This is a genomic window from Mycobacterium sp. E2479 (assembly GCF_001667925.1).
In the GTDB taxonomy this organism is placed as follows: Bacteria; Actinomycetota; Actinomycetes; order Mycobacteriales; family Mycobacteriaceae; genus Mycobacterium.
This window is the reverse complement of record NZ_LZJR01000093.1, coordinates 1-57,325: the sequence shown is the minus strand read 5'-3', so window position 1 is coordinate 57,325 and position 57,325 is coordinate 1. Positions and strand designations below refer to the sequence as shown.

Here is a 57,325-nt window from a genome sequence, read left to right as displayed (position 1 = left end):
CGCGCCAGCACGCCCTCCACCAGGACCTCGGGCACGGATGCGCCCGAGGTGACGCCCACCGTGGTGACGCCTTCCAGCCACGCCGGGTCGATGTCGTCGGCCCAGTCGACCAGGTGGGCGGCCGCGGCCCCACCACCCAGCGCCACCTCGACTAGCCGCACCGAGTTCGATGAGTTGCGGGACCCGACGACGATCACCAGCTCACACTCCGGTGCCATCGCCTTGACCGCGACCTGCCGGTTCTGGGTCGCGTAGCAAATATCGTCGCTGGGCGGATCCTGCAGCTTGGGGAACCGTTGTCGCAGCCGCTCGACGATCTCCATGGTCTCGTCGACCGACAGAGTCGTCTGCGAGAGCCACACCACCTTGTTCTCGTCGCGCACCGTCACGTCGTCCACGGCGGCGACCCCATCGACCAGCTGCACATGGTCGGGCGCCTCCCCGGCGGTGCCCACGACCTCCTCGTGGCCCTCGTGGCCGATGAGCAGGATGTCATAGTCGTTGCGGGCGAACCGCCTGGCCTCGTTGTGAACCTTGGTCACCAGGGGACAGGTCGCGTCGATGGTGTGCAGGTTCCGGTCGGCGGCCGCCGCGTGCACGGTGGGGGCCACACCATGCGCGGAGAACACCACGATGGCCCCCTCGGGGACCTGGTCGGTCTCCTCGACGAACACGGCGCCGGCCTTCTCCAAGGTGGTGACGACGTGGCGGTTGTGCACGATCTCGTGACGCACGTAGACCGGCGGACCGTGCTTCTCCAGCGCGCGTTCCACGGTCTCCACCGCCCTGTCCACGCCCGCGCAGTACCCACGCGGTTCGGCCAAGAGCACTCGCTTACGGCCTGGGTCGCTGGCTACCGATCCCGCTGGTCCTCCCACACGGCCGGGAATCCCCATGTCGATAGTCGGCGGCATGTCGTCCAGGGTACTGACTGCCGACACAGGGTTGCCAGCTCGCGCCGGTGGGCTTGGAGTTAGCCGCCGCTTAGGGCAATCTTGGACCCATGGGCACTGCACCGTATGGAGTTCGGCTGCTGGTCGGCGCGGCAACAGTCGCTGTTGAGGAGACCATCAGGCTGCCGAAAACCATCCTGATGTACCCGATGACACTGGCCAGCCAGGCGGCGCACATCGTCATGCGCTTTCAGCAGAACCTCGCCGAGCTGGCGATCAAGGGCGACAGCACCCTCGAATCGATCTTCCCGCCGCGGGACGAGAAGCCGGAATGGGCGACCTTCGACGAGGACGTGAACGACGCGATCGACGGCGCCTACAGCCCGGTGCAGGACGGCGGCGAGGGCGAGCGCAGGGCCGAGGGCCGGTTCGCGCTGTACTCGGTGGCCGACGCGCACGAAGACGCAAGCGCCCTGACCAAGTCCGCCCGTCAGTCAAAGAAGCCGGCCGGCAACGCCTCGGTTCCGCAACCCGAGGTGGTCACCGAGCTGGACTACGCGTCGCTGACGTTGGCGCAGCTGCGGGCCCGTCTGCAATCGCTGAGTGTGGACGACCTTGAAGCCCTGCTGGCCTACGAGCAGGCCACCAAGGGCCGTGCACCGTTCCAGACGCTGCTCGCCAACAGGATCACCCGCGCGAACGCGAAGTGACCCCGGCCGTTACCCCCGAACCGAATTCCGCCGAGAACCCGTTTCCGGTGCGCGCGGTGGCCATCCGGGTCGCGGGCTGGATCGACAAGCTCGGCACCGTGTGGGTCGAGGGCCAGCTTGCCCAAATCTCGATGCGACCAGACTCCAAAACCGTGTTCATGGTGCTGCGTGACCCGGCCGCCGACATGTCGCTGACCGTGACATGCCCCCGCGATCTGGTGCTCGACGCGCCGGTCAAGCTGGCCGAAGGCACGCAGGTGGTGGTGCGCGGCAAGCCGTCTTTCTACACGGGCCGTGGCACATTCTCGTTGCGTCTCACCGAGATTCGTGCCGTCGGGGTGGGCGAGCTGCTGGCCCGCATCGATCGGCTGCGCCGGCTGCTGGATGCCGAGGGGCTTTTCGATCCTCGACTCAAGCGACCGATCCCGTTCTTGCCCAACAGAATAGGTTTGATCACCGGCCGGGCCAGCGCCGCCGAACGCGACGTGACGACCGTGGCGGCCGCGCGCTGGTCCGGGGTTCGCTTCGCGGTGCGCAACACCGCGGTCCAGGGCGCAGGTGCCGTCGCCCAGATCGTCGAGGCGCTAAGGGAACTCGATCGCGACGCCGAGGTCGATGTCATCGTGATCGCCCGCGGCGGCGGCAGCGTAGAGGACCTGCTGCCGTTCTCCGACGAGACGCTGTGCCGGGCCATCGCGGCATGCCTCACCCCGGTGATCAGTGCGGTCGGCCACGAACCTGACAACCCGCTGTGCGATCTCGTCGCCGATTTGCGCGCGGCCACTCCCACCGACGCGGCGAAGAAGGTGGTGCCCGATACCGCCGCCGAACAGCGGCTGATCGACGACCTGCGCCGGCGCAGCGCGCAGGCGTTGCGCAACTGGGTTTCGCGCGAGCAACGAGCGCTGGCCCAGATACGAAGCCGGCCGGTGCTGGCGGAGCCGCTAGCGGCTTTGATGGCGCGCGCCGAGGAGGTTCACCGCGCCCGATCGGCGATTCGCCGCGACATCACCCGGCTGGCCGCCACCGAGACCGAACGTGTCGGCCACCTGCGCGCACGGTTGGCGACATTGGGTCCGGCGGCCACACTGGCCCGCGGTTACGCCGTCGTGCAAGCCATAGGGCCGAACAACCGCGTGCTCCGTTCCGTCGACGACGCGCCGGCGGGCACGCGGTTACGGGTCCGGGTGGCCGACGGCGCCGTGGCCGCGGTGAGCGAGGGACTAACCGATGGCACGTAAAACCAACGACGGGGACGACCTCACCACCCCAAAAGACGATGACTCTATTACACCTATTAGTCACCTGGCTTACGAAGCGTGCCGGGACGAACTGATCGAAGTCGTCCGAATACTGGAGCAGGGCGGCTTAGACCTCGACGAGTCGCTGAAACTGTGGGAAAGAGGCGAGCAACTGGCTAAACGGTGCGAAGAGCACTTAGCTGGCGCTCGGAAGAGAATCGAGGATACGCTGGCGGCGGGCGAAGCCGAGGACGCATGAATTCGGAGTAGCCCAGGACCTGGCTGAAAATTTTTTTCCGAACTGGAACACGTTTCAGTTATGCTTTCGGCCATGGGTGATGCATCACTGACGGCCGAACTCGGCCGCGTCCTGGTCACCGGGGGCTCCGGATTCGTCGGCGCCAACCTGGTGTCCACTTTGCTCGACCGCGGACACGAGGTCCGCTCCTTCGACCGTGCACCCTCCCCGCTGCCACCGCATCCGCAGCTTGAGGTGCTGCAGGGTGACATCACCGACACGACCGTGTGCGCCCAAGCGGTCGATGGCATCGACACCGTCTTCCATACCGCGGCGATCATCGACCTGATGGGCGGTGCGTCGGTGACCGACGAGTATCGGCAGCGCAGCTTCGGGGTCAACGTCGGGGGCACCGAGAACCTGGTCCGGGCCGCGCAGGCCGCCGGGGTGCAGCGCTTCGTCTACACCTCGTCCAACAGCGTCGTCATGGGCGGCCAGAACATCGCCGGCGGCGACGAGACGCTGCCCTACACCAACCGGTTCAACGACCTGTACACCGAGACCAAAGTGATCGCCGAGCGATTCGTCCTGGGCCAGAACGGTGTTGAGGGCCTCTTGACGTGTGCGGTTCGGCCCAGTGGCATTTGGGGTCGCGGCGATCAAACCATGTTCCGCAAGTTGTTCGAAAGCGTGATCGCCGACCACGTCAAGGTGCTGATCGGACGCAAATCGGCCCGGTTGGACAACTCCTACGTGCACAACCTCATTCACGGTTTCATCCTGGCGGCGCAACACCTGACCCCCGGCGGCACGGCGCCGGGCCAGGCCTACTTCATCAACGATGCCGAGCCGATCAACATGTTCGAGTTCGCCAGGCCGGTGGTCGAGGCCTGTGGGGAGAAGTGGCCGCGGGTCCGGGTCAACGGCCCGATCGTGCGCGCGGCGATGACGGGTTGGCAGCGGCTGCATTTTCGGTTCGGGATACCGGCGCCGCTGCTCGAACCGCTCGCCGTCGAGCGGTTGTATCTGGACAATTTCTTCTCGATCGCGAAAGCAACCCGCGATCTCGGGTATCAGCCCCTGTTCACCACCGAGCAGGCACTGTCGGAATGCCTGTCGTACTACGTCGAGATGTTCCATGATATGAAGCGACTAGCCCTGGCGGACAAGGCATCCGCCGCACCGGCCGGCGGACGGCAGTGATGCCGGTCGCCTAGCGAAAGCTCACCACCTCGCTGCCCCAGGCCGCACGGATGTTGGCGTCGACATCGTGCGCGAGCGCGTCACGGCGATCGATGATCAGACAGGAACGGTCGTTCTCCGTATAGGGCGTCCATTCCGGCTCACCGGGCAGGCCCGAGGGCGTGGCATGCGCGGCGAAGTTGATCCATCGGGTCCGCACCCTCTTGGACACCTCCTTGGCGGCCTTGGCGCCGCCCAGCATCAGCGTGGGATCCTTGGGCGCACCGAGATTGCCCCAGACGTAGGGCAATTCGGTGGCATGCGCGGCGCGGACCATCGTCAGCTTCAGCAGTGGGGTGGCGTAATCGAACCGGTACAGATACACCGGCGCCACCCGGGCGTGCCCCTCGGCGAGCCACACCGACGGCATCCGGAAGCCGACGTCGGTCGCGATGCTCAAACTCCGTGCCCTGCGCCGCAATCTCGAATACGTCGAGACGATCTCCTCTTCGGTGGGCAACTGCAGATCGGGTTGTTCGGCGGCAATCTGATCGAATAACGACGTGATCGCTCTCGGAGTGATCGGCATCAACGGCGACCTCAGCAACCGGAAGAGCATTGCCTCGTGCTTGTTGGTGCCGATGATCAACGGAATCGGCTGCGAGCGGCCCGCTTGCGCAAGCTTGACCGGGTAGTCGGTCAGCACGTCGCCGTCGACGATCGGGACGAACGCCAGCGTTCCCGGGTTACGCACCGGCACTTCGTCGAACACCCGCTGCGACGCCGCCAGCAGCGTCCCCATCGGGATATCAAGCAACCGTTGAGATTCCGATGCAGCGATTCCGAGCCGGTCGAGGAATGCCCGCGCCACGCGTCCCGCACGTTCGCGGTCGTACACCGAAGTGGCCGGCGAGCTTTGCGCAATCGCCCCAGCGAACAGACCTTCGGCCGCCGGGCTGGCCAGCAGCGTGGTGACGATGCCGGCCCCGGCGGACTCGCCGAACAGCGTGACGCGCCGCGGATCGCCACCGAAGGCAGCGACGTTGTCGCGCACCCACTCCAGGGCCGCCAGCACGTCACGCAGGCCCACGTTCGAGTCGAAGCGCCGTCCCGCGGTGTCGAACCCAGACAGGTCGAGAAAGCCAAGCACCCCGAGCCGATAGTTGACGGTGACCACGACGACCTCGCCGCGGCGGACAAGTCTGCGGCCGTCATAGAGCGTCTGGCTGCTCGACCCCAGGACATAGGCGCCGCCGTGCACCCACACCATCACCGGTTTGCCGTCACCCGGTTTCGTGTCAGAAGACGCCCAGACATTGAGCCGCAGGCAATCTTCGCCCTGCGGCGCGCCCAAATCCAACGGCAGATTGGGAAATACCGGTTGCGGGCAGGCCGGCCCGAAAGCGGTGGCGTCGACAACCTCGGTGCAGCGCGCGGGCGGTTGGGGGGCCCGGAACCGCAGCTCGCCGGTGGGCGCGGCCGCGTACCGAAGGCCCTTCCACGCCTTGACGCCGTCGGCTTCGACGCCTCGGGCCGGGCCATAGTTGGTTTCGACCACCAGATCGTCAATTGCCATGCGCCGCAAAGTCTCCCGAGGAACCTAGAAAAGGCGTTGCGTGAGGAACTCGACCACACGCTTGCGGGCTTCGAAGGCGGGATGCCCGTCGACTTCGCGAATCTCGTCGGTGAGCACCGAGTGCGCCATCTTGCTGAAGCCGTGTTGATTGCCGGGCCCCGAATCGATGTCGATCACCTCGAAGGCGTCGCCCAGGCGCTCCTTGAGCGTCACGAACCGCTCGCGCGGCACCGCTTTGTCCTCGCTGAACCGCAAGCCCATGGCGCACAGGCCATCGTTGGTGCACCGATCGGCCACGGTGGCCAGTTCTGCTTCGCTCAGGCCGGGGTCGCGGCGCCGCGCGGCGCCCAGCGGAAACGGGACCGACGGCTGCGAAAGCACCGGCGCCAGCACGCTGTCGTCGACCGCGGCGGCCAGAGCGAACCCGCCGGTGAAGCACTGGCCGATCACGCCGACACCCTTGCCCGGTGTCGATGCGTTGAGATCACGGGCCAGCGCGCGCAGAAACAGCGCAACGGGCCGCTCCTTGTTCAGCGCAAAAGCGGCGAATTCCCGTGCCACACAGGCCCGCCCGATGGTACCGGCAATGTAGCCCGCCGTCTTGGCCTTGCCCGGCTCGCCGAACAGCGACGGCATGGCGACGGTGAAGCCGTTGTCCACCAGGTGATTCCCCAGGGCGAGCACGCCGGGATGGATTCCGGGAATCTCGGGAATGAGCACCACCCCGGGGCCGCTGCCCTTGCGGTAGACGTCATGGGTGTAGCCGCCGCCGCTGAACGATGCCGCCGACCATCCGGACAGATCAGCCTCTGGTGCAGTCATGTCGATAGGATCCCTTGCTCGCGCGGATGAGCTAGCGGCTGGGCAAAGGCGGTTGCGATTGCGTCGCCGAAGCCAGCGTACGGAACTGATCGGTGTTTCCGGCGCCGGTTATCGCAATTTGGGTGGCGCCCCCCGGCCCGCTGAGCCTGGTCGTCCATACCGGCTCGGCGTCCGCACCGTTTTGGCCGGAACCCTGATAGACCACCCAGTTGGTCCCGTCGACATCGACCGCTCCGGTTGGGTAGGCCGACGGATGAATCGAGTTGACGAGCTTGTCCTCGTCGGCGTTGCTCTGGGTCAGGCTCAGATACATTCCGGTCGGACTGATGTAGCCGACTTCCGAGATGGGCGCGTTCACCCGTTGACCGCTCGTGGTGTCGCTTCGGCCGCCCTGGATGCCACCGCGGTGGCCGGAGTTGGCTTGCCAGCCGGCCGGGAGCCGCGGTTGGCGGACGGGAAAACCGAGCGCGGACGCGTCGGCACGCAGGGCCGCCCCCGCGTCATAAGACGGGACGGAGCCCTGATGGCTGCCGAGCTGAAACGAGCACATGCCCAGCATGCCTGCGAGCACGACACAGCCGATGACCAGCGGAATCAGCGACCAGAACATGTCCCGGCCGTCCTGCAACAGCCGGGGTTTCACCGGCCTGGGACCCGGTCCGGCCTGCGGAGACGACGCACCGGCTACGTTCCCATCAAGCTGGGCGTTCAGCGGCGGCTCCTCCGTCATCCCCCAAGTATCCCAGTTCCAGCGGACCGATCCGCTTCTGGGACAATCGACAACCATGACAGTTGAGGGCGAGCGCTCGACCGCCACCACCGGCCGGGCCTTAGCGCAGGGTCGACCGCGCGGTGAGGCTCCGGACCGCAACCTGGCTTTGGAACTGGTACGCGTCACCGAGGCCGGTGCCATGGCCGCAGGTCGCTGGGTCGGCCGCGGCGACAAAGAGGGCGGCGACGGGGCGGCCGTGGACGCGATGCGCGAGCTGGTCAATACGGTGTCGATGCGCGGCGTCGTCGTCATCGGCGAGGGCGAGAAGGACCACGCTCCGATGCTCTACAACGGCGAGGAGGTCGGCAACGGCGACGGAGCGGAGTGCGACTTCGCCGTGGACCCGATCGACGGCACCACGCTGATGAGCAAGGGCATGCCGAACGCCATCTCCGTGCTGGCGGTGGCCGACCGCGGAGCGATGTTCGACCCGTCGGCGGTGTTCTACATGAACAAGATCGCCGTCGGGCCGGAGGCCGCGCACGTGCTCGACATCACCGCGCCGATCGCTGAGAACATCAAGGCCGTCGCCAAGGTCAAGGCGCTGTCGGTGCGCGACATGACCGTGTGCATCCTGGACCGGCCGCGGCACGGCAAGCTGATCGAGGACGTTCGGGCCACCGGGGCCCGGATCCGGCTGATCACCGACGGCGACGTCGCGGGTGCGATCTCGGCGTGCCGGCCGCACTCGGGAACCGACATGCTCGCCGGGATCGGCGGCACGCCCGAAGGCATCATCGCCGCGGCCGCGATCCGGTGCATGGGCGGTGCCATCCAGGCACAGCTGGCTCCCACCGACGACAAGGAACGCCAGAAGGCGATCGACGCCGGCTACGACCTCGACCAGGTGTTGACCACCGAGGACCTGGTGTCCGGCGACAACGTGTTCTTCTGTGCCACCGGGGTCACCAACGGCGACCTGCTCAAAGGGGTGCAGTACTACCCGGGCGGCTGCACCACCCAGTCGATCGTCATGCGGTCGAAGTCGGGAACCGTCCGGATGATCGAGGCCTACCACCGGCTTTCAAAGCTCAACGAGTACTCCGCCATCGACTTCACCGGCGACACCTCCGCCGCCTATCCCCTGCCCTGACCACCGATCGAAGAACGAGGAAGCCACTCTATGGCCTCGAACAGCTCTGAAGACACCGAGTACCGCATCGAACGCGACACCATGGGCGAGGTCCGCGTACCCGCAAAAGCGTTGTGGCGCGCCCAAACTCAGCGCGCGGTCGAGAACTTCCCAATCTCGGGCCGCGGCCTGGAGCGCACCCAGATCCGCGCGTTGGGTCTGCTGAAGGGCGCCTGCGCGCAGGTCAACAAGGACCTGGGGTTGCTGGCGCCCGAGAAGGCCGACGCGATCGTCGCCGCGGCCGCCGAGATCGCCGAGGGCCAGCACGACGACCAGTTCCCGATCGATGTCTTCCAGACCGGCTCGGGCACCAGCTCCAACATGAACACCAACGAGGTGATCGCGAGCATCGCGGCCGCCCACGGTGTGACGGTGCACCCCAACGACGACGTCAACATGTCGCAGTCGTCGAATGACACCTTCCCGACCGCAACCCACATCGCGGCCACCGAGGCCGCGGTGCGTCATCTCATCCCGGCGCTCGAGGTGCTGCACGACGCCCTGGCCGGCAAGGCGCGCGAGTGGCACACCGTGGTCAAATCGGGCCGCACCCACCTGATGGACGCCGTGCCGGTGACGCTCGGTCAGGAGTTCAGCGGATACGCCCGGCAGGTCGAGGCGGGCATCGAGCGGGTGCGCGCGACGCTGCCCCGGTTGGGCGAGCTGGCTATCGGCGGCACCGCGGTCGGTACCGGTTTGAACGCTCCCGACGGCTTCGGCGCTAAGGTGGTCGAAACGCTGGTCAACTCCACCGGTCTGAGTGAATTGCGCACGGCAACAAACTCGTTCGAGGCGCAGGCGGCTCGCGACGGGCTGGTCGAGGCGTCGGGCGCGCTGCGCACCATCGCGGTGTCGCTGACCAAGATCGCCAACGACGTTCGCTGGATGGGATCGGGACCGTTGACCGGCCTGGCCGAGATCCAGCTACCCGACCTGCAGCCGGGCAGCTCCATCATGCCCGGCAAGGTGAATCCCGTTCTCCCCGAGGCCGTTACGCAGGTCGCCGCCCAGGTGATCGGCAACGACGCCGCAGTCGCGTGGGGCGGCGGCAACGGCGCGTTCGAGCTCAACGTCTACATCCCGATGATGGCGCGCAACGTCCTCGAGTCCTTCAAGCTGCTGACCAATGTGGCGAAGCTGTTCGCCGAGCGTTGCATCACCGGACTGGCCGCCAATGTCGAACGCCTGCGCGAGCTGGCCGAGTCGTCGCCGTCCATCGTGACGCCGCTGAACTCGGCGATCGGCTACGAGGAAGCCGCCGCGGTGGCCAAACAGGCGCTCAAGGAGCGCAAGACGATTCGTCAGGCGGTGATCGATCGCGGCCTCATCGGCGACAAGCTGTCGATCGAAGAACTCGACCGGCGGCTCGACGTGTTGGCGATGGCCAAGGTCAAACCCGAAGACTGAACCGGCCGTCATCCGGTGACGGCGGTACTCGACGAGAGTAAGGGTGGTTTTGCATGACGGTTCCTCCCGGCGGTCCCTACGGCCAGGGGCCCTACGGAAGCAATCCGTATGGGCAGGACCCGAATTGGGGGGGCCAGCCGCAGGGCGGTCCCGGTCCCTACCCGCAGGGTGGTCCCGGTCCGTACCCGCAGGGCGGTACCGGTCCCTACCCGCAGGGTGGTCCATACGCGTACCCGCCGGGTGGCCCGTACCCGTACCCGCCCGGCGCTACCCCGTACCCGAACCAGCAGTATCTGCCACCCGGACAGCAGTTTGGGCCGGGCGGCCCCTACCCACCGGGCCCGCCGCCGGGAGGTCCCGGCTCGAAGCTGCCGTGGCTGATCGTCGCCGGTCTGGTTGTGCTGGCTGTCATCGCGCTGGTGGCAACGCTGCTGCTAATGCGCGGCGGCAATGACAACAAGCAGGTCGCCACCGCGCCCTCGACAACCTCCACGTCGGTCTCACAGCCGAAGAATTCTGCGCAGAACGCCACCGACTGCACCCCGAACGTGTCCGGCGGCGAGATGCCACGGACCGACTCGATCGCCGCGGGCAAGCTTTCGTTCCCGGCCAGCGCGGCGCCGGGCGGGTGGACGGTGTTCTCCGACGACCAGGGCCCGAACCTGATCGGAGGGCTGGGGGTCGCGCAGGACGTGCCCGGGGCCAATCAGTGGATGATGACGGCCGAGGTCGGCGTCACCAATTTCGTTCCCAGCATGGACCTCACGGCCCAAGCCACGAAGTTGATGCAATGCATCGTCGCGGGCCCCGGCTACGCGAACGCGCAGCCCACGCTCGGACCGACGAAGTCGTCGTCGATCACCGTCGACGGCACCAAGGCGGTCCGGGTCGATGCCGACGTCACAATCGCCGATCCCAGTCGCAACGTCAAGGGCGACTCGGTCACCATCATCGCCGTCGACACCAAGCCGGTCACCGTCTTCATCGGCAGCACACCCATCGGTGATACCGCCTCGGCGGACCTCGTCGGCAAAATCATTGCCGCGCTGAAGGTCTCCAAGTCCTGACGCGGGTTTGGGCCGGCTAGCTAGTCGTCGGTGCCGAGACGTGGGTGGCCTCGGATCGCCCACGCAGAATCGTGGAATAACATTCGGCCCAGTGCGAGCGCTCGTCCTCGCCCGCGGCGTCGATGGCACCCGCCGAGCACAGGATCCGCCGGTCGGAGGTTTTGGCGAGGTCGGCCAGCCGGGCGGCTTCGTTGACGGCGTCACCGATCACGGTGTATTCATACCTGTTTTCGGCGCCGATGTTGCCGGCGAAGACCCGCCCCGCTGAGACGCCGATGCCGAAATCGACCGGCAGCTGCCGCAATTCGGAGACAAGTGCACGAGCGGTCGCCAACGCCGACGATGCCGGCTCGCGCGCCGGCAGCGGCACCCCGAAGACGGCCAGCGCCGCATCGCCCGCGAATTTGTTCACCAGTCCGTGGTGTTCGTCGACGGCATGCACGACGATCCGGAAGAAGTCGTTGAGCACCTCCGCGACCTCTTGCGGGGGGCGGCTTTCCGCGAGCCGGGTGGACTCCACCAGGTCGATGAAAAGCACCGCCGCTTCGACGACGTCTCCCGACAGGGATGCCCCCTCGTTGAGCGCGCGTTGCGCGACGTCGGCCCCGACGTGGCGTCCGAACAGGTCACGTAACCGGTCCCGCTCGGCGAGCCCGGCCACCATTCGGTTGAATCCCGTTTGCAGACGCCCGATCTGGGAACGCTCATAGGCGCCGACGTACGTGTCCATGCGGCCATGCTCGACCTCGGCCATCGCGTCGACGACCTCGCCGACCGGATCCGAGATGGACCGCGAGGTCAGAATCATCGTGGGCAGTCCCAAGATCAGCGCCGCCAGCGACACCACCAGAATCGGCACGTCCAGCGACGCGGACTTCTCGATCAGCCAGCCGTACGAGCGGAGAACCACCATCGTCGCAATGACCGCGATGGGAAAAGCGCTGCACAGAAACCACAGCAGAACCAGCCGGGCATAGACGCTCGGCACCGCAAGCCGCGGTTCGGCGCCCAGCGTGGCGGCGCGCATGATGGGCCGCAGGGTGCGCTGGGCGATCAGCATGGCGGTGCCGGCGGCGGCCGATCCGCCGAGCAACACGCCGAGCACGATGGGCAGCAGAAGTTGCGGTCCGCCAGTCAAATTCAACAGGATGAAGATCCCGCCGGTCAGCGCCCAGGACGCCACCAGGATTACCGACTGGCGCCCGGCCAGCCTCATCACGGCTTCGCGTTGCTCCGGGGTGGGTTCGTCCCCTGCGACGTACCAGCGCACCGTGGGAGCCAGGCTGACGGCGCCGGCCACCGCCACGCTGACGATGCCCAGCACGATGAGCAGCACCACTGGGACCGTGTTCTGCCGTGCGAAGTCGGCGTTGGCGCCCACGGAAGTGTGGCCGCGCAGGGGGATGAGGATAGCGGCCGCTTCGACGACGGCCAGGACGTAGGACAGGCTCAGATCGAGCCCGTATTGAAACAACCACCGACGAAAGGACTTTCGTTGCCCCGTGGCGTGCTGCCGCGCCGGGCCGCGCCGTGGCGGCGGAAGCCGATCGCGAAGCCAGCCCGCGGTGATCATAGAAAGGTAGCCGCGTGTGGCCCGAAACTTGCGCTACGCACCGTTGTTCGGTCCTCCGGAGTTCTGCCCGGCGATGTCGGTGATCGGGAAATTCGGCATCGGTTTCGGTGAGGGTGTGTTGGGCAGCGTGGGGATGTCGCCGGGTGGGATGTCGCGCAGGCCGTTGACGGGTGAACCATTCTCCCGGCCGCCGTAGCTGCTGCCGGGGGCGCGTGGCCCCAGCAGGTCGCTGACCGTCACCATGCGGTAGCCGTTGGCCTTGAGCACCGGGATGAACTGGTACACCAGATCGACGGTGCTCGAGTACGTGTTATGGAACAGCACCACCGAGCCCGGCTTGAGGTAAGTCATCAACATGTAGCGCGTGGCCGCCGTGTCCGAGTCGTTCGTCCAGTCGAAAGGGATGACATCCCAGAGGATTTCGGCCAGCCCGAATTGGCCGGCGGTCTGGCGCACCGCCGGGTCGGACAGTCCTCCGGCGGGGCGATACAGGTTCGGGGTGCGCCCGGTCGCGGCCTTGATCGCGTCGTTGGCCTTAAAGAATTGGGCGGCGATGTCTTCGCGTGGGATCGTGGTCATGTTGGGGTGTTCCCAGGTGTGGCTGCCGATTTCCATTCCCGCGTCGGCAATGCGCCTGGCGCCGGCCGGGTTCGCGGCCACTTTGTTGCCGATCAGGAAGAACGTGGCCTTGGCGTCGTTCTCCTTCAAGATTTGCAGCAGCCGCTCATCGAACGGCCCCGGCCCGTCGTCAAAGGTCAAGGCGACGCACTTGACGACCGAGCAGCTGAGGTCGTCGGCGCGTGTCACATGACCCGTAAGCCCGCCGATCACCAGCACCGCGACGGCTGCCGCCACCCCGACAACCGTGCGCCAGTAGCGCCAGGCTTGGGTGTCGGGTCGTTTCGCCACCGTAAAAGTTTATCGAAGAGGGCCCTACCCGGGGTCGAGCGCGCTGGTCAGGCGCCCTCACTGCGGGCCGGCGATCTCCTCGAGCATCTCGGTGACCAGGGCGGCAATCGGCGATCGCTCGCTGCGCAACAGGGTGATGTGGGCGAACAGCGGGTGGCCCTTGAGTTTCTCGATCACCGCCGCGACTCCGTCGTGGCGGCCCACCCGCAAGTTGTCGCGCTGGGCGATGTCGTGCGTCAGCACCACCCGCGATCCGGCGCCCAACCTGGACAGCACGGTCAGCAGGACGTTGCGCTCCAGCGACTGGGCCTCATCGACGATGACGAACGAGTCGTGCAGCGACCGGCCCCGGATGTGGGTCAGCGGCAGCACTTCGAGCATGCCGCGGGACAGCACCTCCTCCAGCACAGCCGGGCTGGCCAGACCCTCGAGCGTGTCGAAGACGGCCTGCGCCCACGGGCCCATCTTCTCGCTCTCGCTGCCGGGCAGATACCCCAGCTCTTGGCCGCCGACGGCATAGAGCGGGCGGAAGACGACCACCTTGCGCTGGGTGCGCCGCTCCAGCACCGCCTCCAGACCGGCGCACAACGCGAGCGCCGACTTGCCGGTGCCGGCCTTGCCGCCCAGCGACACGATGCCCACCGACTCGTCGAGCAGCAGGTCGAGCGCCACCCGCTGTTCGGCGGATCGCCCGCGCAGGCCGAATGCCTCGCGATCACCACGCACCAGCTGGACACGTTTGTCCGCGTTGACCCGGCCGAGTGCATGAGAGTTACCGCCGAGCAGCCGAACACCGGTGTGGCAGGGAAGGTCTCGCGCTTCCACCAGATCGATCTCGCCGTCGGTGAACAGGGCGTCGATGTCCTCGGTGGCGGTCTCGATCTCGCGCATCCCCGACCATCCGGAGGCGACCACGTCCTGCGCGTGGTATTCATCGGCGGCCAGCCCCACCGCTGCGGCCTTGACCCTAAGCGGGATGTCCTTGCTGACCAACGTAACTCGTTTACCTTCGGCCGCGAGGTTGGCGGCGCAGCTCAGGATCCGGGAGTCGTTGCTGTCGCTGCGAAAACCGGCCGGCAGCACTGAGGGATCCGTGTGGTTGAGCTCGACATGCAGCGAACCCCCCTGTGTCCCAACCGGAATGGGCTGATCCAGCCGTCCGTGCACCAGCCGAAGGTCGTCGAAAAGCCGCAACGACTGGCGGGCGAACCATCCCAGCTCGTGGTGGTGGCGTTTGGCCTCCAGCTCGCTTATCACCACCAACGGAACAACCACCTCGTGTTCGGCGAACCGGCTGCACGCCCAGGGGTCGGACAGCAGCACGGAAGTGTCGATCACGTAGGTCCGGATATCGGTCACGTAGCGCTCCTCGAGCGGGATGAGCCCGCGCGGACCCGCACAGGCATGTCGACGGGAACCGCAGCACCAGGACCGGGGCCGGTCCTTCCGTTGTGATGACGGGAGGTGCCGCCCTGGCAGCAGAGCATGACGCTGACCATCGAGAACGACGCTACTCCCGTGGCCGCGCGCCCGCTGTGCAGGCGCGCCGACGTGGCGAGCCGCGACCGCCTCAGCGGCTGGCCGATGTCAGAGGGTCGTGCGGGTTGCTTAGCCGACGACGAATCGGCGCAGCTGGGGTTCGTCCGCGAGCCCCCAGGCGGTGATGCGGTCGGAGATCGCCTGACGCAACTGCTCCGGGCCGAAAACGCCTGCCTTCTCGACGTTCTGGACCTTGCCCCGGTACGCGTCGATGTCGGCGCCGGGCACCTGCAGGTCGGCCGCCCGGGCGGCGATGGCCTCGATGGTCTCGTCGCGGGTGTACTCGAGGCAGTGCGCGACGAGGTTCGAGAAGAACACTTCGTGGCGCCGCTCGTCGCGGCCGATCCGATCGATGAGGCCGGCCAGGATGGGCTCCTCGAGCTGCGCGGCCAGGTTCTCGCAGAACACCGCGTGGGTGCGTTCGACGAACGCCATGTGCACGAGCGTTTCCACCTGCGAGTAGGTGTCGGCGCGGTAGCCCTTCATGACGTACTGGACGCGGGCCTCTTCGTTGGCGGTCGGATCGACCTCGCGGGTAACCACCAGGTACTCGCGCAACGCGATCGCGTGCAGGTGCTCCTCGGCCGTCCACCGGCCCAGCCAGCGGCCCCAGTAGTCCTCCAGGATGAAGTGCTCGACCAGCTCGCGGTGGTGGGCGGCGAGGTTGTCCTTGAGCAGCAGCAAAATCTCGCAGGCGTCGGTCAACGGCCTCGGCAGCGTCATCGACGAGGGGTCCCAGTCGCGTCCACCCAGGAAGGCGAAGTTCTCGCCCCGGTCGAACGGTACGTAGTCGTGCGCGAACCAGAGTTCTTCGGTGGACAAGTGGCGGTCGATGTTCGCTTCGACGACCGGCTCGAGTTCCAGGGTCAGCGCGTTAGCCACAGGTCTTTCTGCCATGAGGTAACTGTAACCCGCATACACACGTTCATAAAATCGCCCGGGCTGTGTCGCGGCAACTAGTGACTTTCGTCCTCAACCGCGCTCAGCCGCGCCGTCCGGCGACATCGACGCCGGATCAGCGTCCGACCAGCGCCCAGTCTTCGAGGCCTTCGTACAGGGGAAACTCCTGCGCCAGCCGCGTCACACGCTGCCGCAGCCCCGCCACGTCGGCCGAGCTGCCGGCCGCCAACGCGGTGGCGATGACGTCGGCAACCTCACTGAACTCGGCGTCACCGAAGCCGCGGGTGGCCAACGCGGGCGTCCCGATCCGCAGCCCGGATGTGACCATCGGCGGGCGCGGGTCGTTGGGCACGGCGTTGCGGTTGACCGTGATGCCGACCTCGTGCAGCAGGTCCTCGGCGGCCTGACCATCGAGCGGGGAGTCGCGCAGGTCCACCAGCACCAGGTGCACGTCGGTGCCGCCGCTGACCACCGACACGCCGGCCTTGGCCACATCGGCGGCCGACAGCCGCTCGGCGAGGATGCGCGCTCCGGAGAGCGTGCGCTGCTGCCGCTCGACGAACTCGGGGGTGCCCGCGATCTTCAGCGCGACGGCCTTGCCGGCGATGACGTGCATGAGCGGGCCGCCCTGCTGGCCCGGGAACACCGCCGAGTTGACGGCCTTGGCGTACTCCTGCTTGCCCAGGATCATGCCGGAGCGGCCGCCGCCGAGCGTCTTGTGAACGGTGGTCGAGACGACGTCGGCGTGCGGCACCGGAGACGGGTGCAGGCCGGCCGCGACGAGGCCGGCGAAGTGCGCCATGTCCACCCAGAGCTTGGCGTCGACCTCGTCGGCGATCGACCGGAACGCCGCGAAGTCGAGGATCCGCGGATAGGCCGACCACCCGGCGATGATCACCTTCGGGCGGAATTCCAGCGCCTGAGCGCGTACCGCGTCCATGTCGACCAGATGGCTCACCGGGTCGACACCATAGAAACCGTTCTCGTAGAGCTTGCCGGAGAAGTTCAGCTTCATGCCGTGCGTCAGGTGCCCTCCGTTGGCCAAGTCCAGGCCCAGCAGTCGCTCCCCCGGCGACATCAGGGCGTGCAGCACCGCGGCGTTGGCTTGGGCACCCGAATGCGGCTGCACGTTGGCGAAGTCGGCGCCGAAGAGCGCCTTGGCCCGGTCGCGGGCGATGTTCTCCACGACGTCGACGTACTCGCAGCCGCCGTAGTAGCGGCGCCCGGGCAATCCCTCGGCGTATTTGTTGGTCAGCACGCTGCCCTGCGCCTGCAGGACCGCGCGCGGAACGAAGTTCTCCGACGCGATCATCTCGAGGGTGTCGCGCTGCCGGCCGAGCTCTTTGCCGAGCAGCTCGGCAATATCCGGGTCGACGTCGGACAGCGGGGCGGACATCACAGACGTCGAGGGGCGGGCATCAGGTGCGGCAGTCACGGCCGCCAGTCTATCCAGCGCTGACTTATCGCCAGCCCAGCCGTCGGGCATTTCGGCGCTCCTGTAACACTTGCACTATGCCGCGGCTTAGCGAGCCGAGCCCCTATGTGGAGTTCGACCGGAAGCAATGGCGTGCGCTTCGTATGTCGACGCCGTTGGCCCTCACCGAGGAAGAACTCGTCGGCCTGCGCGGCCTGGGTGAACAGATCGACTTGCTCGAAGTCGAAGAGGTCTACCTGCCGCTGGCCCGGCTCATTCACCTGCAGGTCGCCGCGCGGCAGCGACTGTTCGCCGCCACCGCGGAATTCCTTGGCGAACCTCTGCAAAACCCGGACCGGCCGGTGCCGTTCATCATCGGGGTGGCCGGCAGCGTGGCGGTCGGCAAATCGACGACCGCCCGTGTGCTGCAGGCGCTCTTGGCGCGCTGGGATCATCATCCGCGGGTGGACCTGGTCACCACCGACGGCTTCCTGTACCCAAATGCCGAGTTGGACCGGCGGAACTTGATGCACCGCAAAGGGTTTCCCGAAAGCTACAACCGTCGGGCGCTGATGCGGTTCGTGACCTCGGTCAAATCCGGTTCGGACTACGCATGTGCGCCGGTTTATTCGCACCTCAAATACGACATCATCCCCGGGGCCAAACACGTCGTCCGCCACCCCGACATCCTGATCCTGGAGGGCCTCAACGTTCTGCAGACCGGCCCGACCCTGATGGTGTCGGACCTGTTCGACTTCGGCGTCTACGTCGACGCCCGAATCGAAGACATCGAGCAATGGTATGTATCGCGATTCTTGGCCATGCGCAGCACCGCCTTCGCGGATCCCGAATCGCACTTCCACCACTACTCGGCGTTGAACGACACCAAGGCGATCGCCGCCGCTCGCGAGATCTGGCGCTCGATCAACCGCCCCAACCTGGTCGAGAACATCCTCCCGACCCGGCCGCGCGCGACCTTGGTGCTGCGCAAAGACGCCGACCATTCCATCAACCGGCTGCGACTGCGCAAGCTTTAACGCCCCGCGCCGGCAACACGGAGGATCACGCCTCGAGGCGACGCAGTCCCAGGAATTGCAGCCCCGCGAACACCGCGGTGTACACACCGCTGGCCAGTGTCAATGCGACACCGGTGACGGTCAGCGGCAGCGCTTCCGCGGCCACGATCGAGGCCAGCGTGAACGCGACGTTGACCACCAGGACGCTGATACCGACACGGCGCAGTTCCGGCAGCGCACCGAGGCTGAACACCAGCAGGCCGGCGAGCACGAAAACGACACCCACGCCGTATTCCTGGAAGGACGTCAGGCCGGTCAGCGCCGAAATCGGGTCGGCGAACAGCGCGATGGCCAATCCGAACATCCCCGTCAGGGTCGCGTCGGCACGCACGGCAAAACGCAACAGCGAGTCCGTCGAGTCGTAGAGAGGCCGGGTCGGGATTGTAGATACGCCGGTGATCGAGCTCATTGTTTACTCCTTGCGATGGCGGATTGGGTCGAACAGCTTCGAGCGTGCCGCCAGTGCACTGCCATATCGACTCGTGGCGCTGCCAACTAGTGCCACGGATACAACGACAGGGCGGTTCACCCGGCTATTCCCATCGCCGGGTAAATATTTGACACGCGCCAGGCCGAGCGTCTCAGCGGTCCCACAGGTCACAGGGCACTGTGCCGTCCGGCGCCCGCGGTGACCCGGGTGCCCGTCCTAGTCGCTGGGAACCGGGACGCGACCGCGAAGGTCGGCGGCGATCAGGCGGGCCGCGGCGTTTTGCCAATTGTGCAGCGAACGCTGCGGCACTTCGGTGACAAACCACTGCCAGGCCTGGCGCGCGGTCGGGTCCAGGCCCGAGGCGGTGGCGTTCTGCGCGTAGGCGCGCACCCCGACCACGTAGGGGAAGTACAGAGAGTTGTAATACCGCCATTCTTCGGTGGTCCCGAAGTCGCCACCGTCGCGCGGTTTGAGCCGCGCTATGCCGTCGGCCAGGACGGCCTTGAGTTCGTTGGCCCGCTCGATCGGATGGTCGGGGGCGCCCCGCGCGGCCAACCGCTCGTCGATCATTGGCAGCGCGGTCAGCGGGCTGGCAACCAGCTTGGTCAGGTCGCCGTAGTGGCCCAGCGCCCGGCGGGTGAGTCTGACGAAGGTGACGTCGTCGACGTCGGCGAGCGGGTGCTCCTGGCGCAGCGGCAGTGCGGCGCCGGTATGCCGCAGCTCGGCCCGATCCGCTCGCAGCGCAGGCGATTTGGAGAACGCCACCCGGTCGAGCAACCCAGCCAGCGGATCGGCGAGCACCTCAACGGTGATCGCGACCGCCAGGCTGGTGAACAGCAGCACCGTCAGGGCGGTCTGCGCGCCGGAATCGTGGCGGGTCACCGCTAATCCGATCAGCGCCTGGCCGCCGAATAACACCGCCACCACCATCGAGCCGGCGAACGAGCGCAGCATGTCGGCCCGCAGCGCGTGGCCCTCATCGAAGGCGTCCCACAGGGCGACGGCAACCCCGAGCCCGAGGACGTCGCAACTCGTCGACGCCAGCGCAACCCAGCTGGGTACCAGACCCAGCGGGATGATCAGGATCGCGTTGCTCAGCGCAAAGAACAGGGTGGCGGTAATGGCGAGCCCCACCGCAGGCCTCGGTCGCCGCGGGCGGCGCAACACGACGGCCATCGCGCCGAGCGTCGACACCGAGATCACGGCGAACATCAGCCAGTGGCCCGGCCGCAGCGGCCCGTCGACGCTGCCGGCCATCGCGGCCCCGAACAGAGTCAGCGCGGCCACCCCGGCCACGAGCAGCAACTCCCGGGTACGCGCAGGCCAACCGTCACTGGGCCGGGACAGCTCGACGAGCACCGCGAACCAGGCCAGGCCCGGAATGGTTGCCAGGTAGATCTCGACTCTGCTCAACGCCTGGGCGTATGCGGGACCGGCGGTCCGAACCGCGTCCAGCCCCACCACGACGGCGAACCCGCACAGTCCGATCGCCGCTAGCGTGAGAACGGGTTTGCGCGGATCGCGGGCCACCAGATAAAGACCCAGCCAGGCGCTCAGCGTGAACACCATCGCCGAGAGCGCAGCCATGCACTCAGTGTGGCACGCACGCAAGGGGCCCTTTAAGACCTTCGGCAGTTACTTGCCGTGCCTGCGATCCCGCCGGCTGTAGTCGCGCAGCGCGCGCAAGAAGTCGACGCGGCGGAACGCGGGCCAATGGGTTTCGCAGAACCACATCTCCGAATATGCGCTCTGCCACAGGAGAAATCCGGACAACCGTTGCTCACCCGAGGTGCGGATCACCAGGTCGGGGTCGGGTTGCCCGGACGTGTAGAGGTTCTCGGAGATGGCGTCGACGGTCACGGCATCGATGAGTTCCTCGGCGGTGGCGCCGTTGGCGAGTTCTTTGTTCAGCAGCGCACGCACGGCGCCGACGATCTCCTGCCGACCGCCGTAGCCGACTGCCACGTTGACATGAAAGGACGCGATGCTGGGGGTGGACTCGACGGCACCGCGTAACCGGCGAGCCGGCTCCTCGCCGAGCAGTTCCAAGTCCCCAACCGTGCGCACGCTCCAACGGTTGGCCGGTGCACAGATCTCCTCGACGACGTCGGTGATGATTTCGATCAGCCCGGCCAGCTCCTCGGGATCGCGTTGGAGATTTTCCGTGGACAGCAGGTACACCGTCGTCATCTCGACGCCGGCTTCCTGACACCAGCGCAGCATCTCGGCGATCTTGGATGCGCCCATCCGGTAGCCATAGCTGACGTCCTCGTATCCCGCGTCGCGGGCCCACCGCCTGTTCCCGTCACATAGCACGGCGATATGCCGCGGCAGCTGGGACTTCGAGGCGGCCAGGCCCTGCCGCAGCCTCAACTCGTAGACGCGATACAGCGGCTCTTTGAGGCGCGGCGGGATAATTTCCACGAACATTTACCCTACTGCCAGCGGTGATTTATTCACCGATCTCGTTTCGGCCGGGTCGGCATAGAAAGTCGACACTGTGTCGTAACCATCCCTGGCTACTGTGGATCTTGAGCCTTCGGCGACTTTCCCGCTGGTATCCACTAGTCGCGAGAACAAGACACAGGAGACATGAGCAGCCAGACCCGTACCGTCCCCAACCCGGAGCCCGAACCCGACTCGATCGTTCCGGGCAACACCCTCGAGGAGTTCGCCGAGGGCGCCACCCAGTTCTTTGGCAAGCCCCGGATGCGCGGCTGGATCCACTTCGTCTCGGCGTGGCTGGCCATCATCACCGGCGCGACGCTGGTGTCGGTGTCGTGGGCGCTCGCGTCGCCCCGCGCCGGCCACTCGACGCTGGTCTACGCTGCGGCGACGGTGGCGATGTTCGCAGTCAGCGCCACCTACCACCGGGTGCAATGGAAGTCAGACGTGGCGCGCAGCCGGATGAAGCGGCTCGACCACTCGATGATTTTTGTCTTCATCGCGGGTAGCTACACCCCGTTCGCACGGCTGGCCATGCCGCAGAACACCGGGTTGCTGGTGGAGTGCATCGTGTGGGGCGGCGCGGCCGCCGGCATCGCATTGAAGATGTGCTGGCCAACGGCGCCGCGCTGGGTCGGCGTGCCGCTCTACCTGCTGTTGGGGTGGGTAGCCGTGTGGTTCGCCCCCACGATCCTGCACCAGGCCGGCGTCGCCGCGATGGTGCTGCTGGCGGTGGGCGGGGTGTTTTACAGCGTCGGCGGCATCTTCTACGGGCTGCGCTGGCCCGACCCGTGGCCGAAGACGTTCGGCTATCACGAGTTCTTCCACGCATTCACTGCCATCGCCGCGATTCTGCACTACATCGCCATGTGGTTCGCCGTCTTCTACACGGGCGACCAGGCCTGGCTGGCGGGCGGCTAAGCCGCCTCGTCACCGGTCAGGCAGGGGTGACGTCGTCCTCCGGCGACCAGTAGGCCTTCATCGAGGCGATCTTGCCTCTGCTGTCGAACACCATGACGTCGATGGGCTCTATTACCAAGCGGTGCTCGCCCGCGGTCACGGTCAGCCGGAACTGGAAGGCCGCCTCGTTGCCGGCGATGCGCAGCGTCACCAGTTCGCATTCTCGCTGCACTTCATTGACCGCGGCGTAGAAGCCGTGAATCGCCTGCCGACCGATGTGCACCTCGCCCCCGACCGGATCTTCGACGGTGGCGTCGTCGGCGTACAACTCGACCAAGTCGTCGGCGCTGCCCTTGGCGACCAGTTCGATGTAGCGGTTGACCGTGTTTCTGATCGCTTCGGTCTTTGCGGCATTCGACATGGGACGCAGGGTAGCCCGCGCTAGTGGTGATCGCCAGCGCGGCGTAGCCGGGCGCAGCGGGTCTCTCCCATCGGCTTCAGTGATCCGCAACGCCCAGGGCGGCGGCCAGTTCGGTTGCGCCGGTCACCGGCAGGTCGCAGATCCGGCCGCGGCACACGTAGGCAGCGTCGGCGCCGTCCACTCGGGGCCGGCCGGCGAGCAGCATCGACGAATCGACCTCGCCGCCCACGACGATCGCCCCGCCCGGTGCCAGGCGTCGCGCGTCGGCCAGCAGGGTGGAAGCCGCCGGGTCGCAGGCAACCGCGATCTGCAGCGGTCCGCGCACCGACGCTTCGGCGACGGCCAGCCAATGCCCGGCCGACCGCGGCGCGCGTTCCAGCAGCACCGAGTGCGCGGCGAGCGATTCGGTGACCGCGCGCAGATAGCGCCCGGCACGGTCACCGTCGACCAGGTGCGCGGCCGTCAGCAGCGCCTCGGTGATCGAGGACGCCCCCGACGGAGTGGCGCCGTCCAGCGGGTCTGCCGGCCGCAGCACCAACCGCTCGGCATCGTCGGCGGTGTCGAACCAGCGGCCGGGTTGCGCCCGATCGGCGAAATGCGCCAGCGCGGTGTCCAGCAGACCAGTTGCCGCAGTCAGCCAGATCGCCTCGGCGGTCAGCTGATACAGCGCGAGAAGCCCGGTGGCCAGCATCGCGTAGTCCTCGAGGATGGCGGCGCTGTCGCCGACCACACCGCCCAGGCTGGCGCGCCGCAACCGGCCATCGACGACATGCAGATTTAGCAACGCGTGCGCGCAGCGCCGTGCGGCTTCGGCCAGTTCGGGCTCGTCCAACGCCACGCTGGCCTCGGCCAACGCGGTGATCGCCAGCCCGTTCCATGACGAGACGACCTTGTCGTCGCGTCCGGGCTGCATTCGAGTGAGCCGCGCAGCTAGTAGCGCGCTCCGCACCCGGTCCAGCCGCTGCGGATCCTCGGCATCGGCAGGCAGCTGCAGCACCGAGGTGCCGTGCTCGAACGTGCCGCTCTGGGTGACCGCGAAAATGCTTGCCGCCCAACGGCCGTCGTCGGGGCCGAGCACCTCGTTCAGCTGTGCCGGCGTCCAGACATAGGTCGAGCCCTCGCGCCCGTCGGCGTCGGCGTCCAGCGACGAGGTGAACATTTCACGATCGGCCAGATCGTCCAGCAGGAACCGGGCGGTCTGGGCGCTGACCCGGCGCGCCAGCGGGTCACCGGTACGCCGCGCCCAATGCGCGTAGGCACGCAGCAGCAGCGCGTTGTCGTACAGCATCTTCTCGAAATGCGGTACTACCCAAGCATTGTCGACGCTGTATCGGGCGAAGCCACCGCCGAGTTGGTCGTAGATGCCACCCCGCGCCATCGCTTCGGCGGTGTGCGATACGGCCGCAAGAGCCGTCGGCGAGCCGGTGCGCTCGAAGTGGCGCAGCAGCGCCTCGAGCAACGCCGACGGCGGGAATTTGGGCGCACCGCCGAACCCGCCGTGCACCGCGTCGCGCTCCTGCAGCAGCGTGGCGACGGCGTGGTCGCACAACTCCGGCGCCACCGAGTGGCCGCCACCGGGCAGACCGGACGCGTGCTTGCGTAGCTCGCCGGCGATATGGTCGGAGGCTTCCTCCACCTCACCACGGCGCTCGCGCCAGGTCGCGGATACGGCCGAAAGTAGTTGCAGGAAGCCTTCTTTCGGATAGTAGGTGCCACAGAAGAAGGGCCGGCCGTCCGGTGTGAGGAAACACGTCATCGGCCAGCCGCCATGCCCGTTGAGGGCGACAGTGGCGTTCATGTACACCGCGTCGATGTCCGGGCGTTCCTCGCGGTCGACCTTGATGCAGACGAATCCCGCGTTCATGGCGGCGGCCACTTCATCGTCTTCGAATGATTCGTGGGCCATGACGTGGCACCAGTGGCAGGCAGCGTAACCGACGGACAGCAGGATGGGCACGTCGCGGGCGGCGGCGCCTGCCAGCGCCTCGGGGGTCCACTGCTGCCAATGCACCGGATTGTCGGCGTGCTGCCGCAGATACGGGCTGGTCGCCAGCCCAAGAGTATTCGTCGAAGCGGGGTCAGCCGGGCTCATCGCCGGGTCCCGGGGTTCGCGGCGAGCCGTTCCCCTCATCCCGGGCGCTGCCCGGGTCGACCGCGTCGGTGCCTTCGTCGGCGGCCTGGTCCGGTTCGGGATGCTTGGGATCGAACGTGTCCGGCACCTTCTTCAGCTGCCGGTTCATCGAACGCAGCAGAAACAGTGTGCTGATCAACAGCAATACGACGATCAACAGCCCGATCGGGCTGGCCTTGCCGAAATCGGGGCCGGTGTGCCGGGGCGGGCCGTCGGCAAGCCAGCCGGCGGCGATTACGAGATACAGGTGACTCACTCGTCGCTCTCGATTCCGGCGAACAGGTCGTCCTCGGGCAGCCGGACCGGAACCCGCGAACGCGCCAGTTCGAATTCCTCAGTGGGCCAAAGCCGTTGTTGCCATTCGATGGGAGCGGCAAAAAAGTCGTGCTCGGGATCGATCTGCGTGGTGTGCGCCCGCAGCGCGTCGTCGCGTTGGCTGAAATACGCCGAGCACTCGACGCGCGTGGTGACCCGGGACTCGAACGGATCGTGTTTGGCGTCCCAGTGTTCGAGCCACTTCTTGAACGGGGGTTCGTGACCGTGCTTGATGGCTTCATCGTGCAGCAACTGCATCCGGGCGCGCAGGAAACCGTGGTTGTAATACAGCTTGGACACCGTCCACGGTTCGCCGGCATCGGCGAAGCGCAGATAATCGCCCGCCGCCTCGAACGCGCCGACCGAAACCTGATGGCAGCGAATGTGATCGGGGTGGGGATAGCCACCGTGTTCGTCGTACGTGGTCATGACGTGCGGGCGGAACTCGCGGACCACGCGAACCAGCGCCTCGACTGACTCCTCGAGCGGCACCAGCGCGAAACAGCCCTCCGGCAACGGCGGCAGCGGGTCCCCCTGGGGTAGCCCGGAGTCGACGAAACCCAGCCAGGTGTGTTCCACGCCCAGTATCTCGGCGGCCTTGGCCATCTCGTCACGGCGTATTTCGGCGATGTGTCCGCGCACCTCGGGCAGGTCCATCGCCGGGTTGAGGATGTCGCCGCGCTCACCACCGGTCAACGTCACCACCAGCACTCGGTGGCCTTCGTCGGCGTAGCGGGCCAGCGTGGCCGCGCCCTTACTGGACTCGTCGTCGGGGTGGGCGTGCACCGCCATTAACCGCAACTCGCTCACATGCCCTTTCGTCAGCCTGGTGGTCGCCCGGTCTGACCCTATAATTCCAGTTTCGACTTCGCTGCATGCTGTCGGCCGGTGCCGGGCAACCGAGAACAGGCATAACCAGGTATGACCGAAACCCCTATTCCGCGTCCGGAGGCCCGCTACGGGCGTTCCCGGCTGTCGCGTATCCCGCGGCGGTGGGTGATTGTCGCGCTCGGCGCGCTGGTAGTCGTAGCCGGCCTCGTCGTTGCTTTCATCGGTTATCACCGGTTCGGTACCAGTGACGTCAGGGGGACGATGGTCGGCTATCGCGTGATCGACGACCAGACGGCGTCGATAACGATCAGCGTGACGCGATCGGATCCGTCGAGGCCGGTGGACTGCATCGTGCGGGTCCGCTCGCGGGACGGCGGCGAGACGGGCCGGCGAGAGCTACTGGTCCCACCGTCCGACGCCGCCACCGTGCAGGTAACCACGACGGTGAAATCCTTCGAACCGCCGCTGGTGGCCGACATCTATGGCTGCGGCACCGATGTGCCCGCCTACCTGCGCCCGGCGTGACCCCCTAATCCGCGATCGAACTGCGTATATGGGGTCATCAACTGTTTGCGCGGTGGTAACATGAATGAATACACGGTTCCGGTTGGGACCGTGTTGCTGCATTAGCGGCCGTGAGCAAACGGAGCGGCAGCACACGGGACGGGACCCGCACACGTCGGGAGCGGCGGAGCTAACAGGACTCAACGCGAACTCGCGGAACAACATACGAGGAGCACGACGAGATGACGGACACTTCCGTGACCTGGCTTACCCAGGAGTCACACGACCGACTCAAGGCCGAGCTCGATCAGTTGATTGCGAACCGTCCGGTCATCGCCGCGGAGATCAACGACCGCCGCGAAGAAGGCGACCTGCGCGAAAACGGTGGCTACCACGCCGCACGCGAAGAGCAGGGTCAGCAGGAGGCGCGCATCCGCCAGCTGCAGGACCTGCTGAACAACGCGAAGGTCGGCGAGGCGCCCAAGCAGTCCGGCGTCGCGCTGCCGGGCTCGGTGGTGAAGGTCTGCTACAACGGCGACGAGTCCGACACCGAGACCTTCCTGATCGCCACCCGCCAGGAGGGCGTCAACGACGGCAAGCTCGAGGTCTACTCGCCGAACTCACCCCTGGGCGGCGCCCTGATCGATGCCAAGGTGGGCGAGACCCGCAGCTACACGGTGCCCAACGGCAACACGGTCGAGGTGAAGCTGCTCAGCGCCGAGCCCTACCACTCCTGACCAGACGGCGGCGACCCGCTTCGCCCGGCACCACCGCGCCCGCGATCGCCACTAACCCAACGGCGGCGACCCGCTTCGCCCGGCACCACCGCGCTCGCGATCGCCACTAAGCGAGGGCCTGATCGAGATCGGCCAGCAGGTCGGCGATGTCCTCGATGCCGACCGACAGGCGCACCAGATCGTCGGGAACTTCCAATTGCGACCCGGCCGTCGAGGCATGTGTCATGGCGCTGGGATGCTCGATCAGCGACTCGACCCCACCCAGCGATTCCGCCAGGATGAACACCCTGGTTTTAGCGCACAGATCGCGGGCGGCGTCACGGCCGCCGCGCATGCGCACCGACAGCATGCCGCCGAAGCCACGCATCTGCCGTGCGGCGATCTCATGTCCGGGGTGTGCGGGCAGACCGGGGTAGAGCACCGTGCTCACCGCGGGGTGTTCCGCGAGGAATTCCGCTACGGCCGAACCGTTTTCGCTGTGCCGCTGCATGCGCAGCACCAGCGTCTTGAGTCCGCGCATCGTCAGGTACGCATCGAAGGGGCCCGGCACCGCGCCGGCCCCGTTCTGCAGGAAGGCGAACGCCTCGTCTAGCTTCTGGTCGTTGGTGACCAGCGCACCACCCACGACGTCGGAGTGACCGCCGATGTATTTAGTGGTGGAGTGCAGCACGATGTCGGCGCCCAACGTCAGGGGCTGCTGCAGCGCGGGCGAGGCAAAAGTATTGTCCACCAACACCTTCGCCGAACTCCGCTCGCCCAGTTCGGCCAGGGCTGCGATGTCGGCGATGGACAGCAGCGGATTGGTCGGGGTTTCGGCCCAGATCAGCTGGGTTCGCGGCGTGATGGCGGCGGCGACGGCGTCCAAATCGTGCAGCGCCACCGGTGTGTACTCGACGTTCCACTGGGTAAAGACCTTATCGATCAACCGGAACGTGCCGCCGTACGCATCATTCGGGATCACCACGTGGTCACCCGGTCGCAGCACCGCACGCAGCGCACAGTCAGTAGCGGCCATGCCCGAACCGAAGGCACGACCGTAGGCGCCGTCTTCGACGGCGGCCAGCGCCGATTCGAGTGCGGCCCGGGTCGGATTGCCGGTGCGTGCGTATTCGAACCCGCCGCGCAGGGAGCCGACGCCATCCTGGGCGAAGGTGCTGCTGGCGTAGATCGGGGGGTTCACCGCGCCGGTCGCCGGGTCCGGCCGGTAGCCGGCGTGAATCGCTTTGGTGGCCAGTCCGGTGAATTCCGGATGTCCGTTGGGATCGTCGCTCATCGACGATCAGCCTAGGTGACGGACGGCCCCTCGGCGCCGTCGATCGGCAAGCACACCGTCGTCATGATCTTGTCCGCCAGCGTTTGACGCTTCGAATCCCACAGCGGGAAAAGAAAACCGATGAAGCAGATGATCGCGTCGACGAAGTGCGCCAGCGACCGCACCACCGACATGCCGAAGCCGATGGGCTGGCCCGTGATTTCGCTGACCACCTTGATTTTGAGCACCGATTTGCCGACGCTCGAACCCGTGGTGCCCTGACGGTAGCCGTAATTCCAGATCAGATAGAACAGTCCGATCATCGACGCCAGCCACTGCGCCACCATGCCGGCGGTCGAGTTCTGGGTGGCGCAGTACTGGTTGACGGAGTATTGCGTGACATCGGTGATGCAGGCGGTCTGTTGGGTGGCGACCAGGATCGCGGTGCCGATGCCATGCACCACGACGTACGGGAGGATGTCGATGATGAATGCCAGCGCGCGGGTGAGCCACGGCGTGTAGTCCTCCGTCGGCAGGGTGCGGATCGCCGGTCCGGGTGGTGGCGGCGCGTATCCCCCGGCCGACGGCGGGGGTGGTGGGTAGGACCCACCGGGCGGAGGGGGCGGGGGCGGCGGATAGGACCCGCCCGCGGGCGGCTGCGGAGGCGGTGGGATTTCCTGTTCAGCCGAAAGCGGCTGCTGCCCACCCGATGGTCCGGGTGGCGAGGGCGGTGACGGGTAAGCGCCGCCGGGCGGCGGTTGATCGGTCATGGGCAACCTTTCCACTCGCGTCCAGCTGAACTAGGCCGAAACAGTACCGGAGCGTGTCGCGGCCGGGCGAGAAGCGCGGCACCGCGAACTAGCGGCGCCCGGAAAGCCCCCGAGGACCCTCAGAGAGGAAACCCAGCAAGTCATAGCGGGTGATCACGCCCACCGGTTTGCCTTCCTCGACCACCATCAATGCGTCCCAATCGCGCAGGGCCTTGCCGGCCGCGCTGACGGACTCACCTGCGCCGATCATCGGCAACGGCGGGCTCATGTGTTGCGCGACCGCGTCGGCCAGTTTCGCCCGGCCCTCGAAGACGGCCGACAGCAGTTCGCGTTCGGAGACGCTGCCGGCCACCTCTCCCGCCATTACCGGCGGCTCGGCACCGACCACCGGCATCTGGGACACCCCGTACTCGCGCAGGATGCCGATCGCGTCGCGCACGGTCTCGGACGGATGGGTGTGCACCAGGTCGGGCAGTTCACCGGACTTGCGGCGCAGCACATCGCCGACCCTGGATTGGTCGGTCGAGCCGTCGAGGCGGCTGCGCAGGAACCCGTACGACGACATCCAGGCGTCGTTGAAGATCTTCGACATGTAGCCCCGCCCGCCATCGGGCAGCAATACCACCACAATGGAGTCGGGCCCGGCCTGCTCGGCGACCTTGAGCGCGGCGACCACCGCCATCCCGCACGACCCGCCGACCAGCATCGCCTCCTCGCGGGCCAGCCGCCGGGTCATGTCGAAGGAGTCGGAGTCGGAGACGGCGATGATCTCGTCGGGCACCGTGCGGTCGTATGCCTGCGGCCAGAAGTCCTCACCGACGCCCTCCACCAGGTAGGGCCGGCCGGTGCCGCCGGAATACACCGACCCCTCGGGGTCTGCGCCGATGATGCGCACCGCTCCGTCGGACACCTCCTTGAGGTAGCGGCCCGCGCCGGTGATCGTTCCGCCGGTGCCGATGCCGGCGACGAAATGGGTGACCTTGCCGTCGGTGTCGGCCCAGACCTCCGGGCCGGTGGTCGCGTAGTGGCTGGCCGGGCCTTCGGGGTTGGCGTATTGGTCGGGCTTCCAGGCGCCGTCGATCTCGGTGACCAACCGGTCGGAGACGCTGTAGTAGCTGTCGGGATGCTCGGGCGGCACGGCGGTTGGGCAGACGACGACCTCCGCGCCGTACGCGATCAGCACGTTGCGCTTATCCTCGCTGACCTTGTCGGGGCAGACGAACACGCACTTGTAGCCGCGGTGCTGGGCGACGAGGGCCAGACCGACGCCGGTGTTGCCCGAGGTGGGTTCGACGATGGTGCCGCCGGGCCGCAGCTGTCCGCTGGCTTCGGCGGCGTCGATCATCTTCACCGCGATGCGGTCCTTCGAGCTGCCACCGGGATTGAGGTATTCGACCTTGGCCGCCACCGTCCCGGCACCGTCGGGGACGACGGAGTTCAGCCGCACCAGCGGCGTGCCGCCGATGAGGTCACTGATGTGCTGCGCGATCCGCATGCGTTCATCGTCTCAGGCGGTTTTGCGCGGCGCACAACTACTCAGGAGTTTGCGCGCCTACTCCGTCGCCTCGCGGATGTAGTCGCCGATCTGCCGCAGCGAGCGCACGGCCTCGGGCACCATCGGCGCGGCCAGCTGGAAGTCATGGATCTGTCCGGGCCATACCCGCACCTCGGCCGGCACGCCCACCGCGGCCAGCTTGCTCGCCGCCAGCCGCGCGTCGTGCAACAGCACCTCCGAGCCCGACACATGGATCAACGTGCGCGGCAGCCCCGGCTTGATGTGATCCAGCGGTTCGTAAATCTCTTCGGGCTTCCCTGCGACGATGTTCTTCTTGGCCGCGCTGGCCACCAGTTCGGCGAGCGCGTCGAACGCCCCGGCCGTGAACATCGCATCCGTCTCGATGTTGGGGTGAGCCTGCTTGGGTTCTTTGGCCAGCTGCAGCAGGGGCGAGATCGCCACCAGCGCGGCGGGATCCTCACCCTCCTCCTGCAGGCGTTGGGCCAAGGTGAGCGCCAGGTAGCCGCCCGCGGAGTCACCGGCCAGCACGATCTGGTCGGGTTCGTATCCGCGCCGCCGCAGCCACCGGTATGCGTCGTGGCAGTCGTCGAGCGCCATCCCGACCGAATTCTTCGGCAGCAGACGGTAATTGACCACCAGGATGGGCGAGTCGGCGAACTTGGAGAGGGCTTCAACGATCCGGCCGTGGGAGTTCGCCCCACAAGTCAGGAATGCGCCGCCGTGGAGGTAGACGATCACGCGGCGCGTGCCGTCGGCCGGCAGCACCCCGGGCGCGCGTACCAGCTGCGCCGACGCATTGGGCAGGTTTACCGTCTCGCGGACGGTGGCCGAAGCCGGGATCAGCAGCCGGGCCGTCAGATCGATGAGACCCCAGGGCCATGGCAGGTTGGGTACGTGACTGCCCACGGACAGGATCGGCCGGATGGTCAGCCGCGAGGTGAGGTTCGCCAGGCGCGCGGCGACGCTGGGCCCGGATTCCAGAACCTCGACCGGGGCTCCGTCGCTGATCGCGAATTTGCGCGTCTGGGCTCGACGCGCTCTGAGGACGTCATGGGGCCGAACGGTATTTGCCGATAACCCCGATTCCCTACTAGCTGCGGTCATGCTCAACACTTCCTACGCCTTTGTAGTGCGATACAGCATGTGGCGAGGAGACCAAGCGTCTGCTTCAGCGGTTTGCCAGAGCGCTCAGCCAACCCCTTGCCATCAGCTTGACAGGCGTTGCTTAGTGCAACGTATGAAATAGCTGATTTGATACCAGTTTTGCTTCGCACCGTGATCAGTTCGTTTTCCAGCCGTCCGCGCAAACTCTTAAGTCGCACTAAACTTGACGGCGTGACCATGCGTGTGCCACGTCGTTCGGCGATCGCTCTGGCCACAGCAGGCGCGCTGGCCTCGACAGGAACCGCCTACCTGGGGGCACGCAGTCTGTTGGTCGGCCAGGCCACCCACGCGCGCACGATCATTCCCAAGTCATGGGACATCCCGCCCCGCGCTGACGGCGTGTACGCGCCCGGCGGCGGCCCGGTGGAACGGTGGCGCCGCGGCATGGCAGTCGACCAGCACCTGATGATCTTCGGTGACTCGACCGCCGCCGGATACGGCTGCATGAGCGCCGACGAAGTGCCCGGGGTACGGATCGCCCGGGGCCTGGCCGAGCAGACCGGAAAGCGAATCCGGTTGAGCACCAAGGCGATCGTGGGCGCCACCTCCAAGGGCGTGTGCGGTCAGGTCGACGCGATGTTCGTCGCCGGCCCGCCGCCGGACCTGGCGGTGATCATGGTCGGCGCCAACGACGTGACCGCCCTCAACGGCATCACCCAGTCGGCGCAGCGGCTGGGGTCGACCGTCCGCAAGTTGCGCGCCCGCGGCGCCGTGGTGATCGTCGGCACTTGCCCGGACCTCGGGTTCATCAGCGCGATTCCGCAGCCGTTGCGGTCGCTGGCGCACGAGCGCTGCCTGCAGCTTGCCCGTGCCCAGACCGCGACGGTTCGATCGGCCGGCGGTGTGCCGGTGCCGTTGGCACAGCTGATGGCGCCGCAATTCCGCGCCACCCCCGAAGCGATGTTCTCCGCCGACGGCTTCCACCCCGCAGCGCCCGCCTACGCGCTCGCGGCCGACGCGCTGCTGCTCGCCCTCTGCGATGCGCTGGGCGAAAAGGTGGAGCGGCCGCCGCTTAGTTCGACAGTGCCCGCGGCGGCACCGGTGCTCGGTCGGCAGCACACCCGCACCAGCGTGATGTCGCTGCTGTGGCGGCGCCCGGTGCCCGGACCTGCCCCGTCTTCGTGCCCCGAGGTCGGCAGCGACTAGATTTGTTCTCGCCCGTCGGGGTGGACCTACCGCCCGACCGTGAAGCGAGCCAGCCCCGTCTGTGGGATTTGCAGGGATCTGAAGGGAACCACCATGCCTGAAGCCGTCATCGTCTCAACTGCTCGCTCGCCGATCGGCCGCGCGATGAAGGGGTCGCTGGTCAACATGCGTCCCGACGACCTGACCGTGCAGATCGTGCGGGCCGCCCTCGACAAGGTGCCCGCCCTGAACCCGCATCAGATCGACGACCTAATGCTGGGCTGTGGCCAGCCGGGCGGGGAGTCCGGATTCAATCTGGCGCGGGTCGTCGCCGTCGAACTCGGCTTCGACTTCCTCCCGGGCACCACCGTCAACCGGTATTGCTCGTCGTCGCTGCAGACCTCACGGATGGCGTTCCACGCGATCAAGGCCGGCGAGGGCGACGCCTTCATCTCGGCGGGTGTGGAAACCGTCTCCCGGTTCGCCAAGGGCAGCGCAGACTCTTGGCCGGACACCAAGAACCCGCTGTTCGACGAGGCCCAGGAGCGGTCAGCGGCCGCGGCCGAAGGCGCCGAGGAGTGGCACGATCCCCGCGCGGACGACAACCTCCCCGACGTCTACATCGCCATGGGGCAGACGGCCGAAAACGTGGCGTTGCTGACCGGCATCAGCCGCGAAGACCAGGATCACTGGGGGGTGCGCAGCCAGAATCGCGCCGAGGAAGCGATCAAGAGCGGGTTCTTCGAGCGCGAGATCACGCCGGTGACCTTGCCCGACGGCACCACCGTGAGCACCGACGACGGTCCGCGTCCCGGCACCACCTACGAGAAGATCAGCCAGCTCAAGCCGGTGTTCCGGCCCAACGGCACGGTGACCGCGGGCAACGCGTGCCCGCTCAACGACGGGGCCGCCGCGGTGGTGATCACCAGCGACACGAAGGCCAAGGAACTGGGCCTGACCCCGCTGGCGCGCATCGTGTCCACCGGGGTCAGCGGCCTGTCACCGGAGATCATGGGTCTCGGCCCGATCGAGGCGACCAAGAAGGCGCTGGCGCGCGCCAAGCTGTCGGTCAGCGATATCGACCTGTTCGAGATCAACGAGGCGTTCGCCGTCCAGGTGCTGGGTTCGGCACGCGAGCTGGGCATCGACGAGGACAAGCTGAACGTGTCCGGCGGTGCGATCGCGCTGGGACATCCGTTCGGTATGACCGGTGCACGCATCGCCACCACGCTGCTCAATAACCTGCAGACGCACGACAAGACGCTCGGTCTGGAGACCATGTGCGTCGGCGGCGGCCAGGGCATGGCGATGGTGATCGAGCGGCTGAGCTAGCCGCGCGCCGGGTGTGAAGCGTTGGCGCCGGGTGTGAAGCGTTGGCGCCGGGTGTGAAGCGTTGGCGCCGGGTGTGAAGCGTTGGCGTCGACACGCCGCACGTGCACGCCGCAGTTTCACACCCGACGCCGCCAGCTCACACTCATGCGGCCTTACCGAAGACACGAAAAACCGGCACGCAATGAGCGTGCCGGTTTTTCTCTGTGGCAGAGCTAGTCGTTCTGCAGATAACTCAGCAGACGCAGGATCTCGATGTACAGCCATACCAGCGTCACGGTCAGGCCCAGCGCGATGCCCCAAGCCGCCTTCTCCGGCGCGCCGGCGCGGACCATCTGGTCGGCCGCATCGAAGTCGATCAGGAAGCTGAACGCGGCGATCCCGATGCACACCAGCGAGAAGATGATCGCCACCGTGCCGCCGCTACGCAGACCCAGGCCGGTGCCGCCGTTGACGTGGAACATCGCCAACACGAAGTTGCCGAGCATCAGCGCCAGCACGCCGAACATCGCGGCGACCAGCATGCGGGTGAACTTGGGCGTCACCCGGATGGCCCCAGTCTTGTAGACGACGAGCATGCCGAAGAACACCCCGAAGGTGCCCAGCACCGCCTCACCGATCAGCGCCCCGGCGTTGGCGTTCGACACCGAGAAGTTGGCGAAGACGAAAGAGATGGCGCCCAGTACCATGCCCTCGAGCACGGCGTAGCTCAACACGATGCCCGGGTTGTCCTGCTTACGGCCGAAGGTGGCGACCAGCACAAGAGCCAGGCCGCCCAGGCCACCGACCAGGGCCAGCGGCATGGCCAGCGCCACATCGCGGGCCACCAGGAAGTAGGAGACCACGGCGGAGATCGCCAGCACGGCCAGCGTGATGCCGGTCTTGGTGACGACGTCGTCGATGGTCAGCGGGCGCGAAGCTTTGGCCTCCTGATACGGGGCCTGGTAGGGAGCCGCGTACGGGTCGGCCCCATAGCCCTGCATCGGGGGCGCGCCAGTGCCGAATTGCGCGTATCCGCCCCTCTGCTTCGGCAGCGAACGAAATACCGGGTTGCTTGTTTCCCGCACCGTCGGATCCTCTCTAATCGGCTTCGAGCTGTGCGAACACAATCTCAACGATCGGCGTTACACCGAGGTTCCCAGCGGACCTGGGCGTTTTCCGGGTGCATACAGCCTTCGCCGTTGTCGTCGCGTCAAAGATAACCCTTACCCGCGGGTGCCGCGCCGGTCGTGACGATCTAGATTTCTTCCTCGGGGCCGGACCGGCGATGGGAGGCGAGGGCGTGAGCGAGGAATCCGATGAGGTTCTGACCGAAGTCGAGGGAAACGTCGGCTTGATCACGCTCAACCGGCCCAAGGCCATCAATTCGCTGAATCAGCAGATGGTTGACGCGCTGACCGCCATCCTCGCCGGCTGGGCGGACGACGACGCGGTGGGCTCGGTCGTGCTCTCCGGCGCCGGCGAACGCGGGCTGTGCGCCGGCGGCGACGTGGTCTCGATCTACCACAGCGCGCGCAAGGACGGGGTCGAGGCCCGCCGCTTCTGGCGCGACGAGTATCTGCTCAACGCGCAGATCGCCGAGTTCCCCAAGCCGTACGTGGCGCTGATGGACGGCATCGTGATGGGTGGTGGCGTCGGAGTCAGCGCGCACGCGAACACCCGGGTCGTCACCGATACCTCCAAGATCGCCATGCCCGAGGTCGGCATCGGATTCATCCCCGACGTCGGCGGCGTCTATCTGCTTTCTCGGGCTCCCGGCGGACTGGGTCTGCATGCCGCGTTGACCGGGGCGCCGTTCTCCGGAGCCGACGCCATCGCCATGGGTTTTGCCGACCACTACGTACCGCACGGGGACGTCGAGGCGTTCCGCCGCGCGGTGGTCACCGACGGCGTCGACAGGGCGCTCGCCAAGTACGCCGTTGAACCGCCGCCCAGCGAGCTTGCCGCGCAACGCGAGTGGATCGACGAATGCTTCGCCGGTGACACCGTCGAGGAGATCGTCGCCGCGTTGCGCGGGCACGACGCCGGCCCGGCCAACGATGCCGCGAACCTGATCGCCACCCGCTCCCCGATCGCGCTGTCGGTGGCCCTGGAGGCAGTGCGGCGCGCGGCCAAACTCGACACACTGAAAGACGTTCTGGTGCAGGACTATCGGGTGTCTTCGGCGTCGTTGCGCTCGCACGATCTGGTGGAGGGCATCCGCGCGCAGCTGATCGACAAAGATCGCAATCCGAAGTGGTCACCGGCCCAGTTGTCCGCGGTCACGAGGGCCGACGTCGAGGCGTATTTCACCCCGGTTGACGACGACTTGAGTTTCTAGAAGGGCGGTTCGGATGACAGACACGGATTACGAGACCATCCTCGTCGAGCGCGAAGAGCGTGTCGGCATCATCACGCTGAACCGGCCGAAGGCCCTCAACGCCCTGAACACTCAGGTGATGAACGAAGTCACCCGCGCGGCAGCGGAGTTCGATGACAATCCCGGCATAGGGGCGATCATCATCACCGGCTCGGCCAAGGCGTTCGCCGCCGGCGCCGACATCAAGGAGATGGCGGAGCTGACCTTCGCCGACGCCTTCGGCGCCGACTTCTTCGCCCCGTGGAGCAAGCTCGCCGCGGTTCGCACCCCGACGATCGCCGCAGTGGCCGGGCACGCACTGGGTGGCGGCTGCGAGCTCGCCATGATGTGCGATGTGCTGATCGCCGCCGACACAGCGAAATTCGGCCAGCCCGAGATCAAACTCGGTGTGCTGCCCGGCATGGGCGGCTCCCAGCGGCTGACCCGCGCCATCGGTAAGGCCAAGGCCATGGACCTCATCCTGACCGGGCGAACCATCGGCGCCGAGGAAGCCGAACGAAGCGGTCTGGTCTCTCGAGTGGTGCCGGCCGACGACCTGCTGACCGAGGCCAAGGCCGTAGCGACCACCATTTCGCAGATGTCGCGCTCGGCGGCCAGGATGGCCAAAGAGGCCGTCAACCGCGCGTTCGAGTCCACCCTGACCGAGGGACTTCTGTACGAGCGCAGGCTATTTCACTCGACCTTCGCGACCGAGGATCAGTCCGAAGGGATGGCGGCCTTCGTCGAGAAGCGCCCGCCGAACTTCATCCACCGCTAGGACGCTTGCATGAGCGAACCGATTTCCGCGACACCCACCGAGACGGATCAACCTCCGGCGGGGGGCGTCGAGGAGGCCGAGTCGGGCGGTTCGCCGCAACCGGCAACCGCACCACGGACCGGCCGCGTGGGTCCCACCCTGCCCTGGACCGAAAAGCCTTGGTGGGTACGGCATTACACGTTCACCGGAACCACGGTCGGCCTTATCTTCATCTGGCTTTCGCTGACTCCCTCGCTGCTGCCGCGCGGCCCATCGTTCCAGGGGTTGGTCAGCGGGCTCTCCGGCGCCATCGGCTATGGGCTGGGCGTCTTTTCGGTCTGGCTGGTGCGGTTCATGCGCGAAAAGGATCACAGCCCGCCCCCGCCACGCTGGGCATGGAAGGTGCTGATCCCGATCGCCGTGGTCGGACAGGTGCTCATGGCGATCTGGTTCCACGTGTGGCAAGACGACGTGCGCGACCTGATGGGCGTCGCACATTTGAATTGGTATGACTATCCGCTGTCGGGGGTCTTGTCGCTGGTGGTGCTGTTCACCGTGGTCGAAACCGGCCAATTCATCCGCTGGCTGGTCCGCTTCCTGGTCGGTCAGGTGGACCGGTTCGTCCCGTTCCGGCTTTCGGCAACCATCGTGGTGGTCACGCTTGTGGTCATGACCGTCGCCGTCCTCAACGGTGTCGTGCTCAAGTTCGCCATGCGCACCATGAACGACACCTTCGCCTCGGCCAACAACGAGATGAGCCCCGATAGCGCGGCGCCGAAGACCCCGCTGCGCTCCGGTGGCCCCGAGTCGCTGGTGTCGTGGGAATCCCTTGGCCACCAAGGGCGCATCTTCGTCGAGGGCGGTCCGACCCTGGAGCAACTCGCCTCGTTCAACGGTGCCCCGGCCATCGAGCCGATCCGGGCCTACGCCGGGCTGGACTCGTCGAAGGGCATCACGGCGGCCGCGGAGCTGGCGGCCCGGGAACTGCAGCGCACCGGCGGGTTGCAGCGCGCCGTCGTCGCGGTGGGCACCACCACCGGCACCGGCTGGATCAACGAGGCGGAAGCCTCGGCGCTGGAGTACATGTACAACGGCAACACCGCGATCGTGAGCATGCAGTATTCGTTCCTGCCGAGCTGGCTGTCGTTCCTGGTGGACAAGGAGAACGCCCGGCACGCCGGACAGGCGCTCTTCGAGGCCGTCGACAAGCTGATCCGCCAGATGCCCGAGGCGCAGCGGCCCAAGCTCGTCGTGTTCGGGGAGAGCCTCGGATCGTTCGGGGGCGAAGCGCCGTTCTTGAGTTTGAACAATGTGCTGGCGCGCACCGACGGGGCGTTGTTCAGCGGCCCGACCTTCAAAAACACCATCTGGACCGACCTGACGTCGACCCGTGACAGCGGGTCGCCGGAGTGGTTACCGATCTACCAGGACGGTCGGTATGTCCGATTCGTCGCGCGCGCAAAGGATTTGACGCGCCCCAACGCGCCGTGGGATCACCCGCGGGTGGTCTATCTACAGCACGCTTCGGATCCGATCGCGTGGTGGACGCCGGACCTGTTGTTCAGCAAGCCCGACTGGCTGAGCGAACCGCGCGGCTATGACGTGCTGCGCCAGACGCGTTGGATTCCGGTCGTCACCTTCCTGCAGGTTTCGGCCGACATGGCCGTGGCGGTGGACGTGCCCGACGGCCATGGCCACCGCTACGTCGCCAACGTCGCCGACGGCTGGGCGGCCGTGCTGCCTCCGCCCGGCTGGACGCCCGACAAGACGGCGAAGTTGCGTCCGCTGCTGCACTCCGGCGACATGGCCTAGATCAGTGGGTGGCGGCGCCGCCGGTGTCCGCGAACGCCGGATCGACCCGGCCCCCGGCCAGCTCGCTCAGCACGCCGGCGCCGGCCAGGGCGTGATAGCCGCCGATGACGTCGGTGGCGCGGTGCAGGCCGATGTCCAACAGCGCGGCCGCCGCCAGGCTGGACGTGTAGCCCTCCGAACACAGGATCACCCATTCGACGTCATCGCCGACGGCCTCTGGCAGCCTGGCCTCGCTGGTGGGATCGCAGCGCCACTCCAGCACATTGCGTTCGATCACCAGCGCCCCGGGCACCTCACCCTCCCGAAGGCGCTGGGCCTGCGGCCGGATATCGACCAACACCGCACCGCGCCGCAGCGCGTCGGGCACTTCGACGGCGGGCAGGCGGCGATACCGGCGCCGGGCGGATCTCAAGACGACGTCGATGCGGCTCATCACGATCCTTCGGGCTGGTCGGTCAGTTCGGTGCGTTCGCGGCGCAACGTCTTGCGCTCGGTTATCCCGTAGTAGGACATCGCGGAAAGGGGCGGCGAGTAGGCGTGCACGCTCAGGGTCGGCTGCACCGGCGCGGCGCCGACGCTGGGCGCTCCCGAGACGGGCCGGGAAACGGGCACCGTGACCGGCCGCGGTGCCCAGACGACGTCATGCACCCAGCCCAACGGGAATCCGGCCTGATCGCCCGCGTCGAGTCGGCGGCGTCGCAACGCCTTACCATCCCAGCGGTACTCGTTCAGCGATCCGGAAATGACCGTCAATGCGCCCAGCGACCCGCCGTGGTCGTGCAGTTCGGTGGGCTGGCCGGGCACCCAGCTGATCAGCCAGACGTCGAGTTCCTCGTCGCCGTGGATGCGGGTGAACCAGCGCCGCGACTCGGGTATGCCGCCGTCGGGCAGCAGGTGGTCGCAGCGCCCGCTGAGCACGTCGTCGGCCGCCTGGTCGGTGGCATAGAGCAAATCGGGCACTCGCAACCGGGTGGGACCGGAGGACGGGGCGGAGGGGGTTCGCGGGCGAGGGGCAGCCGCGGTGGCGACGGGCGCGAGCCCGGCAAGGGGCAAAGTCACGGTGGGAACTTTCAAGCGAAAACGGATGGGACGAGCGGCGGCGTGTTACGGCCGACAACACTCGTAAAATCCGAAGCGCTCCATCACGGCCGCCAGTGTTGCATACATTGAAACCGTGCGCGTCAACGGTGACCGGTGCCGGCGATGGCGCGCGGTTGTTGCCGCGGCCGTCGTGCTGACGGTCATTGGGTGCTCGCACGGCGGTCACAGCGCTTCCCTGTCGTCTCCGTCGGCACGGCAATCCGGCATTCGCAACGCCCCGGGGCCGGCGCCGCCGGGGTCGGTCGGGCTGTCCCCCGCCGGCGTGACGACCAGGGTCGACGTGCCCGCGGATTCGACCGAAGAGGAGTACTACCAGGCCTGTCACGCCGCGCACGAGTGGATGGAGGCGCAACCCAAGGCCAGTGCGTCCCTGTTCGAGCCGTATCTGTCGATGCTGCAGGCGTCGCCGTCGGGAACCGCGGGCAGCTGGAATGCCCCCTGGTCGATGCTGACACCGGCCCGGCAGGCCGCCGTGATCGTCGCCGCGCGGGCGGCCGCCAACGACGAATGCGGCTAGCGCCGCCACCCCGGAATTGCGCCGCCGCGCAATTGCGATCACGGCTGAAAAAAGTGCCCGAGCCGCCCGCTGAGGGGACTCCTTCGCGCAAAATAGAGGGGTGCCTGACGAGATTCCGCGTCGATCAGAATCGACGCGGGTGGCGATCGCACTCGGCAGCGGCGGCGCCCGCGGCTACGCCCATATCGGGGTGATAGAAGCCCTGGCGTCGCGCGGCTACGACATCGTCGGCATCTCCGGTTCATCGATGGGCGCGCTGGTCGGCGGGTTGCAAGCGGCGGGGCGGCTCGACGAGTTCGCTGAGTGGGCGAAGTCACTGACCCAGCGCACCATTTTGCGGCTGCTGGACCCGTCCATCAGTGCAGCCGGTGTGATGCGGGCCGGCAAAATTTTGGACGCGGTGCGCGACATCCTGGGCCCGGTGGCGATCGAGGACCTGCCCATCCCCTACACCGCGGTCGCGACCGACCTGCTGGCGGGCAAGTCGGTGTGGTTTCAGCGCGGCCCCCTCGACGAGGCGATCCGGGCGTCGATCGCGATCCCCGGCGTGATCGCCCCGCACGCGGTCGACGGGCGGCTGCTCGCCGACGGCGGCATCCTGGATCCGTTGCCGATGGCGCCCCTGGCCGCGGTCAACGCCGACCTGACCATCGCGGTGAGCCTGTCCGGCAGCGAGGCGATCACCAACCGCGAACCGGAGCCGGGGGCGACCGTCGAGTGGTTGACCCGCATGGTGCGCAGCACCTCCGCGCTGCTCGACACAGCCGCGGCCCGTTCGCTGCTCGATCGGCCGACAGCGCGGGCGGTGCTGAGCAGACTGGGCGGGCCACCCGGCGACGCGGACAGCTGGTCGGACAACCCAGAAGACGAGCAGCCCGAAGCCGTTGACGACGCCGCCGAACTACCCGCTGTGGGAGCCGACGTGCCGAAAGTTGGCAGCTTCGAGGTGATGAACCGGACCATCGACATCGCCCAGGCAGCGCTGGCGCGCCACACGCTGGCCGTGTACCCGCCCGACCTGCATATCGAGGTGCCGCGGTCGACCTGCCGGGCCCTGGAATTCCACCGGGCGGTGGAGGTGATTGCGGCCGGGCGCGCGTTGGCGGACGAGGCGCTGGACGCCCTGGACGTCGAGGATGACCACGATGTCCCGCCGGCGATCGAGCGCTGAGTCTCGCTGAATTCGCTTGGGCGCCAAGCACTATCGCAGTCCCAGGAAGCGTGCGATGGCCGCGGCTTCGCGGCGGCCCTGCTCGCGTCCCGCCAGGGCCGACGGGATGCGACAGCCGGGGTTCAACGGGTTGGAACCGAAGGCGGCCAGCGAATCGGCATCGGCGAAGACGGCGAACGCCGCGCCCGGAAACGCGGAGACCTCGGCGGCCGGCCCGGCACCGAACGGCGACGGCGCATCGACACCTGAGGGCACCAGCACCACCGCGGTCGCGCAGTCGGCGGCCACCGCGAGGTTGACCGAGCTGGCGATCCCGCCGTCCATGTAGTGGCGGCCCGCGATCGTCACCGGCGGCCAGGCCCCGGGCACAGCGCAGCTGGCCGCGACGGCATCTACCAGGTCGACGCCGGAGTCGCGGTCGAGCACGGTCAGTTCGCCGGTTTGAACGTCGATCGCGGTGAGCCGCAAGTCCCGTTCCGGCCAGTGGTGCGACGGCAAGCGACGCGCGATGACGTCGCGGCGCACCGGTGCGGGAACGGTCTTGGTGGCAAGGGCCACGGCACCGATGCGCTGTATCTGCTGGCGCGTCTTGTCCAGCGTCTTTTCATACGGCTCAGCCAGGGCAGTCAGGAACAGTTCGGTGATGGTCTCGACGTCGACCCCGGAATCGATCTCGGCCGACGACTCGGCGACTTGCCGGTCGAACAGCTCGTCCAGGGTGTGCCCGCTGCTCAGCTGCGCGGCGACGGCCGAGCCCGCCGAGGTCCCGACCAGCACGTCGGACTCGGCCAACAGCCGGGCCACCTCCGGCGACCTGTCGGCGATGCCACGCAGAACACCTGTCTCCCAGGCGATTCCCGCTATCCCACCACCGGCCAGCACCAGGGCGCGTTTGGTTGTCACACTCGTTAACTCTGCCAAACGGTGTCAGGCCAGTTGCCGGGTGTTCGGCAGGGCGTGCTGCGACTCCTCCACCGGCGAGCTCAGGTCCTCGCGACGCAGGAGATGTTTGGGCGGGTCTGGCAGGATCATGCTGCGGTGGATTCGCAGATCTGCATCGACATGGAAGAGTTCACCCGCCGGCAGCAGCCGCCAGCGTGGCTCGTCGTCCATCACCTCAGTGGCGAACACCACGGAGGGCCGCTCACACAGATGCTCAGACCGGACGTGAATCCGCTTGGTGCACAAGTCGAATTCGGGGTCGCGCGAAGCGGCATCGTCGGATCGATCCAAAATATAGAGCTGATGGGTTTCCGGGTATCGCAGCGCCCACATGTCTGTGGCGGTGCTCAGCAGCACGTTCACCGCATAGATCGGAGCGTGCTCGGCGAGCCACCGCATGGCGTCGACGAGGCCGGCCGTGATGTCGCCGTCGCGCGCCCGGATCGAGGCGGTGATCAACGCGAAGACCCGCTCGGAGTCGGTGTCGCCCAACACCAGATGGTCGGTGCCGACCTCACAAAGCCGCTCGTCGATGACGTCCAATCCCTCGAGCACGCCGTTGTGCGCGAAGATCCGCCCGTCCTGCATGAACGGATGGGTGTTGCGGATGTCGAGCGATCCGGTGGTCGCGTAGCGGACGTGTGCGATCACGGTCGTGCCGGTCATCCGGTGCGCCTCGGTCGCGAATTCAGCGTCCTGCCAGGCCGCTATCGGCTCCTTGTACAGGTGCGGTTGGCCGTGCTCGTCGAAGACACCCAGGCCGGTGCCGTCCGGATTTCTTCTACTTTGTTCGGCCAGGCTGTCCGGCGCATCCAGCAGCCAGAAGGTCGCGGTGCACGCGTGCGTCCCGGCGTGCAGGCCAAACAGGCGGCACATGGCGTTTTACGCTAGCGGTCGAGGATCAGGCCGTCAGCAGGGCCGACAGGTCACGCAGCGCCCGGCGCGCGTAGCCCTTCCACATCCTGCCCAGCAGCGGCAGCGTCCAACCCGAAAGGGCCGAGCGCGGGCGGATGTCCCAGCGCCAGGTGATCTCGGTACCGCCCTCGGCCGGGACGAAGATCCATTCGCCGATGATGTGGTCGACCAACAAGGCCATCGGGCCGGTGATTTCGGAGAGCCGGTAGCCGAAGGACCGTGGCGGGTCGACGCTGGTCAGTTCCTCGCGCATGCTGGCACCGCCAGCCAGGTGCACGACGCGGGTTTGGCCCGCCGCGTCCCAGGCGCCGGTCTGCTCGCGCACTTCGCTGATCGGCGGGAACGGTCCGTACCGGCGGTGAAAGAGCGTAGGGAGCGGGATCGGCATCGTCCGGTGAAATGCGTCCTGGACCTCGACCGGGGTGATGACGGATTGATCGACCACGAGTGAATCAGCCACTGCTCTAACGCCTCTCAGCTCTGCACGCCAGTTGCCTCGGTCAGTCCCGGGCTTCGACCACCCAGTAGCCGTGCTGGCCATACCGCGCCCGGATGGCCTTCTTGTCGTACTTGCCCACGCTGGTGCGCGGAATCTCGTCGATGAAGGTCCACCGTTCGGGTAGCCACCACCGAACCACCTTGTCCGCGAGGAATTTTCGCAGGTCCTCGGCGCTCACCGACGAATGCTTGGGCACGATGACCGCCAGCGGACGTTCCTCCCAGCGCTCGTCGGGAACGCCGACGACCGCTGCCTCGATCACCTCCGGGTGGCCGATTAAGAGGTTCTCCAACTCGACCGAGGAGATCCATTCCCCACCGGATTTGATGACGTCCTTGGCGCGGTCGGTCAGGGTGACGAATCCTCGCTCGTCGATGCGGCCCACATCGCCGGTCCGTAACCAGCCGGAGTCGAACTTCGATTCGTCGCGGCCCAGGAAGTACGAGCCGGCGATCCACGGTCCGCGAACCTCGACCTCACCCACCGCGTTGCCGTCGTTGGGCAGCACCTGCCCCTCGTCGTCGACAATGCGCATCTCGACCCCGCAGACCGGCTGGCCCTGCGTCCCGCGGAATGCCCAGTGCTGGTCCTCAGGAGTACCCGGCGGGGGCCACGCCATGGTCGCCAGCGGCGACGTCTCCGTCATACCCCACAGCTGCCGGATCTGTACGTCGTGTTTTTCCTCGAAGGTGCGCATCAGCGATATCGGGACGGCCGAGCCGCCGCAGACCACCAACCGCAGCGAGGACATGTCGTGGTCGGGGTCATCCTCGAGGTGATGCAGGACGCCGTTCCAGATGGTCGGCACCGCGCCGGTCACGGTGGGCTTCAAGTCCTCGATCATTCGGACCAGTGACGGAGGATCGAGGTGGCAATCGGGCAACACCAAGTCCGCGCCGGCCATCAGCGCCGCGTATGGCAGCCCCCAGGCATTGGCGTGGAACATCGGCACGATTGGCAGCACGCTGTCGCTGGATCCGACGCCGATACCGTTGGTGGTACACGCGGCCATGGTGTGGAGATAGCTCGAACGGTGGCTGTAGACAACGCCTTTCGGGTTACCGGTGGTGCCACTGGTGTAGCACATCGCGGCCGCGGAGTTCTCGTCGATGTGTGGCCAGTCGAAGTCGGTGGGCTCGCCGTCGAGGAGGTCGGCGTAGCGCAGCACGGTCTTACCCGATCCCTGCAGCGGCTCGGCGTCGTCACCGACCACGATCACGGTGTGCACGGTCTTGAGCTCGGGCAGCACGGGTGCGAGCAATTTGACCAGTGAGGCGTCGACGAGCACCACCTGGTCTTCGGCCTCGTTGGCGACGAAGGCGATCTGCTCGGGGAACAACCGGATGTTGAGGGTATGCAGGACGGCACCCATCGATGGCAACGCAAGGTAGGCGGTGAGGTGCTCGGCGTTGTTCCACATGAACGTGCCTACCCGCTGATCACCCGTGACGCCGAGCCGGCGCAAGCCATTCGCCAGTTGTGCGGCCTGCTGGCCCAGTTCTCGGTAGGTCATGCGCCGGAAGCCGTCTTCGGTGGCCGTCGTGACGGTCCGTGCTCCGTGCACCGTGCAACCGTGACGCATGATCGCGGTGATGGTCAACGGAAAGTCCTGCATCGTGCCGTCCACTAATCCACCGCCTTAATCTCGGCGCAGCACCACATGTGCCGTCGGCCGCCTCCACCCTAAGCCTGAAATCGGCGAGAGTGTCAGCACCTGGGCAGACTGGTGGTTATTTGCGTGGATCCCGTTCGGCCGGGGCGGCTTTGGCGCCGCCGGGGGCCACTTTGGGGATCGGCACGTTCATCGAGTGTGCATCCTGGGCTTCGCGTGTGAACGTCGGGTGACGACGCGCCGACATTTGCCGCCCAAGACTCACACTGAACGCCCACGATTCACTGGGCGCCCTCCTGCGGCGGCTAGGCCAGGACCGAGTCCCACTCCGGGAGCTCGGGCAGCCAACCGGCGACCGTCGGATGCCGGTCACTCGCGCCGCCGTAGGTCAGCGTTGGTGCCGTCGAGGCGATTCGCGCCGCGGTGAGATCACCGGAGTAGTCGGCGACGTAGAGATGGCGGCCGTCGAGGCTCTCCACCACGCAAGACGGGTGCTTGGACACCTTGACCTCGCCGACCACCTCCTGCTGGTGGGTGCTCAACACCGTGATGCGATCGTCACTGACCAGGTAGGCCCGCGTGGCGTCGCGACTGAGCGTCATCCGCGTGAGCGGGCCGGTGACCTCCGGGACCTTGTGAGTCCCGACGATCTTGTTGACGCGGGTGTCGACCACGTCGAGCACCGCGCCCGCGACCGGATCGCAACTCGCCACGTACGCCGTGCCGCCGTCGGTGCTCAGCGCCATATCGCGGATGGGCAGGCCGATATCAACGACGCCCACGATGCGCGACCGCCCGCCGACCCGGCGATTATCGGACCGCGTCCGGGCGTCAACGATGACAAGACTGCCGCCGGTCGCGGCGTTCATGCCGACGTACAGTCGCCGTCCGTCGGCGCTGATGCGCACGCACGCGGTGGTGGCGCCCGGCGCCGTCGCCAGATCGATGACCTCGAGCTCACCGGTGGTGGTGTCCAGCACCGTCACGTCGGCGCCGCGAACCGCATTCCGGCTCGCGTACAGGTACTTGCCGTTCGGACTCACCGCGAAGTCGCTCACGCTGTTCGCGAGCTGGTGGGTGGCGATGCGCCAATTCGTGACGACGTCGATGACTTCGATGGCGTCGTAGCCCGCGGTCGCTGTGCTGACATAGGCATAGTGGGAGTCCGCACCGCTCATGGCGACCGCGCACGGTTCGGCCAGCCCGGTGACGGTGCTCGAGACACGACACGTGTTCGCGTCGACGACCGAGACCAGGTCGCGGCCGTAATTCGCTACGACCAGCCGGCGGCCGTCCGGGCTGATGTCGATATCGCTGATCGGACCGTTGTGCAACGGCACCCGCACCACCGAGGTGGTGTCGAGCTCGAACACTCGGCCGTCTCGATCGTCGTGCGCGGCCGTAGGGCCGTTCACATCGTTCACGCTGGCACCGCCTTTGCTGTGGTTGTCGGCTGTAGTCGTCAAGTGGCGAAGCCGCCGATACGTGTGGGACGGTTGGCCTCCGGATAAACCGGCTTTCAGCACCGAAAGGCGCTCACGAGACTGGTTTTCGGTAGTCTACTGGCCGAAAATCGCCCCACCGCAGTTCACAGTGCTCGACGTTAGCTACGTCACTTTGCGCACTCAGGTTCTGCTCAGACTTCCAATCACGCTGTATCGCAGTCGCTTACCCGTAGCGAAAGTAACGCAAACGCCCTTCCGGCGGATTTCGGTTGTGCCGCTAACAGCCCACGTGAGGGCGCTGTCGACACGGAAGTAAGAAATTCTCAGCTTGAGGGGGCGACGAGGGATAGATCACACGGTCCCGAGGCTAGCTGAACTGCGTCTGCGGCCGGGTCAGCCTCACCCCGTCGACGGCGATGTCGAGCTTCTCGTTGTAAAACGCGATGAGACCCGCGATCTGTCCGACCGCCGGGAGCGGATAGTAATAGGTCCACGCCAGGTCCTCGCGCAAGACTTGCGCACCAGGGGGACCCACCCGCACCGACCAATAGCCTGACGTCACTCCCTTGTAGGGACACAACGTCTGTGTCGCGCTGGGTTCCAGGTGTTCAAAGGCGACATCCGTCGGATCGATGTAATACCTTGTCGGCAAACCTGTTTCAAATAGTAATACCGGAGAAGTGGTGTCGGCCAAGGTGATTCCGTCGACTTCGACTCGGACGTGCCGGTGCGAACGCAGGGCGTCGACGCGCGAATAGGGGTTGCGCGGGTGACCATAGATCGGCTCGTCTTCTTCGAACCAGCGCAACGGATTCCACTCGAACCGCACGGTACCGGCCAGCGGGCCGTCGCCGTCCGCGTCGAATACCCGCGCGGCGGCTTCGTGCGTCTGACCGGAGCCCACCAGGGAGTACAGCCGTGAGGGGCCGAATTGAACCTTCTGGGAATGGTTTTCGTCGTGCAGGTACTCGGTTCGGACGTCATCGAGCGGAATGTAGTACTGCGGGTAATACGGGACTTCCCACACGTACCTGGCGGCGGTGGTGTCAAAGACCAGCGCATCGCCGAGATAGCCACGCACGCGGCGCGGTGCGGGTTCGATCCTGCCCCGCGCGGCGGCCATCTGCGGGTAGTCGGCTTCGGCGGTCATCGCTGCCCTACTGATCCTTGGAGGCCAGTCCGGCCGGTGCGTGGCCGATGGCCCTGCGGATGGCGTCGGCCAGGGCGAGCGCGCTCTCCTCGGTCAATTCCAGGGCCACCCGCGCCGACGGTCCGAGCTGCGGATTGATCACGTCGATGTTGACGGTGTGGCCGTAGGGCGCATGGACGGGATGATCCACATACACCGTCGCGCGGTTGGCGCCAAACCATCCCGTCGCGCCCTTGCCGCTGCCGTCGATCTGAACATGTTCGGTGAGATAGGTGCACATGGGCGGTGCCTAACCCTTCAGGTAGGTGGCGAAGAATTCGTCGATGCGCTGCCAGCCGTCGACCGCGGCCTCCGGTCGGTACGCCGGCCGGTCGACCGAGAAGAAGGAATGACCCGCGCCTTCGTAGGAGTGGAACTCGTGCGGCTTGTTCAGCTTGTTGAGCTCGGTGTCCAGGGTGGCCACCGCGGCGGGGGCCGGAAACCGGTCGTCGAGCCCGAACAGGCCCAGCAGCGGACAGCTGAGATGAGGGGCGAGGTCGAGGATCGGCTTCATGGCCTTGGGCATGCCCTCGGGGGGATCCTCGACGATGAAGGCGCCGTAACAGTCGACGGCCGCATCGAACGCCAGCGAGCAGGCCGCCAGGAAGGCGTGCCGTCCGCCCGAGCAGTGTCCGATGACACCGAACTTGCCGTTGGCGCCGGACGACGTGCGCAGGTGTTCGATCGCGCCCGCGACATCGCCCACTAATCGTTCGTCGGGCACCCCGCCCGCGGCCCGCGCCGCGGCGGCCGCGTCATCGGGCGCGGCACCCGGGGCCTCCCGTGAATACAGGTTCGGCGCCACGGCGTTGTAGCCGCTGACGGCGAGCCGGCGGACGAACTCCTTGGTTTCCCGGTCGTAGCCGGGCATGTGGTGGATCCACACCACGCCGCCCCGGGAGCCCTGCGCGAGCGGCACGGCTTGGTATGCCTCGATGTCGTCGCCGCCGTGGCCGGTGATGGTGATGGTTTCTGCGCGGATGGCGTCCGCGCCGGGTCCGTTCATCACGACTCCTTGTCTCCGCTCCCGTGCCCCACCCGGATGCGGCGCGCTGCCGCAGGTCCGTGGGCGCTCCGCCGAGAACCAACGTAGCCCAACCGCCGTGCGGTTCAGCGCCGCTTTTCGCGCACCTTGTAGGTCGAGGGCCACGACTTTCGCGACTCGTCGCCGGTCAATGGGGTTCCCATCCCGCCGACCTTGACTGCATAGGCCTCCTTGCCCGGGCCTACCTCACGATTGGCGTGTTCCTGAGCCAGGAAGTAGAGCTCATCGATGGTGGCTTCGTCGTAGGCAACGAACGAGGTTTCCCGCGCGACGTCGTCGATCCCGACCAACATCCGGTCGGGCAGCAATCGGGAAGTCACCGCCGCCAGTCCCAGCAGCCCAAAGGGAATGATCCAGTAGCAGAGAAACAACAGCGGGGTCTTGGTGTCCAGCATCAAGGCGGCGGTGGTCCCGGACGGGCCGGCGGGGCCTTCCACGATCGAGGGGATCACCGACGACACCGTCATCCCGGCGAACGTCGCGACCCACAGCCAACTGAGCATCTTGACGATCCGGCCGAACAACTCGGTTTTGACGACGTCGGGGGCTTGTTCGGTTGCGGCGAACTCGGCCACGAAGGGCTTGCCGACCAGCACCCCGGTCAGCGTCACCAGGAAGATCCCGGCGTTGCTCAGCGGCAGGATCCACCGCTCCAGGAACGAATCGCTGAGCGTAAAGGCCAGGACGGCGAGAATCAAAAGCACTGCCACGGAAGCGAAATCAAAGAACTGCCACTTCCTGCCCAGCACGCCGCCCACGCCTAGGCTGGCGGCGGCGATCGCCAGCGCGACCAGCACGGCCGCGGCGAACGGGACGTTACCGACGAGTACCCAATACACGATCCACGGCGCGAGGCCGAACAGCATGCCCATGCTGGGTCAGTGTATGAGTGGCGGTCTGCGGCGCCGTCGGCGCCTGGCCCAAAGTATTGGTCCGCGGCCGAACACGGCGGCAGGCGGCGGCGCGCATGAGTGTCAAAGATGTTGTGGCGCAGCGCTATCGGGCGTGGCTTTGCCGCGGGGGCGTCGTGTTCAGCGCCATCGCCACGAAGTCGAGACGCCACAGCGAGCGGAACAGGGTCACCCCGAATTGCCGCACGCGCTCCCCGTCGTCGGGGCTGAGATCGTCGCGCCGCACCACGCAGTCGACGATCTCTGCGATCGTGCGACGACCGTCGATGTGCTGGACGAAGGGCAGCTGCGCCGGGTTGAGCTTCAGCGTCGCCCCGGGCAAGTGGATTGTGTCGCCGGACAACAGGCAGGCGGCGCGCAGTAGCGGGACATAGTCAAGGCAAGCCGCCCCCGAGAAGTCGATCGCATAATCCTGTTTCGGGCGTTCGGGGCGGCAGGCGACGAAGAAGTGGGTGGCGTTCGCCGGCTGCAGCCGCTCCATCACCGACCACAGTTTGGTGGCGGGCAGCTGGTTGACGAGGGTCTGGAACTCGCTCGCCGGCGCGACGAAGTCGTGCGGGTAATACGGCGCGTTGCGCACCCAGCCCTGGAAAGCCAGTCCGGCCGCATTGACCAAGTCCAAGCATTCGTCGACGGTGTAGCTGCGTTGGCGCGCATGCAAGAAGGTGTCCACGAGCGCGCCCTCGGACATCAGGTCATTCGCAGCCTGCAGGTAGGAGCGGACCGGGTGGTCGGCCGGTAGCGCCGCGATCGCCTGGACGACCAGTTGCACCGACGCCGGGTCCTGCGATAGCCCGAGGTCGCGAAACGCCGATTCGAGCATGTCGACGCCGATCCGGCCGTACTTCGCATAGAGCATGACACCCAGTGCCCCGTCCGGGCGCAGGCATTGGCCGAGCGCCGTCAAGCCGGCCAGCGGGTCGGCCATGTGGTGCAGGACCCCGCTGGAAACGATGAGGTCGAAGTCGCGCGAGAGCGCCGACACCCCTTCGATCGGAAGCAGATGCAGTTCCAGGTTGGCCAGGCGGTGCTTGTCTTTGAGCTGTTGATGGTGATCGAGCGCGGACCGGCTGACGTCGATCGCGATGACTTTGGCGCCGCGGTTCATGTAGGCCAGAACCGCGGCTTGGAAGGTGCCGCATCCCGCGACCAGGATGTCCAGGTCTGGTCGGTATTCCCGGTTGGGCCACAAGATCCGGTGGGCCCAGTAGGGGTCGAACCAATCCCAGTGGTTCGTCGTCCACGCCGCGAGATCGGTTACCGGGGGCGGATATTCCCATCGATCGTATTGACGGGAGACGCCGTCGCCGCGCGGATCTTCAGTCACTCGCTTGCTCCTTCGCGGTGGCAGATCGCGCAACGGTACGACGAACTTACTGCGCCTGCCACACTTGGGGCATGCAAGCCGTCCCGGTACGTTCCGATCTGCCAGTCCCGAAAGACAAGGTTGAGCGGCCGGACCTATCGGCCTTGGCCGCGTTCTTCGTCCTCGCCACGCACCGGCCGCCATCGCCGACCCTGTGGCGAGGATTTTTCCTGCGCGCGATGACGCAGCGGTACTCGGTTGGGCCAGCGGGTGCCGCCCCGCCGGCAGCTCAGATGCGATCCGGCGATGAGTTACTGGTTGTCGGCTTCTTCTTGGGCGTAGTGAATCATTCGCTCGCTCAGTCGGACCAACGGGTCTTCGTGCCCGCCGGGCATGCTGTAGGCCAATTGACGCAACTCAATGGCGAATCCGTACAGATCTTGGCTTAGCGACGCAACATTCATCAGGCGACTTCCCACATATGTGATGTATGTATTGGATCCGTAAGCGCCCAAGGGTTCTTCCCGACCAGACCGCCACGGGCATGCGCTTGCGCGCTCCGCATACCCCAATTCCCGTGCACCGCAAACCGCCGCGCGGAGCAAACCTGGGCGTAGGTGCACTCGCCGTACCTGCGTGGGCCACGTGAGCGTTTTGAGCCGTTGCTGTTCGGGTAACCACGGCACGATTGTGACCGCAGTGGCACGAAGTTTGGCAGGGCGAATGGAGACCCGCGTGTTGCTCGCCGGGCGCTACGAGGTGCGCGGCAGGCTGGGTCGTGGTGGCATGGCCGAGGTTTGTGATGGTTGGGACACCCGACTGCGCCGACCGGTCGCGATCAAGCTGCTGCATCCGGCGGTGAGCGCCCAGAGCGGCATGCGCAACCGATTTGAGGCGGAAGCACACGCGGCCGCGGCACTCAACCACCCGAATATCGTTGCGGTCTACGACAGTGGCGAGCACGACGGCAGGCCGTTCATCGTGATGGAGCGGCTGCCCGGCGAGACCCTGGCCGACGAGGTGCGCCGGGGTCCGCTGTCGCAGGAGCGGGTGCACGCCATGCTCGATGACGTCTTGGCAGCGCTGATGGCGGCACATCGCGCCGCCATCCTGCATCGCGATATCAAGCCCGGGAACATCCTGCTTGCCCCGGGGGGCGGAACCATGAAGGTTGCGGACTTCGGGATCGCCAAGACTCCGGACGCCACCAACACGCTGACCGGCCACATTTTGGGAACCATTGCTTATCTGAGCCCCGAGCGCCTCGCCGGCGCACCTGCCTGTGTCGCTGATGATCTTTATGCGGTCGGGGTCGTGGGCTATGAAGCACTTGCCGGGCATCGCCCGTTCCCACAGGAAAACATGGCGGCGCTCGCCGGTGCCATTCTGCACGGACGGCCGCCGCAGCTGGCCGGGCTGCGGCCCGACGTCGATTCCGCCCTGGTCATGCTCATCGAACGCGCGATGGCGCACGACCCGCGCCAGCGGTTCGGCAGTGCAGAGGATATGCGCGCCGGGCTGCACCACCGTCGTACGGCGGCCGCAGCCATGCCGGGCGTCGCGCCGCCGCCCTATCCGGCCACCAAGTTGCTGGAAGCGCCGGTCGCCGGCTCGCCCACGGATACCTCGTTCCCGGCGCGGGTCTCTTCGACGACCAGCCGCAGGAGAAAGGTGCTGGGCATCCTGGCGGTCTTGGCGGTCCTGATCCTCGTGCCGCTGGCCCTCGCGCTCGATGCGTCGTCCTCGCACGCACCCGGGGAACCCGCGACCACCACCAGCACGCCGGCGCCGGTCCCTGTTAATAGCGCCGCGCCACCCGCGTCCCCGCCCCCGCAACAGCCCCCGGTCCCCGCATTGCACGGGCCCGGCAAAGGACACGGTAAGGGAAATGGCGGCGGCAAGGGAGACTAGACCGACCGTCCTGAGCCGTGCGGCGTGGGCGTTCCGCACCCCGTGCACCTGCCGTTCGGATCACTGTCCGCGATCCGCATCAGCCCAGTAGCGAAGACATCACTCACCAAACGTTGTCCGTACTGGTGGACAAACCGTTGTCACACGTCACGGTGTCGTGGAAGGTCGAGCCTGTCGCGGGTCCGCGATACTTGATCTTTGTCTCCTGCGAGCCGGTTACGGTGAAATCAACTGAGTCGTTCCAGTGGATTGCTTTGGCGGTACCCGCCACCGCAACGGATCTGTACACGCAAGCCACCGCACGCTCGGCTGCGTTATTGGTAATCGACACAAAGGCCGCCGCCGCCGCGTGGTCCTGCCGTAGCTTCAGCACCGGAGGTGCAGGCGGCGGCGGCACCGCTGCCGGGGGTGCCGTCCTGTGGGGTGCCACCACTTGGGGCGCCGCCGCTGGGGGTGCCGGCGGGGGAGGCGCCGCTGGGGGTGCCGTCGGATCCGGCGTCCACCACCCGGTCGCAATGAGCGAGAGTCTCGACGGCCACGGTGCGCTCGTCCCCCCTGTGCCGCCAGGTGCGGTTGCCGGCTCGCCCGCCACCAATATTCCAGCAGCAGCGCTTAACGCAGTAGCCGCAATGAGAAGGCCGGGGCGTCGGTATCGGGGCCGGGGTGTTGTTTGATCGTGGCGGGAGTAGCTGGTAAACACCCTCATCGCGCACGCTTTCCTCGGCCCGAAGCCCCTGGCGGGGTTGACCAAAAGCATACGAGCCGCCCGCAGTCACGAGGATGCATTGGTCAAACGGGGGCGCAGTAATCCGGTGTCATGGCTGGGGCTCGGGTCAACGGGACACGGGGAATTCTTCCGCGTTTCACGTGATCGTGGTCTGGTCGTCGATCACGCCGGTCGCGTCATTCAACGCGGTGGCGTCGGCCTGCGGACCCTCGGCTTTGAGCTGCAGTACATAGGCCGCACCGTTGCTCTGGATGACCACCGTTTTCTGGGCAACCATTCGCGTGACTCCGTTCTTGGTGTAAGAGCCGGCAATTTGGCACGCGGGATGGCCAGCCAGAGTGCTCTTTCGACCGTCGCCCCCGTTATAGCCTGGCAAGTTCTTGACCTCACCGGGCGCGATGGCCAGCAGTTTGTCCGCATCGACATAGCCCGTCAACTTCGCGACCATCGCGATGATCTTGGGCGGGTCCTTGGGATCGGTCGGCGTGTTGAAGACGATCCCGCCGTACGGGGCCTCAACGTCTTCGGGAATCCGCGTCCACCCCGCGGGTACTGGGAGGTCGATCTTCGGCGCGCCGGGTGTGCCGTGGGTGACGGTCGTCTCCTGGACGTTGTTTCTCTTGATGTAGTCCCCGATCGTCTCGTTGGGGCCCGACGCCTGCGCGAACACCCGGGGAGCCGAAGTCTTTGCCGGGGAAGTTGATGTCGAGGTCGCTGTCGACCTATTCGACGACTTCGAGCTTTGAATTCCGGCCCAAATGATCAGGCCGCCAACGAGGGCCAGGCCAAAGACCGCGATGGAAACGGCGGCGAGAAAGCGGCGGCGCGTTCGCCAGCGTCTTCGGACGGCCACGAAATCCGGCGGTGTGGCCGTTCTCGCCGACGTGGTGGTAGTCGTCTGAGGTATTGGCCGCGCTGGTGGGGTAGCTCGTTGGGCAACTCGAGTGACTTCTGCTGTGTCGCGCAATTTCTGCTCCGCCGTCTCGAGGAGCGCGGCGGCGGCACGGTAGCCCTGCTGCTCCTGCTCGATCGCGGCTAACAGTCCGGCGGCTTGTTGCCACTGTTCGTGATCTAGGTGGTCGAGTGCCTGGGCATACCGGTCGGCGAGTTCGGCTTCGCGGATCTTGGCCCGCGCATCGGAGACGATGCCGCCCGGGTCGCAGTCGTCCGCGTCGATTCGAGCGAGCTCCCGCGCCGCGGCAACGACGGCATCCCACTGCCCCGCCTGATGCAGCGCCGTCATCTCCTCCACCAGTGCTTTGTGTTGCTGGGGAGTGGTTAGATTTCCCAACGCTGTCAGCACGATGTCCCAGTCGTCCCGAGCGGCGGAAGGTTCGGCCCATTGGGGATGTTTCAACAGGTTTCCACGCCGCCCGGCAGGTGCCCCTGGCGGAGTCGAATGCTGCTCATGAACGTCGATCGCCGCCCCGTGCGCACTGCCCGGTTCTGTGTCCCGGTCGGCCGAGACCGACTGGGCCACCGCGGGACCGCCGCTGTCTTGCACATCACCTAGTGGCGCTTCGGGGGCTTCGTCGATAAGCGGCGCATCACTGAGGAGGTCGGTGGCGTCGGGTGGCTCGGGCACGACCGCGGTAGGCGGCGAGATCCCGACGCTCATGATCGGATGGGTTGGGGCTCTGAGAGAACTCGATGTGGACGGCACGATCATCGGCTGGGTGGCAGCCGCCGTAGGTGCTGCCACGGCCGATCGCGCACGCGAACCCGTCGCCGGAAGATTAAGGGCCTCGGTCACGTCGGCCGGGGCCCCGGATGGAGCCGGGGCCGGCGACGCGCTCATGGGCCGGAGGGCGTCAGCGGGTCCGGCGCTCCCACGCGGGTGAGGTCGGCGGCTGGCTCGGCTCAACGCCTCGGCGAAATCGAGGCAGTGCGGGTATCGCTTATCGGGGTCTTTAGCCAGCGCGACCGACAGCACGCGATCCAGGTTCGCAAGATCAGGACGGCGCTCGGAGAGCACCGGAGCCGGTGTGGTCAGTTGCTTGCTGATCACGACAGCGGGGTTGGAATCCCGAAATGGCATCGTGCCGGTCAATAGGCGAAAAGCCGTGGCCGCCAAGCCGTATTGATCGCTTCGCCCATCGATCGGTTCGCCCAGCAGCTGTTCGGGCGCCGCGTAGCCGACGGAGCCGACCGTCATATTCGCGCCCGTGAAGCCGCTGACCTCATCAGCTTGACGGGCAATACCGAAGTCGGCCAACAGTATCCGCCGGTGGGCCCCCTGCGCTTTTGCCAGCATGATGTTGGCCGGTTTGACGTCGCGGTGCAGAAGGCCGCGCTGATGGGCGACGTCTAGTGCGTCCGCGACAGCGGTGACGATCTCGAGCGCCTCGAGCATCGGCATGCCCGTCGGATAATGCTCCTCGACGAGCCGGTCGGCGTCGGTGCCGTCGACATAATCCATCGAAATCCACAATTGGCCGTTGAATTCACCGCGATCGTGAATACCGACGATGTTCGAATGCCACAAGGTCGAGGCCAACTCGGCCTCGCGGTTGAACCGGTGACGGTACTCCGCGCTGGCCGTCAGCGCGGGCGCCAAGACCTTCAACGCTTCGAGGCGGGGCAGCCGGGGATGCTGAACTAGGTAAACCTCGCCCATTCCACCAGCGCCGAGGAATCGCTGAATAACAAAACCGGCGAAAACCTCACCGTCTTTCAACGGCATGCGCGAAGCCTACTGCCGACCAACGCTTGGTGTTCTTTTTTCGCACGGGTCGGCTGCACGAATAGGTGACAACTGAGATGGCTTGCCCGTGGTGGGCGAGCTGGAAGGATGTCACCATGGCAC

55 protein-coding genes (1 of these 55 cut by a window edge) are annotated in these 57,325 nt (G+C 66.8%); 19 read left to right on the top strand and 36 right to left on the bottom strand.

The features are described 5' to 3' along the window. Window positions 1-914, bottom strand: the 5' portion of a protein-coding gene (locus tag A5686_RS14160; protein WP_067935084.1) for a 4-hydroxy-3-methylbut-2-enyl diphosphate reductase. It extends 97 nt beyond the left edge of the window; 914 of the gene's 1,011 nt are visible here — the first part of the coding sequence; the start codon lies at window positions 912-914; its stop codon lies beyond the left edge, outside the window. A gap of 89 nt (window positions 915-1,003) precedes the next feature. On the opposite strand from A5686_RS14160, the gene A5686_RS14155 reads away from it, so the two are divergent. The 4 genes from A5686_RS14155 to A5686_RS14140 are packed head-to-tail and all read left to right on the top strand — an operon-like array spanning window position 1,004 to window position 4,285. Next, window positions 1,004-1,603, top strand: coding sequence for a lipid droplet-associated protein (locus A5686_RS14155; RefSeq protein WP_067935083.1), 600 nt, complete (start codon window positions 1,004-1,006; stop codon window positions 1,601-1,603). Continuing rightward, on the top strand, window positions 1,600-2,844 hold the full coding sequence (gene xseA / locus A5686_RS14150; protein ID WP_067935081.1) for an exodeoxyribonuclease VII large subunit: 1,245 nt from the start codon (window positions 1,600-1,602) through the stop codon (window positions 2,842-2,844). The genes A5686_RS14155 and xseA overlap by 4 nt, the downstream gene beginning before the upstream one ends. Next, window positions 2,834-3,103, top strand: a complete 270-nt coding sequence (locus A5686_RS14145; protein ID WP_067935078.1) for an exodeoxyribonuclease VII small subunit — start codon at window positions 2,834-2,836, stop codon at window positions 3,101-3,103. The genes xseA and A5686_RS14145 overlap by 11 nt, the downstream gene beginning before the upstream one ends. Before the next feature lie 60 nt (window positions 3,104-3,163). Next, the gene (locus tag A5686_RS14140; protein ID WP_067935075.1) at window positions 3,164-4,285 is read left to right on the top strand and encodes an NAD-dependent epimerase/dehydratase family protein; all 1,122 of its coding nucleotides are present in this window, start codon (window positions 3,164-3,166) and stop codon (window positions 4,283-4,285) included. 10 nt (window positions 4,286-4,295) lie between these two features. Here A5686_RS14140 and A5686_RS14135 read toward each other — a convergent pair whose 3' ends face one another. Genes A5686_RS14135 through A5686_RS14125 form a run of 3 tightly spaced genes read right to left on the bottom strand, consistent with a single transcriptional unit; the run spans window position 4,296 to window position 7,392 of the window. After that, window positions 4,296-5,840: a carboxylesterase/lipase family protein gene (locus tag A5686_RS14135; protein WP_067935072.1), complete on the bottom strand. Its 1,545-nt coding sequence runs from the start codon at window positions 5,838-5,840 to the stop codon at window positions 4,296-4,298. A 24-nt stretch (window positions 5,841-5,864) separates the two neighbouring features. Next, window positions 5,865-6,662 carry a dienelactone hydrolase family protein gene (locus A5686_RS14130; RefSeq protein ID WP_067935069.1) on the bottom strand — a complete coding sequence of 266 codons (798 nt, stop codon included), beginning with the start codon at window positions 6,660-6,662 and terminating at the stop codon, window positions 5,865-5,867. A gap of 31 nt (window positions 6,663-6,693) precedes the next feature. Then, on the bottom strand, window positions 6,694-7,392 hold the full coding sequence (locus A5686_RS14125; RefSeq protein ID WP_067935066.1) for a DUF4245 domain-containing protein: 699 nt from the start codon (window positions 7,390-7,392) through the stop codon (window positions 6,694-6,696). Between the two features lie 55 nt (window positions 7,393-7,447). Between A5686_RS14125 and glpX the strand changes: the two genes are divergently transcribed. The 3 genes from glpX to A5686_RS14110 are packed head-to-tail and all read left to right on the top strand — an operon-like array spanning window position 7,448 to window position 11,040. Then, a complete protein-coding gene (gene glpX, locus A5686_RS14120; RefSeq protein ID WP_197520577.1) occupies window positions 7,448-8,527 on the top strand; it encodes a class II fructose-bisphosphatase in 1,080 nt (359 codons plus the stop codon). A 30-nt stretch (window positions 8,528-8,557) separates the two neighbouring features. Then, entirely contained in the window at window positions 8,558-9,973 is a 1,416-nt protein-coding gene (locus tag A5686_RS14115; protein ID WP_067935064.1) for a class II fumarate hydratase, read from the top strand. Between the two features lie 53 nt (window positions 9,974-10,026). Further along, the gene (locus tag A5686_RS14110; RefSeq protein ID WP_067935062.1) at window positions 10,027-11,040 is read left to right on the top strand and encodes a hypothetical protein; all 1,014 of its coding nucleotides are present in this window, start codon (window positions 10,027-10,029) and stop codon (window positions 11,038-11,040) included. A 16-nt stretch (window positions 11,041-11,056) separates the two neighbouring features. Here the strand turns inward: A5686_RS14110 and A5686_RS14105 are convergent, their stop codons facing one another. From A5686_RS14105 to glyA, 5 genes are all read right to left on the bottom strand, one after another. Further along, on the bottom strand, window positions 11,057-12,493 hold the full coding sequence (locus tag A5686_RS14105; protein WP_197520581.1) for an adenylate/guanylate cyclase domain-containing protein: 1,437 nt from the start codon (window positions 12,491-12,493) through the stop codon (window positions 11,057-11,059). Window positions 12,494-12,646: 153 nt separating this feature from the next. Continuing rightward, window positions 12,647-13,522: a polysaccharide deacetylase family protein gene (locus A5686_RS14100; protein WP_067935060.1), complete on the bottom strand. Its 876-nt coding sequence runs from the start codon at window positions 13,520-13,522 to the stop codon at window positions 12,647-12,649. Window positions 13,523-13,579: 57 nt separating this feature from the next. Next, on the bottom strand, window positions 13,580-14,881 hold the full coding sequence (locus A5686_RS14095; RefSeq protein WP_067935058.1) for a PhoH family protein: 1,302 nt from the start codon (window positions 14,879-14,881) through the stop codon (window positions 13,580-13,582). 249 nt (window positions 14,882-15,130) lie between these two features. After that, window positions 15,131-15,958, bottom strand: coding sequence for an acyl-ACP desaturase (locus A5686_RS14090; protein ID WP_067935369.1), 828 nt, complete (start codon window positions 15,956-15,958; stop codon window positions 15,131-15,133). Window positions 15,959-16,076: 118 nt separating this feature from the next. Then, complete coding sequence (gene glyA, locus A5686_RS14085) at window positions 16,077-17,357, bottom strand: serine hydroxymethyltransferase (RefSeq protein ID WP_067935055.1); 1,281 nt, start codon at window positions 17,355-17,357, stop codon at window positions 16,077-16,079. Between the two features lie 116 nt (window positions 17,358-17,473). On the opposite strand from glyA, the gene coaA reads away from it, so the two are divergent. Next, complete coding sequence (coaA, locus tag A5686_RS14080; RefSeq protein WP_067935046.1) at window positions 17,474-18,412, top strand: type I pantothenate kinase; 939 nt, start codon at window positions 17,474-17,476, stop codon at window positions 18,410-18,412. 25 nt (window positions 18,413-18,437) lie between these two features. Here coaA and A5686_RS14075 read toward each other — a convergent pair whose 3' ends face one another. The 3 genes from A5686_RS14075 to A5686_RS14065 form a co-directional block, all read right to left on the bottom strand. Further along, a complete protein-coding gene (locus tag A5686_RS14075) occupies window positions 18,438-18,860 on the bottom strand; it encodes a hypothetical protein (RefSeq protein ID WP_067935044.1) in 423 nt (140 codons plus the stop codon). 237 nt (window positions 18,861-19,097) lie between these two features. Further along, window positions 19,098-20,468, bottom strand: coding sequence for a hypothetical protein (locus tag A5686_RS14070; protein ID WP_067935042.1), 1,371 nt, complete (start codon window positions 20,466-20,468; stop codon window positions 19,098-19,100). Window positions 20,469-20,516: 48 nt separating this feature from the next. After that, on the bottom strand, window positions 20,517-21,305 hold the full coding sequence (locus A5686_RS14065) for a (2Z,6E)-farnesyl diphosphate synthase (protein WP_067935367.1): 789 nt from the start codon (window positions 21,303-21,305) through the stop codon (window positions 20,517-20,519). A gap of 168 nt (window positions 21,306-21,473) precedes the next feature. Between A5686_RS14065 and A5686_RS14060 the strand changes: the two genes are divergently transcribed. Further along, window positions 21,474-22,247, top strand: coding sequence for a hemolysin III family protein (locus A5686_RS14060; protein ID WP_067935039.1), 774 nt, complete (start codon window positions 21,474-21,476; stop codon window positions 22,245-22,247). A gap of 16 nt (window positions 22,248-22,263) precedes the next feature. Here A5686_RS14060 and A5686_RS14055 read toward each other — a convergent pair whose 3' ends face one another. From A5686_RS14055 to mca, 4 genes are all read right to left on the bottom strand, one after another. Beyond that, window positions 22,264-22,647, bottom strand: coding sequence for a nuclear transport factor 2 family protein (locus tag A5686_RS14055; protein WP_067935038.1), 384 nt, complete (start codon window positions 22,645-22,647; stop codon window positions 22,264-22,266). A 76-nt stretch (window positions 22,648-22,723) separates the two neighbouring features. Further along, window positions 22,724-24,739 (bottom strand): thioredoxin domain-containing protein, encoded by a 2,016-nt coding sequence (locus A5686_RS14050; protein WP_067935036.1) that lies wholly within the window; start codon window positions 24,737-24,739, stop codon window positions 22,724-22,726. After that, complete coding sequence (locus tag A5686_RS14045; RefSeq protein WP_067935034.1) at window positions 24,726-25,034, bottom strand: hypothetical protein; 309 nt, start codon at window positions 25,032-25,034, stop codon at window positions 24,726-24,728. The genes A5686_RS14050 and A5686_RS14045 overlap by 14 nt, the downstream gene beginning before the upstream one ends. Continuing rightward, window positions 25,031-25,903: a mycothiol conjugate amidase Mca gene (gene mca, locus A5686_RS14040; RefSeq protein ID WP_067935032.1), complete on the bottom strand. Its 873-nt coding sequence runs from the start codon at window positions 25,901-25,903 to the stop codon at window positions 25,031-25,033. Before mca ends, A5686_RS14045 begins: the two co-directional genes overlap by 4 nt. 111 nt (window positions 25,904-26,014) lie before the next feature. Here mca and A5686_RS14035 point away from each other — a divergent pair, with 111 nt between their 5' ends. Both A5686_RS14035 and greA read left to right on the top strand, forming a co-directional pair. After that, complete coding sequence (locus A5686_RS14035) at window positions 26,015-26,449, top strand: DUF4307 domain-containing protein (protein ID WP_067935030.1); 435 nt, start codon at window positions 26,015-26,017, stop codon at window positions 26,447-26,449. Window positions 26,450-26,670: 221 nt separating this feature from the next. Further along, window positions 26,671-27,165: a transcription elongation factor GreA gene (greA, locus tag A5686_RS14030; protein WP_067935029.1), complete on the top strand. Its 495-nt coding sequence runs from the start codon at window positions 26,671-26,673 to the stop codon at window positions 27,163-27,165. A 106-nt stretch (window positions 27,166-27,271) separates the two neighbouring features. Here the strand turns inward: greA and A5686_RS14025 are convergent, their stop codons facing one another. From A5686_RS14025 to A5686_RS14010, 4 genes are all read right to left on the bottom strand, one after another. After that, complete coding sequence (locus A5686_RS14025; RefSeq protein WP_067935028.1) at window positions 27,272-28,438, bottom strand: cystathionine gamma-synthase; 1,167 nt, start codon at window positions 28,436-28,438, stop codon at window positions 27,272-27,274. Window positions 28,439-28,449: 11 nt separating this feature from the next. Then, entirely contained in the window at window positions 28,450-29,187 is a 738-nt protein-coding gene (locus A5686_RS14020) for an RDD family protein (RefSeq protein WP_067935027.1), read from the bottom strand. A gap of 88 nt (window positions 29,188-29,275) precedes the next feature. After that, window positions 29,276-30,682, bottom strand: coding sequence for a cystathionine beta-synthase (locus A5686_RS14015; protein ID WP_067935025.1), 1,407 nt, complete (start codon window positions 30,680-30,682; stop codon window positions 29,276-29,278). A 57-nt stretch (window positions 30,683-30,739) separates the two neighbouring features. Beyond that, complete coding sequence (locus A5686_RS14010; RefSeq protein ID WP_067935023.1) at window positions 30,740-31,807, bottom strand: alpha/beta hydrolase; 1,068 nt, start codon at window positions 31,805-31,807, stop codon at window positions 30,740-30,742. A 243-nt stretch (window positions 31,808-32,050) separates the two neighbouring features. On the opposite strand from A5686_RS14010, the gene A5686_RS14005 reads away from it, so the two are divergent. Then, window positions 32,051-33,013, top strand: coding sequence for an SGNH/GDSL hydrolase family protein (locus A5686_RS14005; protein WP_156750072.1), 963 nt, complete (start codon window positions 32,051-32,053; stop codon window positions 33,011-33,013). Between the two features lie 93 nt (window positions 33,014-33,106). Next, the gene (locus tag A5686_RS14000) at window positions 33,107-34,324 is read left to right on the top strand and encodes an acetyl-CoA C-acetyltransferase (RefSeq protein WP_067935020.1); all 1,218 of its coding nucleotides are present in this window, start codon (window positions 33,107-33,109) and stop codon (window positions 34,322-34,324) included. 212 nt (window positions 34,325-34,536) lie between these two features. Here A5686_RS14000 and A5686_RS13995 read toward each other — a convergent pair whose 3' ends face one another. Then, window positions 34,537-35,388: a Bax inhibitor-1/YccA family protein gene (locus A5686_RS13995; RefSeq protein WP_067935018.1), complete on the bottom strand. Its 852-nt coding sequence runs from the start codon at window positions 35,386-35,388 to the stop codon at window positions 34,537-34,539. Between the two features lie 215 nt (window positions 35,389-35,603). On the opposite strand from A5686_RS13995, the gene A5686_RS13990 reads away from it, so the two are divergent. Genes A5686_RS13990 through A5686_RS13980 form a run of 3 tightly spaced genes read left to right on the top strand, consistent with a single transcriptional unit; the run spans window position 35,604 to window position 39,228 of the window. Then, entirely contained in the window at window positions 35,604-36,641 is a 1,038-nt protein-coding gene (locus tag A5686_RS13990) for an enoyl-CoA hydratase/isomerase family protein (protein WP_067935364.1), read from the top strand. Window positions 36,642-36,654: 13 nt separating this feature from the next. Continuing rightward, entirely contained in the window at window positions 36,655-37,437 is a 783-nt protein-coding gene (locus A5686_RS13985; protein ID WP_067935016.1) for an enoyl-CoA hydratase, read from the top strand. 9 nt (window positions 37,438-37,446) lie between these two features. Next, window positions 37,447-39,228 carry an alpha/beta-hydrolase family protein gene (locus tag A5686_RS13980; RefSeq protein ID WP_067935014.1) on the top strand — a complete coding sequence of 594 codons (1,782 nt, stop codon included), beginning with the start codon at window positions 37,447-37,449 and terminating at the stop codon, window positions 39,226-39,228. Between the two features lies 1 nt (window position 39,229). On the opposite strand, the gene A5686_RS13975 is transcribed toward A5686_RS13980, so the two are convergent. Together A5686_RS13975 and A5686_RS13970 are read right to left on the bottom strand one after the other, a co-directional pair. Further along, window positions 39,230-39,661, bottom strand: a complete 432-nt coding sequence (locus A5686_RS13975; RefSeq protein WP_067935013.1) for a rhodanese-like domain-containing protein — start codon at window positions 39,659-39,661, stop codon at window positions 39,230-39,232. Continuing rightward, on the bottom strand, window positions 39,661-40,281 hold the full coding sequence (locus A5686_RS13970) for a cysteine dioxygenase family protein (RefSeq protein ID WP_369829709.1): 621 nt from the start codon (window positions 40,279-40,281) through the stop codon (window positions 39,661-39,663). Before A5686_RS13970 ends, A5686_RS13975 begins: the two co-directional genes overlap by 1 nt. A 121-nt stretch (window positions 40,282-40,402) precedes the next feature. On the opposite strand from A5686_RS13970, the gene A5686_RS13965 reads away from it, so the two are divergent. Both A5686_RS13965 and A5686_RS13960 read left to right on the top strand, forming a co-directional pair. Beyond that, complete coding sequence (locus A5686_RS13965) at window positions 40,403-40,846, top strand: lipoprotein LpqV (protein WP_067935009.1); 444 nt, start codon at window positions 40,403-40,405, stop codon at window positions 40,844-40,846. Between the two features lie 100 nt (window positions 40,847-40,946). Beyond that, window positions 40,947-42,017 carry a patatin-like phospholipase family protein gene (locus A5686_RS13960; protein WP_197520576.1) on the top strand — a complete coding sequence of 357 codons (1,071 nt, stop codon included), beginning with the start codon at window positions 40,947-40,949 and terminating at the stop codon, window positions 42,015-42,017. 30 nt (window positions 42,018-42,047) lie between these two features. Here the strand turns inward: A5686_RS13960 and A5686_RS13955 are convergent, their stop codons facing one another. From A5686_RS13955 to A5686_RS27620, 11 genes are all read right to left on the bottom strand, one after another. Continuing rightward, window positions 42,048-42,920, bottom strand: a complete 873-nt coding sequence (locus tag A5686_RS13955; protein ID WP_067935006.1) for a patatin-like phospholipase family protein — start codon at window positions 42,918-42,920, stop codon at window positions 42,048-42,050. A 24-nt stretch (window positions 42,921-42,944) separates the two neighbouring features. After that, entirely contained in the window at window positions 42,945-43,835 is an 891-nt protein-coding gene (locus A5686_RS13950) for a class II glutamine amidotransferase (protein ID WP_067935005.1), read from the bottom strand. 25 nt (window positions 43,836-43,860) lie between these two features. Beyond that, on the bottom strand, window positions 43,861-44,334 hold the full coding sequence (locus tag A5686_RS13945; protein WP_067935004.1) for an SRPBCC family protein: 474 nt from the start codon (window positions 44,332-44,334) through the stop codon (window positions 43,861-43,863). A 40-nt stretch (window positions 44,335-44,374) separates the two neighbouring features. After that, on the bottom strand, window positions 44,375-46,000 hold the full coding sequence (locus tag A5686_RS13940) for a long-chain fatty acid--CoA ligase (RefSeq protein ID WP_067935003.1): 1,626 nt from the start codon (window positions 45,998-46,000) through the stop codon (window positions 44,375-44,377). Between the two features lie 290 nt (window positions 46,001-46,290). Continuing rightward, window positions 46,291-47,409 (bottom strand): WD40 repeat domain-containing protein, encoded by a 1,119-nt coding sequence (locus tag A5686_RS13935; protein ID WP_197520575.1) that lies wholly within the window; start codon window positions 47,407-47,409, stop codon window positions 46,291-46,293. Window positions 47,410-47,797: 388 nt separating this feature from the next. Beyond that, entirely contained in the window at window positions 47,798-48,580 is a 783-nt protein-coding gene (locus A5686_RS13930; RefSeq protein WP_067934999.1) for a DUF427 domain-containing protein, read from the bottom strand. Window positions 48,581-48,587: 7 nt separating this feature from the next. Then, window positions 48,588-48,860, bottom strand: a complete 273-nt coding sequence (locus A5686_RS13925; RefSeq protein ID WP_067934997.1) for a DUF6295 family protein — start codon at window positions 48,858-48,860, stop codon at window positions 48,588-48,590. A 9-nt stretch (window positions 48,861-48,869) separates the two neighbouring features. Further along, window positions 48,870-49,625 (bottom strand): dienelactone hydrolase family protein, encoded by a 756-nt coding sequence (locus tag A5686_RS13920; RefSeq protein ID WP_067934996.1) that lies wholly within the window; start codon window positions 49,623-49,625, stop codon window positions 48,870-48,872. Window positions 49,626-49,729: 104 nt separating this feature from the next. Next, a complete protein-coding gene (locus tag A5686_RS13915) occupies window positions 49,730-50,536 on the bottom strand; it encodes a hypothetical protein (protein WP_067934994.1) in 807 nt (268 codons plus the stop codon). Between the two features lie 124 nt (window positions 50,537-50,660). After that, window positions 50,661-51,902, bottom strand: coding sequence for a methyltransferase (locus tag A5686_RS13910; RefSeq protein WP_067934992.1), 1,242 nt, complete (start codon window positions 51,900-51,902; stop codon window positions 50,661-50,663). A 290-nt stretch (window positions 51,903-52,192) separates the two neighbouring features. Then, a complete protein-coding gene (locus tag A5686_RS27620; RefSeq protein WP_197520574.1) occupies window positions 52,193-52,345 on the bottom strand; it encodes a hypothetical protein in 153 nt (50 codons plus the stop codon). Between the two features lie 259 nt (window positions 52,346-52,604). On the opposite strand from A5686_RS27620, the gene A5686_RS13905 reads away from it, so the two are divergent. Then, window positions 52,605-53,792: a serine/threonine-protein kinase gene (locus tag A5686_RS13905; RefSeq protein WP_067934991.1), complete on the top strand. Its 1,188-nt coding sequence runs from the start codon at window positions 52,605-52,607 to the stop codon at window positions 53,790-53,792. Between the two features lie 314 nt (window positions 53,793-54,106). Here A5686_RS13905 and A5686_RS27245 read toward each other — a convergent pair whose 3' ends face one another. Together A5686_RS27245 and A5686_RS13895 are read right to left on the bottom strand one after the other, a co-directional pair. After that, entirely contained in the window at window positions 54,107-54,331 is a 225-nt protein-coding gene (locus A5686_RS27245) for a hypothetical protein (protein WP_156750067.1), read from the bottom strand. Between the two features lie 324 nt (window positions 54,332-54,655). After that, entirely contained in the window at window positions 54,656-57,202 is a 2,547-nt protein-coding gene (locus A5686_RS13895; protein ID WP_067934989.1) for an LpqN/LpqT family lipoprotein, read from the bottom strand. Between the last annotated feature and the right edge of the window lie 123 nt (window positions 57,203-57,325).

Bases quoted from the DNA above. Each gene is read 5' to 3' on its own strand.
- A5686_RS14155 (WP_067935083.1), top strand. From the start codon at position 1,004: ATGGGCACTGCACCGTATGGAGTTCGGCTGCTGGTCGGCGCGGCAACA.
- A5686_RS14145 (WP_067935078.1), top strand. From the start codon at position 2,834: ATGGCACGTAAAACCAACGACGGGGACGACCTCACCACCCCAAAAGAC.
- A5686_RS14140 (WP_067935075.1), top strand. From the start codon at position 3,164: ATGCTTTCGGCCATGGGTGATGCATCACTGACGGCCGAACTCGGCCGC.
- A5686_RS14135 (WP_067935072.1), bottom strand. From the start codon at position 5,840: ATGGCAATTGACGATCTGGTGGTCGAAACCAACTATGGCCCGGCCCGA.
- A5686_RS14130 (WP_067935069.1), bottom strand. From the start codon at position 6,662: ATGACTGCACCAGAGGCTGATCTGTCCGGATGGTCGGCGGCATCGTTC.
- A5686_RS14125 (WP_067935066.1), bottom strand. From the start codon at position 7,392: ATGACGGAGGAGCCGCCGCTGAACGCCCAGCTTGATGGGAACGTAGCC.
- glpX (WP_197520577.1), top strand. From the start codon at position 7,448: ATGACAGTTGAGGGCGAGCGCTCGACCGCCACCACCGGCCGGGCCTTA.
- A5686_RS14115 (WP_067935064.1), top strand. From the start codon at position 8,558: ATGGCCTCGAACAGCTCTGAAGACACCGAGTACCGCATCGAACGCGAC.
- A5686_RS14110 (WP_067935062.1), top strand. From the start codon at position 10,027: ATGACGGTTCCTCCCGGCGGTCCCTACGGCCAGGGGCCCTACGGAAGC.
- A5686_RS14090 (WP_067935369.1), bottom strand. From the start codon at position 15,958: ATGGCAGAAAGACCTGTGGCTAACGCGCTGACCCTGGAACTCGAGCCG.
- glyA (WP_067935055.1), bottom strand. From the start codon at position 17,357: ATGTCCGCCCCGCTGTCCGACGTCGACCCGGATATTGCCGAGCTGCTC.
- coaA (WP_067935046.1), top strand. From the start codon at position 17,474: ATGCCGCGGCTTAGCGAGCCGAGCCCCTATGTGGAGTTCGACCGGAAG.
- A5686_RS14075 (WP_067935044.1), bottom strand. From the start codon at position 18,860: ATGAGCTCGATCACCGGCGTATCTACAATCCCGACCCGGCCTCTCTAC.
- A5686_RS14070 (WP_067935042.1), bottom strand. From the start codon at position 20,468: ATGGCTGCGCTCTCGGCGATGGTGTTCACGCTGAGCGCCTGGCTGGGT.
- A5686_RS14060 (WP_067935039.1), top strand. From the start codon at position 21,474: ATGAGCAGCCAGACCCGTACCGTCCCCAACCCGGAGCCCGAACCCGAC.
- A5686_RS14055 (WP_067935038.1), bottom strand. From the start codon at position 22,647: ATGTCGAATGCCGCAAAGACCGAAGCGATCAGAAACACGGTCAACCGC.
- A5686_RS14050 (WP_067935036.1), bottom strand. From the start codon at position 24,739: ATGAGCCCGGCTGACCCCGCTTCGACGAATACTCTTGGGCTGGCGACC.
- A5686_RS14035 (WP_067935030.1), top strand. From the start codon at position 26,015: ATGACCGAAACCCCTATTCCGCGTCCGGAGGCCCGCTACGGGCGTTCC.
- greA (WP_067935029.1), top strand. From the start codon at position 26,671: ATGACGGACACTTCCGTGACCTGGCTTACCCAGGAGTCACACGACCGA.
- A5686_RS14025 (WP_067935028.1), bottom strand. From the start codon at position 28,438: ATGAGCGACGATCCCAACGGACATCCGGAATTCACCGGACTGGCCACC.
- A5686_RS14020 (WP_067935027.1), bottom strand. From the start codon at position 29,187: ATGACCGATCAACCGCCGCCCGGCGGCGCTTACCCGTCACCGCCCTCG.
- A5686_RS14015 (WP_067935025.1), bottom strand. From the start codon at position 30,682: ATGCGGATCGCGCAGCACATCAGTGACCTCATCGGCGGCACGCCGCTG.
- A5686_RS14010 (WP_067935023.1), bottom strand. From the start codon at position 31,807: ATGACCGCAGCTAGTAGGGAATCGGGGTTATCGGCAAATACCGTTCGG.
- A5686_RS14000 (WP_067935020.1), top strand. From the start codon at position 33,107: ATGCCTGAAGCCGTCATCGTCTCAACTGCTCGCTCGCCGATCGGCCGC.
- A5686_RS13985 (WP_067935016.1), top strand. From the start codon at position 36,655: ATGACAGACACGGATTACGAGACCATCCTCGTCGAGCGCGAAGAGCGT.
- A5686_RS13980 (WP_067935014.1), top strand. From the start codon at position 37,447: ATGAGCGAACCGATTTCCGCGACACCCACCGAGACGGATCAACCTCCG.
- A5686_RS13975 (WP_067935013.1), bottom strand. From the start codon at position 39,661: ATGAGCCGCATCGACGTCGTCTTGAGATCCGCCCGGCGCCGGTATCGC.
- A5686_RS13950 (WP_067935005.1), bottom strand. From the start codon at position 43,835: ATGTGCCGCCTGTTTGGCCTGCACGCCGGGACGCACGCGTGCACCGCG.
- A5686_RS13930 (WP_067934999.1), bottom strand. From the start codon at position 48,580: ATGACCGCCGAAGCCGACTACCCGCAGATGGCCGCCGCGCGGGGCAGG.
- A5686_RS13925 (WP_067934997.1), bottom strand. From the start codon at position 48,860: ATGTGCACCTATCTCACCGAACATGTTCAGATCGACGGCAGCGGCAAG.
- A5686_RS13920 (WP_067934996.1), bottom strand. From the start codon at position 49,625: ATGAACGGACCCGGCGCGGACGCCATCCGCGCAGAAACCATCACCATC.
- A5686_RS13915 (WP_067934994.1), bottom strand. From the start codon at position 50,536: ATGGGCATGCTGTTCGGCCTCGCGCCGTGGATCGTGTATTGGGTACTC.
- A5686_RS27620 (WP_197520574.1), bottom strand. From the start codon at position 52,345: ATGAATGTTGCGTCGCTAAGCCAAGATCTGTACGGATTCGCCATTGAG.
- A5686_RS13905 (WP_067934991.1), top strand. From the start codon at position 52,605: ATGGAGACCCGCGTGTTGCTCGCCGGGCGCTACGAGGTGCGCGGCAGG.
- A5686_RS13895 (WP_067934989.1), bottom strand. From the start codon at position 57,202: ATGCCGTTGAAAGACGGTGAGGTTTTCGCCGGTTTTGTTATTCAGCGA.